Origin of the sequence: Rhizobium sp. AP16 (assembly GCF_000281735.1) — a bacterium.
Taxonomy (GTDB): domain Bacteria; phylum Pseudomonadota; class Alphaproteobacteria; order Rhizobiales; family Rhizobiaceae; genus Rhizobium; species Rhizobium rhizogenes.
In genome coordinates this window covers 1-57671 of sequence record NZ_AJVM01000022.1, presented here as the reverse complement: position 1 = coordinate 57671, position 57671 = coordinate 1, and the positions used below count along the sequence as shown (strand labels likewise).

Genomic DNA, 57671 nt, shown 5'->3' with positions numbered 1-57671 from the left:
CGCGCGCCATCGCTCATGTGGCGCGCGCGCAGCCAGGCATGCAACATTTGCGGCTCCTCGCGGAACCAAACTTCGACACCTGCCTGCGCCAGCTTTGCCGCATAGTTGCGGCCATCGTCGCGCAGCGGGTCGAAATAGGCGACGGTGATGAATGTCGGCGGCAGGCCGGCGAAAGAAGACTGGGCGAGTGCCCCGGCGACAGGGTCGCCAGCCGGAGCCTGCAATACGCTGCGATAATAATTGACATCAGCAGTCGTCAGCCCCGGCGCGTTGGCCATTTCTTCATAGGAACCGGAGACCAGATCGCCGCCAAGCGCCGGATAGATCAGGACTTGCCCAGCAATGCCGGAAAGCCCTTCACCCTTTGCCCGGACAGCCAGCCCCGCCGCCAGATTACCGCCGGCGCTATCGCCGATCAGCACAACAGTCTTCCCCTCGGCGATCAGGTGCTTGAGGACGGCAAAACAATCATCCGTCTGCGCCGGCCAGCGGTGTTCCGGCGCAAGGCGATAGTCCACGGATATCAGTTCAGCTCCCGCATGATCGGCAATCTCGGCGCAGATTGCGTGATGGCTCTCGAGCGAACCGACCACAAAGCCGCCGCCGTGAAGATAGAGCAGGCATGTCGAGGTTCTGACCGTCCTCGGATGATAATGCCGGACCGGGATCCTGCCCATCACCAGCTTGTCTTCGATATGCATGCCATCAGGCAGCGGTCGATCGAACTGGCGGCAAAGAGCATCATACCACGCTCGCTGCTGCTCTATGGAGGCCGTCACCGCATCCGGCGGATAGAAGGAATCGCAAATCTCCATGAATTGCAGAATACCCGCTTCGGTCGGCATCGGGCTGGAACTCATGGAATGTCCTCGACAAAAGGGCTCGCTGTGCAACACACAGTAACGTCAACATAGCAGCGATCACAATCTCGGATCAGGCAGCACGCCGTAGATTTCCAGCATAAACGCGAGTAGCCCCAAGACATTCCCGTGTATCGGTCCAGGTATCACGGGATGGCGCGACGAGCGTGCTCACGATCCGGCACCGCATCTAGCGCTGCTTCGCGTTGCGCATTCTTCTTCGTGGAAGATGCCGACAGCCAGACGCCCACAATAATCAAGGCGGCGCCTGTGAGGGTGACAACCGTCGCGCCGGAAACTGGCCTGTCGAAACTGTCGATGACGATGCTTGCCAGCATCTGCGCGGCCACCACAAGGCTGGTGGTCTTGCTCGCCCCCAACCTCGGAATGACATGGCTGTTCAATGCGACAAAGATGACGCCCAATACACCTCCGAGCCAAGCATTCGCCGGCACACCCGTCCCCACCGCAAAATCGCTCCTGTAGAACAGGCCAATCAGCAGCGAGAGGAAAATGAAGCCGATGGCATGGTTCCAGAGCGATGTCCTGAGCGGCCCAACCTTCTTGCCGAGATGTCCATTGATCGCACGGCTCGTGCCGATCAAAATGCCGTTGAGCAGGGCAAGCGAGACAAACAAAAGCATCGCTCAGCTCCGCGCCAGAATGATGACGATGCTTCCGCACAACACCAGCGCGATAGCGCAGATATCGCGGCGATCCGGCAAGGTACGCCGCAGCCCCAGTATCCCGAAGGCATCCGCCGCGATGCCAAACACCATCTGACCGATCAGCATCAGCGCCAGCGTTCCGGCTAGCCCGAGAGCGCTGTTGACCGTGATGGCGGCCAGCAACACGGTGAAGGCCCCCGGAATGCCTCCGAGATAGGCCCAGAGCGGCCACCTGCCCACCGGCCTCGCCTGTATAGTGGTCGTTCGGGCAGGCACAAGCGTCACCAGAGCAAAGCTTGCCAGCACACCGATACCATGCGCGGTCCACGAGGCGAAAAGCGGCGAGCTATGACGTGCCAGCAAGCTGTTCCAGTCGATCATGACGGCCAGCACGATGCCGGCTATCAGCGCCAACGTAACATTCCATCCGTTCGCCCTACGCATGGCGCAAGTTCCGCCAGCAGGGGAACGGACGCAAACGGCGCGACACCGGTTGATGAGCACTCAAGTAGCTTCGGATAACAATAAACTGAATCATAAGGCAATTATCGCATTTGCGTGCGCTGGTGAAAGGCGCTGACTTTCCGGTCCATGCGGACTATTCTGTCCGCAATGGAGTTTTGACCCATGGAAAATTTCAGCGGACTGAAGGTCTTCGTTCGGGTGGCCGAAACGCGCAGCTTCGTCGATGCCGGCCGGCAGCTTGGCCTTTCTGCCTCGGCTATCGGCAAATCCGTCGCGCGGCTTGAAGAGCGCCTTGGCGTGCGTCTCTTTCACCGAAGCACCCATAGCGTCAACCTGACGCCGGAAGGGGCGATCTTCCTCGAACGATGCCGCCGCATTCTTGCAGAAATGGAGCTTGCCACGCAGGAGATGCAGCAGGCACGGATGGTGGTGCGCGGCACGATACGTGTCAGCCTGCCGACCTGGGCCGTGACATTCATGCCAGTCTTTGCCCGCTTCATGCAGATCTATCCGCAAGCACGGCTGGAACTCGACCTGACCGACCGATTGGTTGATGTCATCGATGAAGGCTACGATCTCGTGATCCGCACTGGGGACATGCGCGACTCCCGGCTGATGAGCCGCACGGTCGGGCACTTCCGGCACACGATCGTGGCGTCCCCCGCCTATCTCGCCGCCCACGGCATTCCGCAGCGCCCCGAGGATCTGCTGCAACATCTCTGCTTGCACCGCCGGCACCCGGAAACCGGCAGGATCGACACATGGCCGCTTGCCGAGGAAGGCGCGGATATCGAACTCGATCTCCCGATCACGGCGGTCGTCAATACGGTCGAGGCCAGAATAGAATTGGCGGAGCAAGGCGTCGGCATTGCCTGCGTTCCTTCGATGTCCGTCTCCACGCAAATCCAGGGCGGCCGGCTCGTGCCATTATTGCAGGACTGCGTGAGGGAAGCGGGCGTTCTCCGCCTTTTATGGCCAGCCAGCAGCAGCCCGTCCCACAACATCAGAACCCTGGTCGATTTCATCGCCCAATCGGCAATCACGCAAAGATCCTGACGACAGAATCGCCCTCCCTAGGAGGACGATCTTAGCCGAATTGGACTGCCCGTATCGACCACGGCAGGCTTTGAGCTGTCGATTGCACCGTCCCATCCGCCGCCGAGAGCCTTGTGGAGGGAAATGTAATCCGTCGCGATCGCGGCCTTGCTCTGGATGAGAGAGCTTTCCGCGCTGTAGAGCGAGCGTTCGGCATCCAGAACATTGAGGAAGTCCGTGGCGCCGGCCTTGTTCAACTGGCGCGAAAGGTCCGCGGCCGTGCGATAGGAGGAAGCCGAGGAAACGAGTTTGGCGTTCTTGATCTTCTCCTGCGTCAGCGAGACGATGGCATTCTCGACATCCTGCATGGCAGTCAGAACAGCCGCCTGGTAGGCGATATAATATTGGTCACGCTCGGCTTTGGCGACATCGACGGCTGCCTTCAACTGGCCGCCCTGGAAGATCGGCACGGTAAGCGTCGGCCCGAAGGCCCAGCCGATGGTCGACTTGCGGCCGAGATCGGTGAGATCGGTTGCCGACGACGTTATGCTGCCGGTGAGAGAGATCGACGGATAACGGTTTGCCTCGGCCACGCCGATCTTTGCGGTGTATTGCGCAAGCTGGCGCTCGGCGAGCCGAACGTCCGGTCGCGATGTCAGTATGTTGGCGGGGATGCCGGTTGAGACCTTGAGCGGAGGCTGCGGGATCGCAGCTGTCGCCTTCAGGCGCTCGTCCAGGGCCGCCGGCGGTTTTCCGAGCAGCACCGCGAGCTTATGCACCGACTGCGCGTAGGATATTTGATAGGTCGGAATATCGGCTTCCGTGCTGCTCGCTTCGCCATTCGCATTGGCCGCGTCCACGCCGGTCACGGTTCCCGCCGCGAATTCCTCCTGAGTGAGAGCGGCCGTCTTGCGTTGCGACACCGCCGTCCTCTTGGCCAGATCCCGCAGCGCCTGATATTCGCGTGCCTGCACGTAATATGTGGTGACGTCGCCCACCAGCGTAACCAGCGTGTCACGCAGATCCTCCTCGGCGGCATCGACGCCATAGCGCGCAGCTTCCGCGGAGCGCTTGTTGCCGCCAAACAAGTCGAGTTCCCAACTCGCATCAAATCCCGGCTGGAACTCATTATAAACGCTGGCGGCTGCACCGTCAGAAGCAGCCACCCGATTACGCGTGGCAGAGGCGGTGCCTTCGACGGTCGGGAGAAGCGTGCCATTCTGTTCCCGATAGGTGGCGCGCGCTTCGCGTATCTTCGCCTTGGCCGTCGCGACATCGAGGTTCGTCTGCACGGCCTCCTCGATCAACGCGTTCAAGGTCGGATCGCGAAACTGCTTCCACCATTCCGTGAGATTGGGCGAGGTCGCAGTCTTCGACGATGCCTGCCCGCTCCAACGGCTTGGCAAGGCTACGTTCGGCTTTTCGTAGTCCGGTCCGACAACGCAGCTCGTGAGGATCGTCGTGCAGCAGAGTACCGCTGCCAGTGGAATAAACTTCGATGTCCGGCGCGCTGGGCGCGCATGCTGCGTCGAATGAAGGACTGACATGAAATCCCTTTTCTATGAAAATGATGACTGAAGGAGACGGAAAGCCGAGATCTCCCTCAGCTTCCCGGATCGAGTTTCGCGTCCACCGTCGCCTGCACCTTGCCCTTGAAGATGCGGCGCACAGAGACGAAGAGCAGCGGGATGAAGAAGACGCCGAGCACGGTCGCCGAGATCATGCCGCCCATGACGCCGATGCCAATCGAGTTCTGGCTGCCCGAGCCCGCACCATTGGCGATCGCCAGCGGCATGACGCCGAGGATGAAGGCAAGCGATGTCATCAGGATCGGCCGCAGACGTTGGCGGGATGCCTCCAGCGTCGCGTCGATCAGGTTCTTGCCGCTGTTCTGCTGCTCGATGGCGAACTCGACGATCAGGATGGCGTTCTTGGCCGCCAATCCTATGGTCGTCAGCAGGCCGACCTTGAAGTAGACGTCGTTCGACTGGCCGAAGATGGTCGCGGCAAGCAGCGCACCGAAGATGCCGATCGGCACCGACAGCATGACGGCAAGCGGGATCGACCAGCTTTCGTAGAGGGCGGCCAGTGCCAGGAAGACGACGAGGATCGAGATGGCATAGAGCTGGCTTGCCTGATTGCCGGAGAGCTTTTCCTGGGCCGACAGGCTGGTCCATTCATGGCTGAAGCCGGGGGGCAGGGTCGCCATGATCTGGTCGATCTCGTTCATGGCATCGCCGGAGGAGACGCCGGGAGCGGCAGCCCCCTGAATTTCGACGGCCGACGAGCCGTTATAGCGTTCCAGACGCGGCGAGCCATAGGTCCATTCGCCGCTGGAGAAGGCCGAGAACGGCACCATGTCGCCACCGGAGTTGCGCACGTACCAGCGATCCAGATCTTCCGGCTGCATCCGGGAGCCCTCATTCCCCTGCACATAGACCTTCTTGACGCGGCCGCGATCGATGAAGTCGTTGACGTAGGTGCCGCCCCAGGCTGTCGACAGCGTCGTATCAATGTCGGAGAGCGTTATGTTGAGCGCACTCGCCTTTTCAGCGTCGATATTGACCGAATATTGCGGCGTATCCTCCTGGCCGTTCGGGCGGGTGCCGCTGAGCTTGGTGCTCTTGGCGGCGGCGCCCAGCAACTGGTTGCGGGCGGCGATCAAGCTGGCATGGCCGGCGCCATTGATATCCTTGATGAAGAAATCGAAACCACTGTTGTTGCCGAAGCCCGGGATCGCGGGCGGCGAAAGCGCGAAGACGCTGCCGTCCTTGATCTTCGAGAAGGCACCCATGGCGCGGCCGGCAATCGCCTGCGCCTTCGATTGCGGCGTGGTGCGCAGCGCGAAATCCTTGAGCTTGATGAAGGCGAGACCGACATTCTGGCCCTGACCGCCAAAGCCGAAGCCCGCAACCCCCATCACGCCGTCGACATAGTCCTTCTCGTTGTTGAGATAGTAGTCGGTAACCTGTCTCAACACCTTCTCGGTGCGATCGTCGGCAGCGCCGGCGGGAAGCTGGACGCTGGTGATCAGGATGCCCTGATCTTCATCCGGCAGGAACGAACTCGGCAGGCGGTTGAACAGATAGCCGACGGCTGCCGTGATCAGCACGAAGATAAGGATGAAGAGCGGCGTCCGCTTGATGATGCCGCCCACGCTGCGCTGATAGCCGCGCGTCCCTCGCTCAAAGTTGTGGTTGAACCAGCCGAAGAGACCACGTTGCTTCGATCCATGCTCGGGTTTCCTAAGGATCGTTGCGCAGAGTGCGGGCGTCAGGATGAGGGCGACAATGACGGAGAGCACCATCGCCGAGACGATCGTCACCGAGAACTGTCGATAGATGACGCCGACGGAGCCGGAGAAAAAGGCCATCGGAATGAACACGGCGGAAAGAACCGTGGCGATGCCGATCAGTGCGCCAGTAATCTCGCTCATGGATTTCAGCGTCGCCTCGCGCGGCGATAGTCCCTCTTCCTCCATCACGCGCTCGACGTTTTCGACGACAACGATGGCGTCATCCACCAACAGGCCGATCGCCAGCACCATGCCGAACATTGTCAATGTGTTGATGGAGTATCCGAAGGCTGAGAGAATGCCGAAGGTTCCAAGCAGGACGACCGGAACCGCAAGCGTCGGGATGAGCGTCGCCCGCAGGCTCTGCAGGAAGACGAACATGACGATGAAGACGAGCACGATGGCCTCGAACAGCGTCTTGACCACGTCCTCGATCGACAGCTTGACGAAGGGCGTCGTGTCGTAGGGATAGACGACCTCGACATTGGGCGGCAGTGTTTCCTTGAGATTGTTGATCGTCGACTGTACGGCCTCGGCCGTGTCGATGGCGTTGGCGCCGGAGGCAAGCATGATCGCGAGACCGGCCGAAGGGTGGCCGTTGTAGATGCTTGAGCTGGTATAGCTCTCCGCACCAAGCTCAACGGTCGCGACATCGTTGAGGCGCACCAGCGAGCCATCGGACAGGCTCTTCAGAATGATATTGTTGAACTGCTCCGGCGTCTGCAGGCGGCTTTTAGCCGTCACCGTCGCATTGAGTTGCTGGCCCTTGCGTTGTGGCAAGGCTCCGAGCTGGCCGGCCGATACCTGCGAGTTCTGCGCCTCGATCGCGGTAGTAACGTCGCCTATCATCAGCTGGTATTTTGCGAGCTTGTCCGGATCGACCCAGATACGCATGGCATAACCCGAGCCGAAGAGCTGCGTATCCCCAACACCGGAAACACGCTTCAGCGTGTCGTTCAACGTGCTGTTGATGTAGTCGGCGATGTCATTGGAACTGAGCTTGCCGTCGGTGGAGACGAAGCCGATGACCATCAGGAAGTTCGATGTCGACTTCGACACCGTGATGCCGGTGGTCTGGACGGTCGTCGGCAATTGCGCGGTGACAAGCTGCAGCTTGTTCTGCACCTGCATCTGCGCGACGTCGGCGTCGGCCTTGTTGGTGAAGGTCAGCGAGATCGAAGCCTGGCCCGTCGAGGTCGACGTCGACGTCATATAGTCGAGATTATCGATGCCGGTCATGCCTTGCTCGATGACCTTGGTCACCGAGTTCTCAACGGTCGCGGCATCGGCGCCGGAATAGGTTGCGGTGATACGGACCGTGGTCGGGGCGATCTGCGGATATTGCGAGATCGACAGCGTCAGGATCGACAGCGCGCCCGCAAGCATGATGACGATGGCAATGACCCAGGCAAAGATCGGCCGGTCGATGAAAAAACGAGACATCAAACCACCTCACTTCACAATTGCAGCGTTGGCGGCTTCTTTGAGCTGGCCGGACGCGCTGGAGGATGCCTGCGAGAGTTCCCCCGTCGCGTCATTGACCGTGACATCGTCGACCTTCACCTCCTGGCCGTCGCGCACCCTTTGCAGCCCCTCGACAACGACCCGGTCGCCGTCCTGAAGGCCCTGGTTGACCAGCCAGCTATTGCCGATGCTGCGCTGGACACTGAGAGTGCGCTGCTGCACCTTTCCATTGGCATCTATGAAGAAGGCGGTGGGCTCACCCTTGGTGTTGCGGGTGACCGCACGCTGCGGCACGAGATAGCTGTTCGGGGCGACACCCTCCGCGATTGTTGCCCGCACATACATGCCGGGCAGTAGCAGGCGGTCCGGATTGGGGAAGACCGCGCGAGCAGTAACGGTCCCCACGGTTTCGGACACGGATGCCTCGAGGAATGCGAAGGTCCCGGGCTCGGAATATTGCGATCCGTCCTCAAGCTTGAGATTGACCGAGACGTTGTCGCCGCTGGTCTTCAACCGGCCTTCGGCGACCGCGCGACGGAATGCCAGGAGGTTCGTGCTCGATTGAGTCACATCGACATTGATCGGATCGAGCTGGTTGATGGTCGCGAGCGCCGTCGTCTGCTCGGCGGTGACGAGGGCGCCGACGGTGACCGAGGAGGCATCGATGCGTCCGGAAATCGGCGCGCGGATCTTGGTGTAGTCGAGGTTGATGCGCGCTGTCTCCAGGGCGGCCTTGGCGGAAGCGACATCGGCCTTTGCCTGCGCCAGGGTGGAAAGCGCGTCATCCAGATCCTGCCTGCTGACTGCGTCCTGCGCCGTCAGGCCCTTGTAGCGATCCACTTTCGACTGGGCGCTCGGCACGGCACCCTCCGCCTTCTGCAAGCTAGCAACGGCGCTGTCGTAGGAGGCCTGGTAGGAACTCGGATCGATTTCATAGAGCACGTCGCCGGCGGCGACTTCGCTGCCTTCCTTGAAATTGCGCGCCCTTATGATCCCGCCGACCTGCGGCCGAACCTCGGCGATCAGGGAGGCCGCCGTGCGACCGGGAACTTCCGCCGTGATAGCCACCGATTGCGGATGCAGCGTCATGGCGCTGACTTCCACCTTGACCGCACCCATTGGATTCTGTGTGCTTGATTGCTCGGAGCACGACTGCAACGCGATGCCCATCGACAACAGCATAGGCAGCATCAGCGCCGACATCGGGATTTTGTTGTGAACGGCTGGAACGCAGGCGGGCCGGAGATGCGGCAAGTGGCTAAAGCGAAATTTGATACTCATAAGAGGTCTGTCCAATCGCGAATTCAACAATACAAAGGGCCGGATGGCGGGTTTGACATGGCCGTCAGCGCGATGTCCGCAGACACAGCTCCAACGCCAGCATCCGGAAAGCCGGATCAAGTTGAGCGGACCATCGCCGAGAGATGTCATCAAAGTTTGCCAACAGCGGGCAATTCGGTAATCAATTCTGTCACGGTCCGGCGACCGTGACATTTGGTTACAATTTTGATGTTGCGGGAAACGTCCCGAAAACTTCAAAGACGCATATCAAGCGTTCCTCGGGCGGAAGCCTTTGGAAACAAAGGAACCAGCAATGCAACGAACACCCCATGTCCTCGTCGTCGACGACCACAAGGAGATCCGCGACCTCCTGGCCAAGTATCTTGCCAAGAACGGACTGCGCGTCAGCACGGCGAACGGCGGGGCGGAGATGCGCCAGCAGTTGCGGACCGCCACGATCGACCTGGTCGTCCTTGATATCATGATGCCGGGGGAGGACGGACTATCCCTATGCAGGTCGCTGCGTCAGACGAGCATGGTGCCGATCGTACTTCTGACTGCAGTATCCGACGAAACGGACAGGATCATCGGCCTGGAGCTCGGCGCGGACGATTACGTCACCAAACCCTTCAACCCGCGCGAACTTCTGGCACGCATCCGCGCGCTGCTTCGCCGGGCCAATGCCACCGCGTCCGTGACATCTGATCCGGACCACAAGCGTTACCGCTTCGCGAATTGGACGCTCGACGTCTCGCAGCGATCACTTGTCGATGCATCCGGTAGCGAAGCGGCGCTGGGAACCGCCGAGTTCCGTCTGCTGCTCGCCCTCGTTTCACGGCCGGGCGTCGTTCTCACCCGTAACCAGTTGCTCGATATTACCGCCGGCCGGTCCGCGCAGGTTTTTGACCGCAGCATCGACAATCTCGTCAGCCGCTTGCGCCGCCGCATCGAAGACGATCCCCAGCAGCCGACGCTCATCAAGACCGTATGGGGAGACGGATACACCTTCGCCGGAACTGTCGAGGATGTGTCGTGAAGCATTTGCGCTGGTGGATATGGCCGCAGAACTTCGCAGCGCGGCTGATCATCTCGCTTGTCGCGGCTCTCGCACTCGCGCAGGTCGCCTTGATCGTCATCCTGAACAGCCAGCAGGACGGCATTGCCGAGCGGGTCGTCCATGGCCAGACCTTGAATGTGACCGCCACCCTGGCAAAGCTCCTTGCCGCATCCCCGGTCAACGAGCAGGATCGCATTATCGAGGCGTTTCGGGCGAGGCAATTGTGCGCCGGGATCGAAACGGCCCCCGCGGTCAGCCGTGAGATGAACGCGACTGAAAAGAACCTTGCCGATCGCCTCCTCCGGCAACTCCAGGGCCTGCATTCCGACGCCCCTCACATTGCCATCGAACAGGACATGGCTCCCTGTCTTGATCTCGCAAAGGGACCGGAGAATGCGGGGCAACCGCCTGATCCGAAGCTGCAAGCGGGTGACGATTTCCCATATCCGTCGCGGATCGTTACTGTCATCACGCAGGTGCCCCTGCCGGACGGGCGCTGGCTTGTCGTATACAATGGCATAGCTCTCCCGACCTTCTGGAGTCCGGTCGCCTTTCTCTCCCTCTTCCTATCGTCGCTGGCGGCAATCGTCGCCGTGGCAATCGCGGTCCGGTCACAGACAAAATCCCTGCGCATGCTGGCAAGCGCATCCGAGCGGTTTGGCCGTGGAGAGACATTCTCGCCCCTGAAAGTCAGTGGCCCGTCTGAAGTCGCCGCAACGATCCAGGCGTTCAACACGATGTATCAGAGATTGAGCCAGTTCATGCGCGACCGGTTGCGCCTCTTTGCCAGCATTAGCCACGACCTGCGAACGCCGTTGACGACGCTGCGGCTGAAGGCCGAGTTCATCGATAATGACGAGGTCCGGGAGGACATCGTCGCCACGATCGACGAGTTGACGACCATCTGCGAGGCCACGCTTGCCTTCACGCGGGCCGAGGTCAGCACGGAAGACACCACCCTGGTCGATCTGGCCGACCTCATCCGACAGGTTGCGGAGGAGTTTCGGCTGACCAAAGGCAATGTCCATCTGGCCGCCTTGCCGTCGCTTCCCTACCCCTGCCGCCCCGTCGCCCTGAAAAGAGCCTTGAGAAACCTGGTGGAGAACGCCATTCGCTACGGTGGCACCGCATCCGTTACCCTTAACGATGCCGACGGCGAAGTGATCATATCGGTCGAAGACGATGGACCCGGCATACCGGATGAAGAGATCGAGGACGCATTTGAGGCCTTCGTTCGCCTCGAACCCTCGCGAAGCACAGAAACGGGCGGCCTGGGGCTCGGGCTGTCGATCGCCCGCAGCATCGTCAAGGCCCACGGCGGCACCCTGTTCCTGCTGAACCGCGAAGACCACGGCCTCAGAGCCGAACTGCGCCTGCCCTCGAAATAAACGAGCCCAGCAAAAAGCCGACCGGAGCTTCCCCCGGTCGGCTATTGGAAACGCTAATATCGCTTCCTCAGTTTAGCTGCGCTTCCTGAGTACGCCGTAGACGATATTGCGGTTCTTGCCGAAGAACACGCTCGCCTCGTAATCCTGCCCATCCGTGGTCGCATGGATGATCTTCCACATGTCGGCTTCCGAACGGAGCAACAGTGCCCAGTTCATGAAGGTCTCGATGTAGCCGTCGACCAGAATGGGATACGAATAGTTGGCGAACAGGAAGACTCCGCCCGGCTTCAGCATTTCCAGGCAGCGCTGTGTCAGCTTGATGGCGACCTTGTCGACCAGATAGTCATAAAGACCCGAGGCATAGACGAGATCGAACTGACCGGGGCTCGACCGCCGTGTCAGCAGGTCGCGAACAGAACCGTTGATGGCTTCGACCGCGGTTCCCTGGAAATCACGGGCAATCGTGCCGATGCTGATCGGATCCTGATCGAGAGCAACCCAGCGCTTGAGCGCCTTTTCACGCAGTGCCACGGAATGGGCCGCTTCGCGCAGATGTCCGGCAGCCACGCTGAGGACTTCCGTTTCCGATCCCCTCGCCGCCGCGACTTCATCCACATGACGCGCCAGGATGTCCCTGCGATCCCAGTTGGCGAGCGAGGACGGAGCGGTGCTGGTGTATTCGAAAAGCGCCCGGCCACGTTCGGTGGCCCTGGCGACGCTGTCCATGATGCTTTCGTGCCGATAGATGAAGTCGAGCAACGCAGCGTCGCCCGAATAGCCTCTCGGTTTATCGACGGACCACTTGGTCAGCGGATCTTCCTGAAAATACGCGGCAACCGGGTGGTTCTGGATGATCGGCACCAATTCCTGCCAAACGCGCGGATGCAACGAATGGCGGGTTTCATGAAGCGAAAGCGTAACCCGATCGATAATCTCGGTCGGGTTATAGTCTTTCTCGAATTGCTGGCGGGCGAGTTCGAGCAACAGGGCGATTTGCCCCTTGCCGACGATCAATTGCTCATCGAAACGGTCGCTCTTGGGTAGCTCCAGCTCGTTCGCGATTGCCGTCGGGGTAATCAGGCTATGGCCATCGAAATCTATCTTCCGTTGGTTCATGCGAGTTATCCTCTGTTAAATATGAGTAAATTATAAGTTACCGTTGATGGAACCCAGAACTTCTTCAACAGGTCGGTGTTCCACTAATTTCTATCATAATGTGAAACTTTTGATTAACCATAGGATTTCTTAAACATGCTTAACGCCGGGCATTTTCGACTTGATTTTAACGGGATATAAAAAGCGACGGCCTAATAGGTGGGAAAATGGCCGGTCTAACGCATCTTCTCAGTCCAGGGATGGATCAGCGACCGCACGATACGTTAATGGAATCCGCAGAGAAGATGCACTGCGAAGCGTAGTAGAGCGAATGGAACAGTGCATGAAGCGCATGTTTGCCAATTCGGCAGAGATCGATCTCGACAAGAGACTGCAGAGGCCGTCTCCGGCTGAGCTTCGCGAACTCTATCGACGAGACGATGAGATGGCCCGCACGGAAGCGGCGCGGCAAGGCCTATGGATTGCGGTCCTGGTCTACATACTGTTCTCGACCACGGACCTGTTGCTGATCCCGGATGTGGCGACCTATACGATCATAGCCCGTTTGACGGTAGGCGTGATTGCGCTTGCCGTCTTCGAAGGCCAGCGACACCTGAAGGTGAGTATCACATATCTCGACCGCACCAGCGCCATGGCGCTGGTCTTGGGATATGCCGTGTGGATATTCCCGGCAATCCGGACCATCCATACCGATAGCCTGTCCTATTACATGATATTCGGCGCCATCTTCATGATGGGTGCCAATCTGTTTTTCAGCTTCCGATTCCTGCTATCCGTGATCGCGTCGAGTGCCGTGCTGGCGACCTTCTTGCTGTCTTTGACGGCGTTCTGGCCGACGAATATCTATGCGCTGGCCTTCAGCACGTTCTATGTCTCCTGTTTCGTCTTCACATCCTACGTGAACTGGAAGCTGAACCACGAGCGATACAACGTCTTCCTGAACGCGCTCGAAGCGCAGCTCCAGCACAGGGAGGCCACCGAACGGGGCGAGGCTCTGCTGCGGATGTCGAATACCGACTATCTGACGGGACTCGAAAATCGCCGGGCTGTCGACCACAGGCTGAGAAACTATTGGAAAGAATGGCAGGCCAATAGCCGTGGCTTCACGGCGATCCTTGTCGATGTCGACTTTTTCAAGAAATACAACGATTTCTACGGCCATCAGGAAGGCGACCGCTGCCTTATCCATATCGCAGCGTCGATCAAGGAGGCCGTGGCGCCCCTTGGTGGCTCGATCGGCCGCTACGGTGGCGAAGAGTTCATCGTGCTCGCCCAGTTTAGCGAGAAAGAGCGGGTAGCCTATCTTGCCGAACGGATCCGCAGCACTGTCGAGCAACTGCGCCTTCTCCATGAAGAACGGCGCGACGGCACTTCGGTCGTGACTGTAAGCGTCGGCGCCGCCTTCACCAGGGAGCAGAGCGGCGCGAAACTCGAAAAGATCATCCATGAGGCCGACCGCGCCTTGTACGGCGCCAAGGCGAGCGGACGCAACTGCACGCGCCTGTTCGACCCGAACGATCCCTACAGCAGCGATGAAAGCGAAAACATCGCGGCGCTATTGAAGATAGCTATCAATCAAAACCTTGTGTCGCTGGTCTATCAGCCGATCGAGGACGTCGCCTCCGGACGGCAGGATGTGGTCGAGGCACTCATGCGCCTCAGGACGCTTGACGGCAGCGTCATCCCTCCAAACCTCTTCATTCCGATCGCCGAGCGCACCGGCATGATCATCGAACTCGGCCGCTGGGTGATACGCACGGCATGCCGCGATCTTTTGGCGGACAATCATGTCCAGATCGCCAGCATTAATGTCTCCCCGATCCAGCTCAAAATGCCGGGTTTCGCGGCAAGCGTGGCGGCGATCCTTTACGAGACGGGCGTTTCCGGCAGCAGGCTGGCTTTCGAGATCACCGAGGGCCTCGAAATGGAGATGCACTCCGACATATTGAGATGCATCAACGATCTGAAAACGCTGGGGATCAGGATCTGGCTCGACGATTTCGGCACTGGCTTCGCCGGGCTGTCATGGCTGCGCCTGATCGACTTCGACACGGTGAAGATCGACCGCTCCTTCCTCCATGGCAGTGCGACCGCGAGGGGTAAGGCCATGCTTCAGGACATTATCGGCCTCATCCGCAACCGTGGGCCTAAGATTTTGGTCGAAGGGGTGGAAACCGAAAAACAACTCGCCTTACTGCGAGAGCTGCGCATCGACTACGCACAAGGCTATCACGTCGGGCGCCCGGCTTTGGCTCAGACCTTCCGCAACGACGCAGGAGAAGAGGTTCGCCCGTCATCGACGGCCGCACCATCATCATCGGCATGAGATTGCTCCCGCCTTCCTCAAGCGGGCGCATTTCCATCATCCATGCCTTCAGCTAACAATCAGAACTTGACGCTTGCGGAGAGAACCGCGCTGAAGGGTTCGCCGATCTGGTTGCCGAGATTGCTCGTTCCGATCGACGAGGTATAATAGGTCTTGTTGAAGATGTTTTTCAGATTGAGCTGCAGCGTCAGCGGCCGTTCCATCTGGAACGTATAGGCGGCGAAGGCATCCGCCACGATATAACCGGGCAGGAAATAGGCATTGGTGTTCATGCCCGCCCGCTTGCCGGCGCCGCGAAGGCCTGCGCCAACCTTCAGCGTGTTGCTGCCGCCGACCTCACCAAAATCATAGGCAAAGAACAGCGAACCGGTGTGACGCGGGACGTTGACCAGCTGTTTGCCGGCATAGGTCGGATCCTCGAGGACCTTGGCGTCCGTAAAGCCATAGCTGGCGATCATGCTGAGCTCGTCGGTAATCTCGCCGGCGACGTCGACCTCGACGCCGCGGGCACGAACCAAACCTGCCGTTTTGACGTAGGTTTCGCCGTCGATCGCTTCCGAATAGGCAACATTCTTCTTGTCGCTGGTATAGAGCGCGACATTGGCGGTCAGCCCCTCGGCAATCTCGAACTTGCTGCCGATCTCATAGGAGATGCCCTCCTCCGGTGGCAGGTTGCCATAATAGCTGGCAATCGAGGACTGCGGACGGAAGGTCTTGGCGACATTGGCGTAAAGCGAGACATCCGGTGTCAGCTTGTAGACGATGCCGCCGCGCGGCACCCACTTACCGCCATGACTGTCCGTATTGGTGATGAAGGGCCGCCCCTTGCCGGCCATCAGATCGTAATACTGATAGCGAAGGCCGCCGACGAGGATCCATTGGTCGTTGAGATGGAGCGAATCCTGGATATAGGCCGAGGCGGTGGAAATTTGCTCTGTCTGGTCGCTGTCGGCCTTCGAGACGGTCGTGCAAGCCGGCATTTTTCCATAGACCGGATTGTAGATGTTGAAGTTCACCGATTGTCCGCAGCGGATGAGATCGGTGCGCAGCGTATCGGCGTAATCATAGGAAGTGCCGAACAGCAATTCGTTGCGCAGACCACCGATCTCGACATCGCCGCTGAGATCGGCGCGGACGGCGTGATTATAGATCGTCGAGCCCTGCGTCGCGTCGGCGCGGCGCGTGACGTTGCCGGTTGCCGCATTGTAGGCCATGACCCGGGCCTGATTGTCGGAATATTCGTTATAGCTGTAGCCGTAATCGAGGCTTAGCTTCCAGTTTTCATTCAACTCGTGCTTGACGTTGATCGTCGCCATATCCGAGCTGCCTTTGGAGATATTGTAGGGCTCGTCGAAACGGATCTTCGGATCGACATTGACGGCGTGACCCGTGTTGAGATCGAAGATCGTGCCGCGATCGAAGGGAACGCTGTAATCCTCATGCGTATAGGAGACAGTGACCTCGGTATCCTCGCCATACCAGGAGAGCGACGGCGAGATGAGCCAGTCCTTCGTCTTGCCGAAATTGCGCCAGTAATCGACATTCTTGTATTCGCCGATCAGGCGGTAGGCGAAATCCGTGCCCACGATCGGCCCGGTGAAATCGAGGCCCGTCGAGCCGCCGCCGAAGCTGGAAGCAGTCCCGTAGATCTCGCCGCTGAAGGTCTGCTGCGGCTTCTTGGTGATGACATTGATCATGCCGCCCGGATCGAGAATACCGTAGAGCATCGAGGACGGGCCTTTCAGCACTTCGACCCGATCGGTGGTGGCGTTAAAGCTTCTCGGCAGCGCCGTCTTCAGGCCATTCGTCAGGATGGAACCGTCACGATTGTCGCCGAAGCCGCGGCGGATAACGGAATCCTGTGTGCCGCCGAGGGTGTTCGACTGGCTGATGCCGCTGATATTGGACAGCGCATCGTCCAGCGACTGCGCCTTCTGGTCTTTCAGCACGTCCTGGCTGACGACATTGACGGCCTGCGGGATATCGATCAGCGGCGTGTCGGCGCGCGTCGCGGTGACAGTCGACACGGGTTGATACCCCTTGGTCGCGCCATCCTGGCCACCGCTCTTGACGGTAATCGGCTTCAGAACCGTGTCACCGTCGACCCTGTCATTCTTCTGGGCTGCCACGGTTTCCGGCTTTTTCGGCTGTACCACGGCATCCTGCGCCATGACCGGATAGGCAGCGCACGCGCTCAATATCAAAAAGGCCGTTCGCACATGATGGATCTTTGCGCCCGCAACCGCCGTCTGCCCCTGCTTCATTCTGCCCCCGTATCCTTGCGGATATCGTCCAATTCCAACGCCTGATGTGAAGACCCGCGTGACCGTGGGTTTGGCGGCTTATTCTTTTCTTGAATGTAGTAGTCAACTTTTAATTCGATGAATTCTTTCCGGCCGGACGCGACACCGTTAGGCACGAGTGAATGAAACACATCCATTTACTCAAGTAGACCATCCGGAAATTCCATACTTTTCAGCAAGGTACGACAGTTCTCTTATCTTCCGGCATCAGCCCGCACTGGCCTCCCAATCCATTCCCCGCCCGCTGCTGCGAAGAATCCACGGAATTTACAACGCTGGAAATTTGACTACTACACTCAGGAATACTTTCCCTTGATACGGAAACAGACGCGAAAGAGTGCATGCGAGAAGGACAGAAAGAGATTTCGGAGCGACCGAACGGAGCAGCCACGCCTCTGCTGACCGTCGAAGGCGTCTCTGCAGGCTATGGCAAGCAGCTGATCCTCGACGGCATTTCGCTGTCCATTCCGGAAGCCACCATGACCATGCTCGTCGGGCCGAACGGCTCCGGCAAGTCGACGCTGCTGTCGGTCATGGCGCGGCTCCTGAAGCCGATGGGCGGGACGATCAATCTCGACGGCAAGGCATTGCACGCCATGCCGACGCGCGAGGTGGCGCGCAGGCTCGGTCTTCTGCCGCAAAGCCCGCTGCTGCCGGAAGGGCTGACGGTCTACGATCTCGTCTCGCGCGGGCGCTATCCGCATCAGGGTTTCCTCAAGCAATGGACGGAAGCTGACGAAGAGGCCGTTCAACATGCGCTGACGGTGACCGATACGCTGGACTTCGCCGGCCGGCCAGTCGACAGCCTTTCCGGCGGCCAGCGCCAGCGCTGCTGGATCGCCATGGCACTGGCGCAAGAGACGCCCGTCATCCTGCTCGACGAACCGACCACGTTCCTCGACCTGCATTACCAGGTGGAAGTCCTCGACCTCTTGCGGCACCTCACCCGCGAACACGGACGTACCATCGTCGCCGTTTTGCACGATCTCAATTTCGCGCTTCAATATGCCGACCGCCTGATCTTCCTGAAGGATGGCGCGATCGCCGGCATCGCCGAACACCCCGGCGAATGCAGTGCCGCGCTCATTCGCGACGTCTTCAACACCGAGGTGGTTCGTCTCGCGCATCCGGAAACCGGCCTGCCCCTTTTCCTTCCCTCGACCAAAGGGGCCAAGAGGGAGCGATGAGTGCGATCCCGGTTTCAGCCAGCTCCACACCACGGCGCGCGCGCCCGATGCGCAGCCTTCTTGCCCTCATGGCGCTGGCGGCGATCATTCTATTGCTGGCCTCGATCCATGCCGGCATCGGCGCGCGGCCGGTAGCACCGGCAACGCTGCTCAATGCCGTCTTCGCCTTCGACAGCCATAATTTCGAACATCAGATCCTGGTGAAGCTGCGGCTCGCCCGGCTTGCCGCCGCTCTTCTCGTCGGCGCCGCCCTCGGTATTGCCGGTCTCCTCTTGCAATCGCTGCTGCGCAATCCGCTGGGAGAGCCGCATGTTCTCGGCCTCAATGCCGGGGCAAGTCTTGCCGTCGTGTTGACAAGCAGCCTGCCGTTTCTGGCCGGTGGACTTGCCCGCCCGCTGGTGGCTGCACTCGGCGCCTGCCTGCTCTTTGCCGCGGTCCTCGCGCTCTCCTCCGCCGGCCGCGCGGGAATGACCATGCTGAAGGTCACCTTCTGCGGCATCGCGCTGTCAGCGCTCGCCTCCTCCCTCACCTCGGCAATCCTCATCCTCGATGAAGAGACATTGCAGGAGATGCGGCTCTGGCTTGCCGGCGATCTCGCCGGGATCGGCTATGAGCTGATCGGAGCGGCGCTTGCTCCCATCCTCATGGGAATGCTGCTTGCCTTCCTGATTGCACCGCGTCTGAATGCATTGGCACTCGGCGATGCCGCGGCGACCGGGCTTGGCGTGCCGGTCAAGAGCACCCGGCTGATCGGGCTTGCCGCCACGGCGCTTCTCTGCGGTGCTTCCGTCTCGGTCGCCGGCCCGATCGGCTTCATAGGCCTTATGGTTCCCAACGCTGCCCGGCAGCTTTCCGGCGGCGATCTCCGGTTCGCTCTGCCGCTTGCGGCGCTCAGTGGAGCGGCCCTGCTGCTGGCCGCCGATATCGCTGCCCGGATGCTGATGAGCCCGCACGAGCTGGCAACCGGTATCATGACCGCCATCATCGGCGCGCCGGTCTTCATATTCGCCGCCTCAAGGTATTTCCGATGAGCGTTGCGCGACAGAACGGCTATCATCTCGTGGTTCTGGGGCCGATGTCGCGCCGTGTCCATATGCGCAGTTGTGTCGTGCTTGTTCTGCTTTGCCTTTTCGTTGTTGCCATGGCCCTGGTCACCGCTCCACTCGGCAGCCATGAGGCAGGCTTCCGCGAACTCCTGACGGTGCTCTTCGACCCGGCTCAGGCGACCGGCGAAAGTCATCAGATCATCCGCGATTTCCGGCTGCCGCGCATCATCATGGCGGTGCTTTGCGGCGCGATGCTCGGGCTTTCGGGAGCCGCCCTGCAAGCGCTGACCCGCAACGGTCTCGCCGATCCCGGTCTGCTCGGCGTCAAGGAAGGCGCTAGCCTCTCGGTGATCACGCTGATCCTGTTCGTGCCGTCGGCGGGCCTCTATCTCAGGCCCCTCGTCGGCATGGCCGGCGGGTTTCTGAGCGCGCTTCTCGTCGCCTCGCTCGCGCGTGACTTGACACGCATGCGCTTCGTGCTGATCGGCATCGGGGTTTCCTGGCTGATGTCGGCAGCCCTTTCGGTGATCCTGACGACCTCGGATATCCGCGACGTGCAGACGGCCATGGTCTGGCTTGCCGGCAGTCTCAATGCCGTTTCCTGGGACGTTGTGCCGATCGCGCTTGTCTGCGCCACTCTTGGCGCCGCAATTCTGTTCCTGACAGCAGCCGCGGCTGACGCCGCCGTGCTCGGCGATCCCATGGCCATCGGGCTCGGCGTATCGCTGCGGCGGCTCTCGATCCTGCGCTTCGTCGCTTCGGTTCTTCTGACCGCCGCCTGCGTGTCCTGTGTCGGCAGCCTCGGCTTTGTCGGCCTCATCGCCCCGCATATGGCGCGGCTGGCGATCTGTGGCAGCGGCCAGTCGATGCTTCTGGCCGGCAGCGCGCTGTTCGGTGCAGCCCTGGTGCTGATCGCCGACAGCATCGGCCGCCTTGCCTTTGCACCGCTCCAGCTTCCCGCCGGTATCGTGCTTGCGATCGTTGGCGTTCCCGTCCTTCTGCTTCTGCTCTGGAAGCGCCGCAACCTTCTTTGAGGATTGTCATGTTTAGACGTTTTACCGCCGCACTTCTCGTGCTTGCCTTCACCGCGGGCCCGCTGCTTGCACAGGATATCGAAAAGCGCGTTTTCACCGATGATTTCGGCCGCAAGGTCGAGGTGCCGGTGCATCCGCTGCGGATCGTCTCCATGCATGATCTCGATATCACCATCCCGTTGCTCGAGCTCGGCGTTCGCCCGGTCGCGAGCCACGGTCGCACGGGCATAGACGGCAAGGCCTATCTGCGCTCCGGCCCGATCCTGACCGGGATCGATTTCGACAATTCCGGGATGCGCTATATCGGCGCTGTCACCGTCGACCTCGAAGCCGTGGTCGCGGCAAAGCCCGACCTCATCATCACCGAACCCGGCCGCACGACGCCGGTCGAACAATTGGAGAAAATCGCGCCGACCGTCGTCATCGACAACACCGTCGGCAGCGCGCCGCATATCTACGAGCGCCTCTCCGATCTCACCGGCACGCAGGACCGACTCGCCATCCTCGACCGGCGCTACCGGGCGCAGATCGAGGAGCTGAAACAAGTGGTGGATCCGTCCAAGATCACCGTCTCGGTACTGCAAGCGCAGAACGGCAAGATCAGCATCTATCATACTTACCGCGCGCTCGGCCGCGTGTTGCGCGATGCCGGTTTCCGCTTTCCCGACATTATCGAAAAGATCCCGGAGGGCAGGCGGATCGAGGTCAGCGCGGAGCGGCTGCAGGAGTTCGACGCCGATTTCATCTTTGATACCTACCGGTCGGATACCGGCGGCACGCCGGCCGAGGAAATCGCTGCGATGAACAAGGTGCTCCCGGACTATTGCCAGTTCCTCGCCGCCTGCCGCGAGGGGCGCTACATCCTGTTGCCGCGCGAGGAGGCGATCTCCAATTCCTATGCGGCGCTCAATCTGATGGTTTCGATGGTGCAGTCACATGTTGCCGGGCGTCCCGGCTTGAAGCAATAGCAACAGTGACGCGCCCAAGACTTTCAAAATCCGTCAGAATAGGACAATGTGCCTTCCTTAACATGACTATGTAATGAAGGTATCACCCGGCCATGGACGCCGCCTCCAGAAATCAGAAGAAGACGCGCCGGATAGACCGCTTCGGCGAACGGCTGAAGAACCGCCGCGCCTCCCTGTCGCCGAGCCTGCTCAGCGTCGCCGATTTTATCGACCAGCATCGCCACGCCATCCTCGGCAAGTCCGCGCTCGAAATTGCCAACGAGACCGGCACCTCCGACGCGACGGTCATCCGCGCGATCCAGGCGTTGGGTTTCGAGGGGCTGATCGACCTCAAGGACACGCTGGAGGCCCATATCGGCGAAACGGATTCGCCCTCCGAGAAGATGGCGACGACAACGCGGGAGCTGAACAGCAACGTCGATTCCGCCATCGATTTCGTCATCAACGATCACCGCAATGCCATGGAAGCCCTCTCCGCGCCATCCAACCGTCAAGGCATGGCGGATGCCATCGCGGTCATTCTAGGCGCAAAACGCATCGGCATTTTCGGCATCGGCGCCTCCGGCGTGCTCGCGACCTATGCCGCCCGTCTCTTTTCCCGCAACGGTTATCCCTCCTATGCACTGAACCTCACCGGGATTGCGCTCGCCGAACAGCTTCTGACCATGGAAGAAGGCGATGCGTTGATCATGATGGCCTATGGCCGGGCGCACCGCGAAGGCATGACGACCATCACCGAGGCCCAGCGCCTCGGCATCCCGATCGTCATGCTGCTCGGACAGGAGGATACGGTGCTGCGCAAGCATGCCGATGCGGCGATCGTCATTCCCCGCGCCAAGGTCGAGCACGTCGCGCTCCACGGCCCGACCCTCGTTTGCCTTGAATCGATGATGCTGGCACTTGCGACCGCAGCCCAGGAAACGACGCTGCAATCCCTCGATCGCCTTATCAATCTGCGTAGTTCCATCCGCCCGAGCAAACGTTGAGAAACCTGATTTATCAATCTGATAATTAACGAAAATATCAGATCAGCCGAGGCTTTTTCACCTAGACGATACTCCTGGCGCTACCCGGCAGCATGACGGGCGTCGAAGGACGAGCCTCTCCCGCGCGGAGCGCCCGGCCGTCGGCATGAAAGCGCCCTCCCAAACAACCGGAATACAAACGCCCCGGCTAAGCCTGCAACGAGTTCCAACGACAAAGCGATTGTATTAAAACCCATATAATATGTGGGTAATTCGTTCTAAGAAGCTCAAAGAAATAGCATGCGATTCCTCGCCCGTTTCCGCCTGCCTCTCTAGTTTCCGCGCCGACAAGGAGTTTTAAACCCATGAACTTTGCCAAGCGAACTTCGGCGACACTTTTTGCTGCCGCTCTTTCTATCGGTGCGCTTTTCAGCACGATCGCTCATGCGGATGCCACACTCGACCGCATCAAGGGACGCGGCTCGCTGACAGTCGGCGTCATCCTGTCCGGCGCGCCATTTGGTTATATCGATCCGGCCGGCCAGGAGCAGAAGGGCTATAATATCGACATCGCCAAGGCTCTCGCCGACAAGCTCGGCGTCAAGCTGGAAACGGTAACGGTGACGCCGCCGAACCGGGTGCAGTTCCTGCAGCAGGGCAAGGTGGATATCCTGATCGCCAACATGCAGTACACCGAAGAGCGTGCCAAGATTCTCGACTATGTCCCGACGGCTTACGACCGCAGCGGCGGCGCAGCCGTCGGCCGCAAGGACAGCGGCCTGAAGGACTGGAGCGATCTGAAGGGCAAGGCCGTCTGCGTATCGCAGGGTTCGAACTACACGCAGCCGCTCATCGAGCAATATGGCGCCGAAGTGAAGGCCCTGCCCAGCCAGCCGGAATCGCTGCTGGCGCTGCAGGGTGGCAATTGCGTCGCCGCCGTCCATGTCGGCGCCACCGTCGGCCTTCTCCTCCAGGACCGCCCGGAAGAATGGAAGGACTACACCATCCTCTTCCCCACCGAACTCATCCCATCCGATTCCGTGATCTGGCTGCGCAAGGGCGAGACCGATACGAGCAATGCGCTCGACAAGATCATCCGCGAGCTGCATGCCAACGGCAAGCTGCTTGAATATGCGAAGGCCAACCGGTTGCTCAATACCTCCTATCTCGAGGAAGAGCACAAGAAGCTCGAGAGCGAAGGCAAGTGACGTTTACCGTCGCTTGAAGCAAGGCTGCTCATGGGGAATACCCTTCTTCAGGCATTCATAGACTGGACGGGCAAGATCGGGCTCCATTACGAGTTCCTCTCCAGCGGTTATGAGGCACAGATCTGGCGTGGTGGTTTTATCACCACGCTTTATCTCATTGTGCTCCTGATTCCGGTCAGCCTTGCTTTCGGCCTCCTCTTTGCGGCCATGCTGACATCCAGCCGCAAGCTGGTATCCACACCCATCCGGGCATTCATCGAAATCACCCGCAACACGCCGACGCTGGTGCAGCTGATGTTCAGCTTCCTGGTGCTGAACACGCTCGTCTCCAACGTCCTCGGCGGCGCGCAGAACAATCCACTCTCGCCCTTCTTCTGGGTCGTGGCCGTCGTCGGCCTGCATGTGGCCGCCCTGCACGCCGACGCCATTCGCGCCGGCATCGAGGCCGTGCCGGAGCAGACGGTGGAGGCAGCCCGCGCCATCGGCTTCAGCCGCCTGCAGATCCTGAGGTTCGTGGAAGCACCCCTGGCGATCCGCGCCTCCCTGCCGGCCCTCGTCAACAATCTGATCAATCTGGTGAAGCTCACGACCGTCGGCAATGCGATCGCGGTGAGCGAGATCACCTATGCCTCGATCATGGTCTGGACGCAGCGCGACAACGTCGTCGAGCTGATGATCGTCATCCTGCTGTTCTTCAGCGCCATCAACCTGGCGGTCGCCCGGATCGGCCATTGGGTCGAGAAGCGCCTGGCCGTGCCGGGATTCGGGGTGGGATCATGACCAACACCAAGATCCTCTCCGCGTCGGCGCACGGCCGGCTGCCATGGCTGTTCGGTGCGCTCATCATCCTTGCCGCCCTCTGGCTGCTTGCCGATCTGTCGCTCCTGTCGACCCTTATCGAGTGGCTGCCCTATCTCGGCACCGGCTTCCTCATGAATATCCTGATCAGCCTACTCGCCATGGCGGGTGGGACGACGCTCGGCGTAATCCTCGGCATTCTCGAACTCGCGCCCTTGAAGATCGTCCGCTATCCGGTCGTCTTCTATGTGCAGGTTTTCCGCAATGCGCCGCATCTGGTCCTGATCTTCGCCACGACCTACATCTTCCCCTTCGAAATCGTGATCGCCGGCCATTACCTGCCCTTCCCCGACTGGCTGAAGGCGGTGATCGGGCTTGCCATCCCGGCCAGCGCCTATGTGGCCGAGATCACGCGCGGGGCCATTCAATCGATCGCGACGACGCAATGGGAAGCGGCCAAGGGGCTTGGTTTTTCCCGGCTGCAAGCGCTGCGCTGGATCATCCTGCCGCAATGCGCCCGCCGCTCGCTGCCGCCCTGGATGAACCTCTTCGCCTCCATCACTATGGGAACGGCGCTTGCCTCGCTCGTCGGCGTGCATGAGCTTCTGCACGCCGCCACGGATGCAAGCACTGCCGTTCGTCGGCTGGATTTCACTGTGCTTGCCTATATCGTGGTGATGACGGCCTTCTTCGTTCTTTGCTATCCTATTTCCAGCCTGACGCGCCGCCTCGAGCGGCGCCTGAAAGTATGAGGAGCTGGGCATGAGCCAAGCCGCGACCAATCCGATCGTCGAACTGGCGGACGTCCACCTGTCCTTCGGGCCTACCGAGGTATTGAAGGGGATCGACCTGCAAGTGGCGCGAGGCGAGACGGTCTCGATCATCGGCCCTTCCGGATCCGGCAAGTCGACAATCCTGCGCTGCATCAACGCGCTGGTGACGCCGCAATCCGGCCGCATTACCGTCAATGGCGCACGCGTCGATCAAATGACCAGCGAAACGGACAGGATCAAGCTGCGCCAGAAGATCGGCATCGTCTTCCAGCAGTATAATCTGTTTCCGCATCTGACGGTCATCGACAACATCACCCTCGCCCCGATCCGTATCCTCGGCGTTGATCGGTCAGAGGCCGAGCGTCACGGGAAGGATCTTCTGGCGCGCGTGCGCCTTTCCGAGAAGGCGCAGATGTATCCGGGCCAGCTTTCCGGGGGCCAGCAGCAGCGCGTCGCGATTGCCCGCGCGCTTGCTATGAGGCCGGACCTCGTCCTATTCGATGAAGTGACCTCCGCCCTCGATCCGGAAACCGTCGGCGAAGTGCTCGCTGTTATACGAGACCTCGTGAAGGAGGGTATGACCAGCATTCTCGTCACGCACGAAATGCGGTTTGCCGAGGAAATCAGCGACGTCGTCGTCTTCACCGAAAACGGCCTCATCGTTGACAAGGGACCGCCCGAGCACATCTTCCAGAAGTCCGCAAATCCGCGCATCCGCCGTTTCGTCAACGGACTGGCTGGCGCGCGCGGTGCTTTGGAAGACGGCGAAGGCATCTGAAGGGATCGATTATGGACAAGGTCTTTCCGCTTACCACGGCCTTTGCCGAGGCCATCGTCTCGTCCGAGCCTCTGAAGGACAAAGCCGCCTTTCAGGCGGCGCGCACCGCGATTATCGACTGGCTGGCCTGCGCTTTTGGTGGCGCGCTCGATCGCACGACGCTGATCCTGCTCGATCAGCTCTCCCCCGGTGCCGGTAATGCAGTGATTGTCGGGCAAGAGTGCCGAACCGATGCCCTGACGGCCGCGCTCATCAATGCCCATGCCGGGCATGTGCTCGACTATGACGATGTGCATTCAAGCGTGCGCGGCCATCCGACGACGGTGATCGTTCCCGCACTTCTGGCGCTTGCCTCGGAAACCCGGCTTTCCGCCGAGCAACTGATTGCGGGCTACATCGTGGGGCTTGAAGCCATGGCTCGCCTCGGGCTTTCGCTCGGCACCAAGCACTACGAGAACGGCTTCCATGCGACCGCGACGCTCGGCACGATCGGTGCCGCGGCGGCCGTCGCCCATGTGCTCGACTACTCCGTCGAAGAGACCGCCGTGGCGCTTGGGCTTGCCGCCACTCATTCAAGCGGATTACGCCTGCAGTTCGGCTATGATGCAAAGCCCTACCACGCCGGCATGGCCGCTCGCTCCGGTCTCTTGTCCGCCAGGCTCGCCAAGGCAGGCTTCGGCGGTGCCAGGGATTTCCTCGATAATCCCATCGGCTTCTTCTCCGCATTCGCCTTTGGCGAAGAGCGTCCACAGGCCACAGTGGAGAGCTGGGGATCGCCCTGGCAGATCGTCTCGCCCGGACTGACGCTGAAGGCCTTTCCGTGCTGCACGGCAAGCCATCCCGTCGGCGTGATCGGCATTCAACTGCATCAGGAAGGTTTGCGTGCGGACGCGATCGAGTCGGTCACCTTCGCCTTCCCACCGGGCGGCGATGCCGCGCTGGTGGTCACGAACCCGACCACCGGAATCGATGCGCGCTTCAGCGCCGAATATGTCTTTGCGACCGCCTTGATCGACGGAGCACTCCGGATCGACCATTTCGGCGAGACGCCGGTGCGCCAAGATCTGATGGCGGTCGCCCGCCGCGTACGACGCCGCCATGACGAGGCAGCCCCTCGCCTGTCCAGTGACCCGAAGACACGCTTCGTGATCGCGGATGTGCTCCTCACCAATGGCGAGCGATTGACCCGCGAGTTCAAGGGGCTGCCCGGCGTCACCGACCCAACCGACAAATTCCGCGGCGCCACCGGCAAGCATCCGGCCGTTTCAGCCGTTCCAGAGCTTGCAAGGACGATGCGGAGCGAGGATGATCTCTATCGCCTCCTCGATTTGCTCGGCCAGCGGCTGACCTGAACCTTTTCCGCAATTCCAAGGCATGAAACCATGAGCAAGACCCGCAAGATCCATCTCGGCCTTTTCCTGCAGGGAGCCGGTCATCACGTCTCCGGCTGGCGCCATCCGGACGCCGAAGCCGGCAGCGAGAACTTCGACCTGCTGCGCCGCGTGGCGCAAATGGCGGAAGCGGCCAAGTTCGACATGCTGTTTCTGGCCGACGGTCTGACAAGCGGCGTCGACGCACACCCGTCGATGATCGCGCGCTTCGAGCCACTGACCCTGCTTGCCTCGCTTGCCATGGTCACCGACAAGATCGGCCTTGCCGCCACGGCATCGACCACCTACGGCGAACCCTATCATCTTGCCCGCGCCTTTGCCTCGATCGATCATCTGAGCCACGGCCGCGCTGCCTGGAACATCGTTACGACCTCCTATGCGCGCACCGCCGCCAACTTTTCCAAGAGCCACCCGGAACACGACGAGCGTTATGCCGTGGCGGAGGAGTTCGTCGATGTGGTGCGCGGGCTCTGGGACAGCTGGGACGACGATGCCTTCCGTAAGGACAAGGAAAACGGTGTCTATGCCGATCCGTCCAAGGTGCATGTGCTCGATCACAAGGGTAAGTACTATACGGTCAAGGGACCGCTCAACATTCCGCGCTCCCCGCAGGGGCAACCGGTCCTGATCCAGGCAGGCTCCTCCGGTCCGGGCCAGGATCTCGCCGCCCGCACCGCCGACATCGTCTTTACCGCACAGCAAAGCCTCGACGAGGCGCAAGCCTTCTACAAGAGCCTCAAGGGCCGGGTTGCCGGCTTCGGACGCGATCCTGATAGCGTGGCGGTCATGCCGGGCTTCCTGCCGGTGATCGGCAGGACGGCGGCGGAAGCGCGCGAGAAACTCGATGTCCTTAATCGCTGGACGGACATCAAGAGCGCCATGCCGCTTCTCGAAGAACGGATCGGCCACAGCCTTGCCGACTATGATCTCGACGGCCCGCTGCCGGATCTGCCGATTTCGGACCAGTTGCGCAGCCGCGCCGAACTGCTGACCGAGCTTGCACGCCGCGAGAAGCTGACGATCCGCGAGCTTGCCCTGCGGGTTGCCGCCGGCCGCGGCCATCACATTGTCCTCGGCACGCCAATCGAGATTGCCGAGCGCATGCAGCAATGGTTCGAAAACCGCGCCGCCGACGGCTTCAACGTCATGCCGCCCTTCTTCCCGGGCGGGCTTGAGGATTTCACCCGCGAAGTGGTGCCGATCCTGCAGGAAAAGGGTCTTTTCCGTACCGAATATGAAGGCACGACCTTGCGCGACCATCTCGGCATTCCCCGACCGTCCCTCGGCTGAGACACTCCGTCGGTTCGAAACCGGTAGGTTTGAGGCTCGCTCTTCAGATTGGAGAGCGGGCCTTTTTGCGACCGATCAGATGCGCGAGGCGCCTGTGCCTTTCAGATCGCGCGATGTTGAGGCGCGAGCCACCACGCGCCCGACAAACAGAACCAGCACGGCGGCTATCGTCAGGCAGCCGGCGAGGAAGAACATCGGTGCGATGGTGCTTCCGGTGGTGTCCTTGATCCACGGCACGACGTTCTGCGCGACGAAACCTCCGAGATTGCCGATGGAGTTGATCGCCGCCAGACCTGCAGCGGCACCAGCCCCTTGCAGGAACCGTGACGGCAGACTCCAGAAAACCGGCTGTCCGGCGAAGATGCCAGCTGCGGCGACGCAGAGGAATGCGAACTGCAGCGTATGATTGGGAATGACCGCCGACAGCACCAGGCACACAGCTCCCGTCAATGCGGAAACGACTATATAGGGCGTCTTGGAGGCGGCCTTGTCCGCCATCGACGGGACAACATAAAGAGCGACCGCGACGAGCAACCAGGGAATGATGTTCAGGAACCCATTGGTGGTGTTGCTGACCCCGAAGCCCTTGACGATGGTCGGCAGCCAATAGCTGAGGCCGTAGGCTGCCAGCGGAAAGCCGACATAGCAAATCGCCATCAACAGAACGCGCGGGTTGATCAGAGCCTTGAAGCCGTCGGATGCATGCTGCTCCATGCCTGCATTTTCAGCGGCAAGCCGATCCTTGAGCCACTTCTTTTCGTCAGTGCTGAGAAAGCCCGCCTTTTCCGGCAGATCGGACAGATAGAAGAAGGTTACGAATCCGGCGATAATGGCTGGAATACCGGTGACGATGAAGACCCATTGCCACCCGGCATGACCATAGAGGCCGTCCATGTCCAGCAGAAGGCCACCGATCGGCGCTCCGATCGCATTGGCCAAGGCGCTGAAGATCATGAACAGCCCGACCATGGTGCCGCGATAGGCCGAGGGATACCAAAGCGTCAGGAGATAGAGGACACCCGGAAAGAAACCCGCTTCGCAAGCGCCGAGCAGGAAGCGCAGAATATAGAACATGGTCGGGTTCTGGGTATAAGCCAATGCGACCGTGACAATGCCCCAGGACACCAGAATGCGCGCAAACCACTTGCTCGCACCGAACCTGTCGAGGAGCAGGTTGCTCGGGACTTCGAACAGGAAATAGCCGATAAAAAACAACGACGCGCCCAGGCCGTAGGCATATTCACTCATGCCCAGAGCGCCAACCATTTCCAGTTTCGCGTAGCTGACATTCTGGCGATCGATATAGGCGATAAGATAGAGAATACCTAGAAAAGGCATAAGTCTCCAAGTGATCTTGGAGATAAGCTGTTTTTCGTCAACCACGTCATTTCCTCCCTGGGGCAAAGCTGGACCATGTAGATAGCGCAGCCCGGTGGTTTTCAATCTAAAAGCGATTGAAAAAACAAGACGGCCCGCGTGCGTTCCGCCTCCCCATCCACTGGCAATAGAGGAAAAGTCGCTACAGGCGGCAAAACGCGCCACCGACGACCACCAGTCGGATGTATTTTCCGACGAAATATCTCTTAGTTTGGAAATTATCGCATTGGATTGACCTAAGAAGATCAAAACTAACATGATGGTTGCGGCATTCCGTTCTGCTGTAGCGCCTGATATGGAAGGCACACGACGGGTATTTGGAGCGCCGCAGGGCAAAAATAACTCCGAATGCCAGCAGGATGCTCGTATGTTTCAAACATGTGATTGCCGTCGGTTAATTTAGTGAAATTTGTCACAGTTTGGCCGGATTCGCTCATGAACGCTCGGGAGGCGCTTGGCGTTTTGCCGGTCCACACGGGGCTTAGGAAGAAGTGTAAAACGCAAACGACAAGAACAATATTGGGGAGTTGGCGCCGTCAAGGAGAGTGTCCGACAAAGGCTGAAAACCGGGGGTGTCTATGTCGAATACGCGCGACCGCCAATTGGACGGGCTGAGAACTCTTGCCGTCACAATGGTGCTATACGCACATTTCGTCGCGGCCGACGGAAATTTTTGGGGGCATCTCGGTGTCCGTCTCTTCTTTGTGATCAGTGGATTCCTGATCACGCGACTGTTGTTGGATGCGCGCTCCGCCGTTCAATATGAGCCGGCCACCGCGCTGAAATCATTCTATATTCGCCGCGCGCTGCGTATATTCCCTCCCTACTTCGCGCTGCTGGGCTTCGTTTGGTTCGTCAACCTCGAGGGCGCCCGCGGCAGCCTGAAATGGCACGCGCTTTATCTGTCAAACTACTGGTATGCCATTCGCGATCAATGGACGCCCTGGTTTCTGTGTCACACCTGGAGCCTCAGCATCGAGGAGCAATTCTATATTGCCTGGCCGCTGGTGATGCTGTTGGCACCACGCCGGATGATCGAACGGATCTGCGTCGCCGTCATTGCATGCTCGATCGCCTACCGCCTCTGTTGGCCCCTGACGGGAACGCCTTCGCTCATGCGCGATCTGCTTCCCTCGGCGTCGATGGACGCCCTGGCGGCAGGCGCGCTGCTCGCGGCTTATCGTGGCAGGACCGATGCCTGGCCGCAATGGATGCGGCTAAGCTGGATGCCGCTTACAGCCGCGGCTGTCATCGCACTGTGGCTGAGATCAGAACCCATGACACCGCTGCTCGACTGGACAGTTTGGATCGGCAGCGAGGTTTTGCCGCTCATGCCGCTAGTCATGCTGGTCGGTTGCTGTTCGTCAGGGCTAACGCCCCCCCTCGGCCGGCTGCTCGAACTCCCGCCTATAATGGCCATTGGGCGCATCAGTTACGGCATTTACCTTTTCCATCCGATCGTCCTGTCCTTGATCGTCAAGGCTCAGCCCTGGATTCCGATGAATGTCTCGGAACAAGGTCTTGCCCGCTTCGCCATCGGCAGTGCGGCCACGTTAATGCTCGCCTCGATCTCCTGGGTGATGTTCGAAAAGCCACTCAACAATCTCAAGCGCTACTTCCCTTACGTGGTCGCGAAAGACCATGCCCTTGCCACGCCAACCGCGATTGCGGGCGGTCCAGACCTCCGATCTCCAATAAGCATGCGAGCTGAATAATGACTGTTCCATTGGTCTCCGTCGTACTGCCCGTCTACAACGGCGAACTTTATCTTGCCGCGGCGATCGAAAGCATCCTGCGCCAGGATCACGAACGCCTCGATGTCATCGCAATCGACGATGGCTCCACCGATCGATCGCTGGATATCCTGCAACGGTACCGAAAGGCGGATGATCGCATCCGTATCGTCTCGCGGGAGAACCGTGGCCTTATCGCAACCTTGAATGAAGGCATGACCCTGGCGAAAGGCGACTTTGTCGCCAGGATGGATGCCGACGACATTTCCTATTCGACACGCCTCTCGCGACAGGTTTCCTTGTTCACGCAGCGGCCCGAGCTGGCGATCAGTGGCACGGGCATCGACCGGCTCATCGGCAATCGTGTCGTGCGCGGCACGCAAAACCCGATCCATCTTTCAGCGGACTGGCATGTACTGTCGATGTTCTACACCGTCTTCATGCACTCGACCGTGATGTACAATCGCAATGTCATCCCCCAAGGCATGCTGATGTATGACGCAAGCTATGTGCATGCGGAAGACTTCGATCTGTTCCGACGGATTACGCGAGAGTTTCCGGTCGCCATGATCGAGGAGAGCCTGGTCGCATACCGCATTCACGACGAGAGCGTCACGAACAAGCATAAACGGCAAATGCGCCGGACCCATCTGAAGATCGCCGCCGAGAATCTTCTGCGGGAATCCTTGATCGACGATCCGGACGCTCTCCACGACATCGGTGCGATGGTAACGCCCGACACGGTTCGCCGCGTCGCCGACTGTCTTGTCTCCATGGAAGAGAAAATCGCGACCCGTACCAAGGCACCGTCGTCAAGCTATGAAGACGGTGCTTTGTGCTTCTTCTACTTCCTCTACCAGCTCATCGCTGACGAGAAGCAACCACAACTGACGCACGCATTCCTGACGCGCACCGGAAAATGGCACCTTATCCGGCGCCGGGAACGGTACGGCCTTCGCGCCGGCGCCTATGCGCCATGGTGCAGCCGCGTCTGGAGCGAGGCAAGCACGCAGCTGGACGCGCTGGCGCGATATAGGCAATCAGTGCCTATCAAAGCGGTGCCACCGCTTCAGGGTCTCGCATAGCATGGCCGGGGGACGCCCCGACATAGTGCGAGAGCACACGCAGAAAGCCGCTAAGGTTCCATCCTCTTCCGGAGGGTACGGTCCCGTGGCAAGCTTTATCGTCTGCACCCGCAACCGCGCCGCAGCGCTCGAAGCATGCATCCGGTCGATCGAGGTCGCCTGTCGCTCACATGCGACGATAGCGAGCGAACTTGTGGTGGTCGACAATGGCTCGACCGACGATACCGCCGAGCGTCTGGCCCATATCGCTGTGACCTCGAGCATGACGATCATACCGGTGATGGAACCGCGCCGTGGTTTAGCGGCCGCCCGCAATACGGGCATGGAGCGGTCGCGCGGCCAGATCTTGATTTTCATCGACGATGACTGCGAGATCGACGATCATTACCTACAAGACCTGGAGCGGCACTATGTGACCGGCGAGCAATATATCGTTCGGGGCGGCCGCGTCGAACTCGGCAGCGCCCATGATCTGCCCTTCACGATCAAGCGATCGCCGGAGCGCGCATTTTTCAGCCCGGACGTCCATCCCGGCGGCTTCATACTGGGTTGCAACATGACCATGCACCGCGAAGTCGCCATGCGCATCGGTCTCTTTGATGAGCGGTTCGGCGCCGGCGCCGCCCTGCAATCCGCCGAGGATACCGATTATCTGGTCCGCGCCTTCCAACTCGGCATCCCGATCGAATATGTGCCCGACATGACTGTTTTCCATTATCATGGGCGGGATACACGCGAAGCGATCGAGCGGCTTCATCGAAGCTACAGCCTTGGAAACGGAGGGCTTTGCCTGAAGCACATGTTCAAGGCACCGTGGTTGTTGCGTCACTTTTGCTGGACCCTTCGGTCGGCCTGGCAAGAGCTGTTGGGTGGATCTCGTTTTGACCCGGAAGTCTCTCTATCGCACTGGCCGATCATATTCATGAATTTGCTGGGCGCCGCCGAATTCGTGCGTCTCACTGTGACCGGCCGGCGGGAGCAGCCGGACGTAAACCAGATCAAACAGGCAGCTCGTTCGCTGAGGTGATATCCGCCATGCTGAAATTCTTCCTGCCAGGCCTGCAGCTATTACGCCACGCATTGGGCCGGCAAACACGCCTGCTTCCGATCGTGGTCGTTTTGGGGCTAAGCAGCGCGGTGCTGGAGGGCGCAGGCATCGGCCTGATTATTCCCATGCTCGGCATCATAGGCGGCCAGAAGGATCCGTCGGGAATGGGCGGCCTCTCCGCCGCATTCCAGCAGGTGGGATCCAGCCTGGATGATCGGCAAAGGTTGCTGGTCATCGCGGCTGCCGTGCTTGCATTGATCACGCTGAAGAATGTCCTGGCCTTCGCCAATACCGTGCTGACCAACTTCATCTACGGCAAAGCCGGCCATGCGATCCGAAGCGCCCTCGCCGACCAGCTCTTGAAGATCGGATACCCGTTCTTCCAGCAGGAAAGTCCGGGGCGGCTGCTGAACATCATTTCCAATGAATCATGGCGGGCGTCGGATGCGATACAGACAGCGCTTGCGGCCATCGTGAACGCATCGGCCGCCATCATTCTTCTGGCCTTCCTGCTGCTTCTGTCATGGCAGATGACGCTCTGCGTCGCCGTTGGCCTCGTCCTTGTCCAGATCGCGCATGCTGTTCTGTCGGCCGGGCTCAAACTGCCCAGCCGCGATGTCACCTCCTTCAACAACGAGCTTGCCACCAGAATGCTTCATCTTGTTCATGCCGGACGACTCATCCGCATATTCGGGCAGGAAGAGCGCGAGAAAGCCATTTTCGACGGGGCGTCGAATGCCGTGCGCAAGGCGGGTTTTGTCCTCCAGACCCGTCAGGGCATCTTACCACCGCTGACCGAAGTGCTGCATTCGGCGCTCTTCCTGGCGGTGGTCGTGAGCGCATGGCTCTGGGGCATAAACTTTCCGATCATCGTTGCTTTCGTGGTCCTGCTCTACAGGCTGCAGCCGCATGTGCGCGCCTTGCAGCAAGGATGGAGCCAGGTGCAGGGCTGGAGCGGCTCTCTGGAGGAGGTCCGATGGCTACTGGATTCCTCCGACAAGCCGAAGCCGCCGACGGGACAGGAACCAGCACATGAACTCCGCCAGCATATCAAATTCGACCGGGTGACCTTCAAATATCCAGGCTCCAGCTCCCGGCCCATGGTGTTGCGCTCCGCCAGCTTCGAGATCCGCCAGGGTTGCTCGACGGCGATCATCGGCCGGTCTGGCGCCGGAAAGACGACGATCGTCAATCTTCTCTGCCGGTTTGTCGAGCCCGACGACGGCGACATTCTTATCGACGGATTGCCATTGAGCCGGATCGACCCGACCCAGTGGCGGGGTAGAATTGCGCTTGCCAGCCAGGATCTGGAGCTTGTGGACGGCACGATCCTGGAAAATATAACCTATGGACAAGATGCTTCGCTCGCCGAGGCGGAGAGCGCAGCCAGGTTTGCCGAGGCGCACGAATTTATCGAGAAGCTGCCCGACGGATATCAAACGGTCGTCGGCTACAGAGGAGCAAGCCTATCGGCGGGCCAACGGCAGCGAATAGCGCTGGCGAGGGCGCTTGTCCGTGATCCCGATATCCTGATCCTTGACGAGGCCACCAACGCCGTGGACGGATTGTCGGAAGCGGCCATCGTCGAGACCTTGAAGTCGAGAGCCGGCCGCCGCACAACCATCGTCATCAGCCATCATCGCAGCACCATTTCATTCTGCGACGAAATCGTCATCCTCGGCGGTGGCCGCGTCCGCAACCAAACCCCGTTTGCCGCCGTCGCCTCCTTGAGCATGGATCAGCTTTACGAGCATGGGATGCTCGAGAAGCATTAGAATTCATGATCCTCAGGGAACCAAGACGATCTTCCCGCTAACGGCACGGCGCTCGATCGCCTCATGCGCGCGCCAAGCCTCGCGCAGCGAAAACTGCCCGCCTTGCAGAACACGGATTCGTTGGTTGGCGGCAAGCTCAAAGAGTTCCGTAAGATCGGACCTGATATTGTCCGGGGAAAGCAGGGGCAGCAGGGCGAAACCTTTCAGAGACTGGTTCTGTGAGAACAACTGATCCATATCGGCCTTGTCGAGATCGAAACGGCCGAGCGCGGCGAAGACCAATTCCCCAGCCGGCGCCAGCGCCGCCAATGCCGCTTTCGTCACGGAGCCGCCGACAGTGTCGTAGAGGATATCCACGCCGACATCGCCGGTCTGCGCTCTGACGACATCAGCCCAATTCGCTTCGCCGTAGTCAATCGCCAGATCGGCGCCGAGCGACAAGGCAATATCTCGTCTTTCCTTCGTACTTGCCGCAGCGATCACCTGCCGCGCGCCTTCCCGCTTGGCCAATTGCACGAGCAACGAACCGACGCCGCCGGCAGCTGCGGTCACGAGAACGCTCTTGCCCGTCGGCGGGTTGCGCCGCGTCATATGCAGTGCCGTCAATCCCTGCACCATCAATGCCACGGCATCGTCAAAGCCGATGTGATCCGGCAGGTGGACCAAAGACGTGGCATCGACGGCAATGAACTCCGCATAGCCGCCGCCGCGCCCCAGCGCGAACAGCGGAACGCCGACGCGAACACCAAGCAAATCCGGATCGGCTCCCTCGCCGACCCGCTCGACGACACCCGCCACTTCAACGCCCGGGATCATCGGCAGCTCGGGCGTGACGGCGTAGCGATCGGCCCGCATCAGCACTTCGAAGTAGTTGACACCAGCGGCATGGACGCGCACCAAAACCTCGCCCGGCGCCAGCTCCGGAACGGGTATTTCGATGACATCAAGGACATCCGGCGGACCGAAGCGACTGAACTGAACGGCTCTCATGGCAGACCTCACGTTGAAATGCTGTGAGGCAGGTTTTACCTATGGACTCCGCGCCAAAATACACACCCTTTCGTTCCCTACCCACCAGGAGGTGACCATGGCGGATCCGATGAAAAGACTGCCGAAACTACCCGTCGAACGCGCGCTGAAAGTCATCGCCGGCCGCTGGAAGCCGGTCATTCTCTATTATGTCTTCGACGGCCCGAAACGCCTGTCCGAGCTGAAGCGAATGATGCCCGACATCACGCAGAAGGTTCTGATCCAGCAACTGCGGGAAATGGAGGAGCATGGGCTCGTCCGGCGGCAAATCTTTGCGGAGGTCCCTGCCCGCGTGGAATATACGGCGACGGATCTCGGGCTGGGTCTGGAACCCGTATTGCTGGCGCTTTGCCGATGGGGCCAGCGCCATGCGGAGGAACAAAACGAAGCGGATGAGCTGGCCGATTGCATCGTCCATCCAAGAGCCGGACGGACTTACGCGAGGACCGCAGCCTGACGGGCAGTCGCGAATGCTGCGGTCGGCATGCCGGTTATATTCGTTCCCCGGGTGCCGAAAGTGAGGGCACTGAGGCAATCAGGTCGCGCGTATAGAGATGTTGCGGCTGATCGAAAATCTGCTCCACCGATCCGGTTTCGACAACCACGCCGTCTTTCATGACGGCGATGCGATGGCTCATATGCTGCACCACGCCGAGATCATGCGAAATGAAGACCATCGACAATCCCAGCCGTCCCTGAAGATCGACCAGCAAGTCCAGCACCTGGGCCTGGGTCGTGACATCCAGCGCGGAAACAGGCTCGTCGCAGATCAGCAGTTTCGGTTCGGCTGCAAGCGCTTGGGCAATAGACACGCGCTGCCGCTGGCCGCCGGACAAGGTGTTCGGCCGGCGCGCTAAAAGCTCCGGCGACAGGCCTACGAGTTCGATCAGTTCCGCTATTCTCCGCCGCCGCGCCACTCGGTCGAGCTTCCCGCGCAGCCGTAATGGCTGGTCGATGATCCGCTCCACAGTGAAGCGCGGATCGAAAGAGCCGAGAGGGTCCTGACTGATAGTCTGGATCAAGCTGCGCAGGGGCCGCCGCTTGGCTTCCGGAAGTGCGCTCCACGGCTTGCCTTCGAAGAGCACATCGCCATTAACCGCGTGTCGTAGCCCCAGCGCCACCTTGCCGATCGTCGTCTTGCCGGAACCGGACTCGCCGACGATGCCGAGCGTTTCACCCCGGCCAACGTCGAGCGAAACCTGCCTGACCGCTTCAAACCGGCTGCCGTCGGGTCGCTTGAAACCCACCGAGACATTGCGGATCTCCAGGAGCGGCGTTTCAGCCTCCGCGACCTCCCGGCGGATAGGCGCGCCTTCGCTTGCGCTGAGCCAGCGGCCACGGGTCGCGGCCGTTGGCACGGCGGCCAGCAGGCGGCGCGTATAATCATGCAGCGGCGCGGACAGCACCTCGCGCGCGGGACCTGCCTCCACCAATTGGCCATTCTGCATCACGACCACGCGGTCGGCGAGCTGGGCTGCAACCGCGAGATCATGCGTGATGATGAGAACGGCATGACCCGCCTGCGCCAGCTCCTTGAAAACCGCGAGGACCTGCCGCTGCACCGTCACATCCAGTGCCGTGGTCGGCTCGTCGGCGATCAGCAGGCGCGGCTGGGCAGCCAGCGCCGAAGCGATCAGCGCTCTTTGCCGCAACCCGCCGGACAGCTCGTGCGGATACTGGGCGGCACGAATTTTCGGATCGGGGATGCCGGCGCGGCCGAGTAGTTCTTCGACACGCTCAGCCACTTGCGATCGAGGCAGCAAACGGTGTGCAAGGATCGGTTCAGCAACCTCGCGGCCGACCGTGCGCAAGGGGTCAAGGGAGACCAAGGCGTCTTGGAGGACGAAGCCAATCTCCCGCCCGCGAATCTGACGCCAGGATCGTTCGGAAAGGCCTAGAAGATCCAGCGCCTGTCCATCATGGCCGACAAGCGTCATCGCTTCCGCCCGGACGTCGGCCCGGGAGCCGGCAAGCCCGACGAGCGCACGCGCCGTCACCGATTTTCCCGACCCGGATTCACCGACAAGCGCGAGGATTTCTCCGGCTGCGATTTGAAAGGAAACGTCCCTCACCGCCTGAACCCGTCCGCGCGGCGTCGGAAAGGTTACGCTCAGCCCCTTTACCTCCAATAGCACGGGGCTTGAAGGAACAGCCGCGAAATGGCTCCGCAGGATGGTGTTATCCAGGTTCAACGGGCTCCCCCCTTGGACAAGAGGTTCTGCAGCCGGCGGCCGAGAAGGGTGATCGAGATCACGGAGATGGCCACTACCGTCGCCGGCAACAGGCTGGTCCAGGGAGCGATGTCGAGGAAATTGCGGCCGTTTGCCAGCAGCGCGCCCCATTCCGGTGCCGGCGGCACGACGCCGAGGCCGAGAAAGCTCAGCGCCGACGCGGATAGGACGGAACTCCCGACCCCGATCGTTGCCAGGATCAGCAGCGGGCGGATGGTGTTTGGTACGATATGCCGGGTGACGATCGTCCAGGGATGTTCACCGAGCGTGACGGCGTGCTCGACATAGCCCGAAAGCTTGACCTGTAGCACCTGCGAGCGGACCAGCCGCGCATAGGACGCGACACTGGAGAGACCGACCGCAAGCAATGTGTTCAAAGGTCCGCGTCCGAGCACTGCGATCACCAGCAGCGCCAGCAGTATTTCGGGAAAGGCAAGCAGAATATCGATCAGGCGCACCAGAATGCGGCTGACCGCCTTCGGCGCAAGTGCTGCTGCCGTGCCGAGCAGTATACCGCCCAGGGTGGCGATCACTGTGGCACCGATACCAATCGTCAGCGACAGCGATGTTCCATGCACGACGCGGGAGAAGAGGTCGCGCCCGAGTTCGTCGGTCCCAAACCAATGCCGCAAATCCGGCGGCATCAATATCGCATCCGTATCCACCGCTTCCGGATCGAAAGCGGTGAACCATTGCGGCTCCCAGATGGCGACCGTGAGAACCACCACAATGGCGAGCGGGATGAGCAGGCCGGGTGCCAGCCAAGGATTAGCGCCGGCGCCGCCATCTTGACGCCGGCGTAGCGCCGCATCGAATAGTTCCGCGCTGCTCATTGTGGCACTCTCCGTAGACGAGGATCGATCAGCAGATAGAGGGCATCGACCAGCAGATTGATAATGACGAAAACGCAGGCCGACAGCATCACCAGGCCGAGCACCAACGGCATGTCGCGGGTCTTGATCGCCTGTAGCGTGATCTGGCCGATACCGGATCGACCGAAGACCGTTTCGGTGAGGATGGAGCCGCCGAGCGTGCTGGCAAACAAAGTGCCGGTCAGGGTGGATGCGGCGAGCGCGGCATGGCGCAGACCGTGGCGAAACCGCAGGAGCGTTTCGCCAACGCCGCGAGCCCGCACCGTCAGCGCGAAGGGTTGCGACAGAGCCTCCTCCAGACCATCGCGCAGAACCTGGCTCAACAGCGCGGTCAAGGGCAGGCTGAGCGCAATCGCCGGCAGCACGAGAGAGGCAAACCCATCATTGCCGGTCACCGGAAACCATTGCAGTTGAAAACTGAACAGCGACAAGAGCACGATGCCAATCCAATAGACCGGTGTGCTCAGCAGGATCAGCTCGAGACCGGAAAGCGTCACCGCCAGCCCTCGCCTGCGGCCTGCCGTCGCCAGGGCAACAGCTACCGCCAGGCTGAGTGCGATGATGACGGCGCTGCCCGCCAGTTGCAGCGTCGGGCCGGCGGCCTCCGCTATGACGTCGATAACGGGCTGCCGATACTGATAGCTCTCACCGAAATTGCCGAGCAGCGCATTGCCGATGTAGCGCGCATATTGCAGCACCAGCGGCTGATCCAGCCCATATTGATGGACCAAAGCTGCCCGCTCGGCCGCATCGACGACATTCTCGCCGCCGGAGAGGATCGAGACCGGGTCGCCAGGAATGAGCTTGACGGCGATGAAGGCGATCGTCGCCGCGCCCCACAACACGGCGACGATCACACCCAGCCGCCTCGCGACGGCATGGATCAGGTTACGGGTTGAGCCAGGCATCATAAAAATTCGGCTTCGCGTTGGTGGCCCAGCTAATGCCGAGAAGCTTCTTGGAGGCGCCAAGCTGGTAGGCCGCGACATAGCGCGGCACCGCATAGGCCTGATCGATAATCTCCGTCTGGATCTCGGCATAGAGCCGCTTGCGCTCCGCATCGCTCGCGCCGATCGCCTTGCTCAGCTTTTCGTCAAGACTGCTGACGCGCGCATAGTTGGCGCCGTTCGGCGGCGCGTAGGCGGAGTGAAACACCGTGCGCAGAATATCCGGCTCGGCACGCACGTAGTTGAGCGAGACGAGGTTATAGTCATTAGCATTGGCGCGGGCAATCAAACCCCCGGCATCGGTAGGATCAAGCTGAAGATCAAAACCGGCCTGGCGCACCTGATATTGAGCCGCCTGCGCCAGCGTAATATCGGAGTCACCCACCTGGGCGGTGTCGTAGACATAGTGAAGCGTCAGGCGCTGTCCGTCCTTTTTACGAATTCCGTCGGTATCCTTTTCCTTCCAGCCGGCTTCATCAAGCAGGCGGTTCGCCTTGGCGAGATCGAAGCCCCATTTGCCGCCAAGGCGGGGTTCGTAATAGAGCGTCGAAGGCCCGAGGATATTGTCGGCCGGCTTCAACGTGCCGAAGTAGGCCGCCTTCACGGCTGCGGCGACATTCACCGCGCTCTGGAACGCCTGGCGAACCTTGACGTCCTGGAAAGGACCCTTCGAAATATTCAGGAGAAAGGCACTGGTAACACCCGGGTTCTCCTTCGTCACGACCTGCAATTTGCCATTGCTCTGCACCGAGCGGAAGTTGGCGGGCGGAACGGCATCGATGGCATCGACCTGCCCACTCGCCAGAGCGCCGAGACGAACAGAGGCTTCCGGCAGGTATTTGAAATCGATCTCATTGAAATGAGCCGGCCCCTTGTGGGTGGCGTAGCCGGGTCCCCAGTTATAATCGGTGCGCCTGGTCAGCTTGCTGCCGCTGCCCTTCACGAAACCATCGAGGACAAAGGCACCGGAGCCGACAACGGTATTGGTCGTGCTGGTCGCCTTCTGCAGATAGATTGGGGACTGGATCCCGAGATAAGGCAGGCTAAGTCCCTGCAGCAGCGGTGCGAAAGACTGGCGATAGCTGATCACGACGGTATTTGCGTTCGGCGCCTCGATCTTGTCGACTGGACCGAGCAACGACTTTGCGTAGCTAGAGGTCGTCTTCGGATCGAGGATGCGATCGAAATTATACTTCACCGCCGCCGCATCGAGCGGCGTGCCATCGCTGAAGGTCACGCCCGGCCGCAGATGAAATGTATAGACCGTGTTGTCGCCGTTGATCTCCCAGCGCTCGGCCAGCCAGGGCGTGAAGCTGTTGTCCTCGGCCTGACCGACCAGCGAGTCGACGATATTGCGGGTGATGACGGCGGTAATCGAACTGCCGGTAATCGACGGATCGATGATGGCTGTATCCGTCCCCAGGCCAACCTTGAGGATGCCGCCATCGATCGGCTTGGCGCCCTCGGACGCCGCCCAGGCATGGGCACCGGCCAGCGAAAGGAAAGAGAAGGCAACGGCCGCGCGGACGCTGCTTCTTAACGAAACTCCAAAGACTGCACGCCCCATATTCTAAGCCCCGATATTGGAAACGATCAAAATTGACCGGCCCTGCCGGCGTGCAAACCTGCAACGCATCGGCAATCCCGTGCTTGGAATATTGTCTATTAAATTAGTGGACTAAAGGTATTCTGGTTCTTTTGACGCGACGTTCGAAAAATACCGTTTCAATCTTACGCGGCTTATCTATCCACGGAAGGTCATCCGGCCTCCGGTCGCAGTGGCTTGACCTGCCAGGATGCAAGGTCCCGCCAATATCAAATACTAGGCGACGCGCTCGAAGCGGGTACGGATATGTTCGATGTAATGCTGGCCGGGCGAAGCCGCCTTGACCATGGCGATAGCGGCCTTTTCCGGAACGCCGGCAAACAGACGCTCCTCGCCGTTTTTGAAGCGAATATAAAGACGTCCGTCCTCGGGATGGAAAGCGACGGATTTAATGATTTTCGATGAAACTGCAAACTCTTTCATAGCGCCCTCTTCTTTGAAACGGTTATGCCATGAAAATCCCAACATCACGTGAAGTGACCTAGTTAAAGAAGAGTAGCCTGCAACCATCAGTTTTTATCGAACGGCGGAAGCGATGGCTTGCCGGGCTAGACCTGACCCTATTTCTGGCCGGTTTTCGGGGCGGAATTTGTCAATCGCCTACATGGGGAGACCGAGCCGCCGCCTGCCCAGCAGGTGCAAGACGGCGGCCGCAATCAGCGCAACCATCGAAATGCCTGCCGACAAGTAGAGCGCACCGGCTTGTCCGAAACCGTCTATGACGAATGCATAGATCACGGGTGCCGTGGCAGAGAGAACGAAGCTCGGGGCGATCAGGCTTCCCACCACCGAGCCGTAGCTGCGGGGATCGAACAGGATGAGCGGAAGCGTGCCACGGGTGATCGTCAGCAGTCCATTGCCGATGCCGTAGAGAGCTGCAAAGACGATGGCCGCGACTATCGATGTGCCGGCAAACAGGCCCGCGGCGAAAGCAATCGGAAGCATCAGGGATGCGAGAAGAGTGAGGAGGAGCGGATCGATCTCGCGGCCGAAAAGCACCTCGCAGAGGCGTGCGAGAGATTGCCCGACGCCGCGCGAAGCGGCGATCCAGACGGCTGCCGACGCAGCCAGACCAAGACCGGTCAGGATACCGACCATATGGGCGGACATGCCGGCGTTCAGGAAATTGGCAAGGCCCGTCAGCAATGCATAGAGTCCGCCGAAGACGATGACGTGCCTAGGCTCGCTTGCGAGCGGCGGAGAATGCGCGGCGGTCTCTGACTGGGCTCCCGCCTGCTCTTCCGGGATCGCCAGATAGAGAGGGATTGTCAAAAGAGCGAGGCCACCATAGACGGCAACCGCGCCGCGCCAGCCGAAAGTGACGGCAAGGAAATGACCGACCGGCCAGAAGGTGGCGGAGGCAAGGCCGCCCAACAGGGTGATCTGGGACATGGGGCGACGGGCCTGGAGACCACCGATCCGTGCGAGCGCCGCGAATGCCGCATCATAAAGGGTGAGCCGCATGGCGATGCCGAGACAGATCCAGGCAGCGTAATACCCTGTCAGCGTCTCGCAGATGGCCAGCGCGAAACATCCGATCGCCGTCAGCACCGCCCCCGCGACCATCACTTTTCGTCCACCCAGACGATCGATCGAGCGCCCGGCAAGCGGCGAGACCACGCCCATCGCCAACAGCCCTATCGCAAATCCGCCATGGATGATCTCGCTTGACCAGCCAAGATCGGCAGCCATCAACTTGTCGAATACGCCGATCAGGTAATAGGTAACACCCCAGGCGACGAGCTGCGATAACGCAAGGCACAGGATCGTCCTGCCGGAAATCACCGATCCGCTTCCGGTTTGTTTTGCGCCGGCGTCGTCTGGTCGCCCTCCCCCAATGCCCGTTGCATCAGCACCGTATCCACCCATCGGCCAAGCTTGAAGCCTGCGGACTTGAACGTCCCGATGGGTTGGAACCCCATCCGGCGATGCAGTGCGAGCGAGCCTGCATTGCCGCTATTGCCGATGACGGCCAGCATCTGTCGCCAAGGCCCCTTCTCGCAGCGGGCGATGAGTTCCTGGAGAAGCGCGCTGCCGACACCCCGGCCGCCGAGACCATCCGCGACGTAGACCGAATCCTCGATCGAGAAACGATAGGCGGGGCGAGGTCGATAGGCGGTCGCATAGCTGTAGCCGACGATCTCGCCATTCAATTCGGCAACGAGATAGGGCAGCCCCACGCCGAGCACGGACGCCCGGCGCGACCGAAGCTCGTCGGCCGATGGCGGCACCTCCTCGAACGTCGCCAGTCCGTGGAGAACATGATGCGTATAGATGTCGCGGATGGCCTCCATATCCCCATCGCTGGCATCGCGAATGGCGGGCCGATCCCGCTCAATGGATATGTCTCGGTCTTCCAAGGTCTGGTCGCTTTTCATTGCTCAATCTCTTCTCAACACGCCGTTATCTTTAACGATGCCGCATCATGGAGAACGGCAGATCATGAATGAAGCTTTTAGAAATTATACGAAGCATAAGGAAAACTTTGCCTATCGACCGACCCGGTACTGCTCCGGCGTCTTGCCGGACAGGCGTTTGAACATGGCGATGAAGGCCGAAGGCGTGCTGTAGCCAAGGTCGAAGGCAATTGCCTGTATGGTGCGACCCTTGTCGAGCCACTCGACGGCGCATAGGAAGCGCATCCGCTGCCGCCATTCCCCGAGCGAAATCCCGAGTTCGCGCTGGCAGCGCCGCTCCAGCGTGCGGACCGTCATATGGAAGCGCTCCGCCCAGGCCGCGAGCGGCAGGTCGCTTGCCGGATCGGCCTGAAGCGCATCCAGGATCGACTGGATTTCAGCCGAAGCGGCATGAGGCAGATAGGCCTCGTGCGGTGGCGCGATCTCGATCTGGTCGAGCAGGACCTCGGCGAGCCGCCGGTCACGATCGGTCTCCGGCACATGAATGTCACGTTCGGCGAAATCGACGAGGATCGCCCGCAAGATCGGGTTTAGTTCCAGCGCACAGGGCCGATCGGAAAACCGCCCCGAGCACTGAGCTGAAATATAGACCGAGCGATAGGCGGTCGCGGTCTCATTATAGGCGCTATGTTTCCAGCGCGGCGGGATCCAGACGGCATAGTGTGGCGGTGACAAAAAGCGCTTGCCCTCCACATCGATGTTCATCGAGCCGTAGGAAACAAAGCTCAACTGACCGAAGACATGTGCGTGCGGCGCCATATAGGTGTCGGGACCGAAATCCTCCGCCCGGAAATAGACGTCCGAAGGCAGATCTTCCAAAGGCGGCGGCACGGCGATGGTGGGCATCTGTCAGTCTCGCATTACGCTTTGTCGCAATCGAAGCATATACCGAGAAGGCGACGCGATCTACGCTGGCCTTGAACCAAATGGACAGGGCGGATGAGCTACATCCTTCTCCTCATCACGGCATTGATCTGGGGTGGCAACGCCATCGTCACCAAGGCATCGGCCGGTGTTATCTCGCCGGCCGAAATCGCCTTCTACCGGTGGGTTCTGGCAATCCTGATCCTGACGCCGTTTGTCGCCCGGCAGGTCTGGACGAACCGTGCGGTGCTCGCCACTCATGGCTGGCGCCTCCTGATCCTGGGCCTTCTCGGCGGCGCGGCGCTCCCCTATCTCTCCTATATTGCCGCCCGATACACCTCGGCCATGCATCTCGGCATTATCCAGTCGCTGATGCCTCTTCTGTCTCTGGTTCTGGCGATCATCCTGCTCGGTCACCGGATGACCTATGGCGCGCTTGCCGGCGGGATCGTCTCGCTCCTGGGCGTTGCTGTCGTCGTCTCGCATGGGCGGCTCGCGACCCTGTTTACGCAAGGCCCCAATATCGGTGACGCGATCATGCTGGCGGCAACCGTCTGCTATGCCCTCTACACTGTTCTTCTCAAGCGCTGGCCGAACGGTCTGCCCCTGCTGCAATCGCTCTACCTTCAGGCATGTGCCGCCGCCGTCTCGCTGCTGCCGATCTATCTCCTATCCCCCAGGCTGGGCATCAGCGCAGCCAGCCTGCCGCTGATCGCCTATGCCGGCGCCGCCGCTTCCGTTGCAGCACCTTTGCTCTGGATGCGCGGGATCGATCATATCGGCCCGGCAAGGGCATCGCTGTTTTTCAACTTCGTGCCCGTCGTCACCGCCATCCTGGCGATCCCGCTGCTGTCCGAGCAACTCACGACCAGTCTTGTCCTGGGCGGAGCCTTGACCATGAGCGGCGTCATTCTCGCGGAACTTTGGCGTCGACCGCTGGCCGGTGAAAACCCGGAAGCCGGCCGGCATCGCCTCCAAGGTTCAACCGAAGGAAATTTGCGCAGCGGCGAGTGAGATTTCCACAAGCGGAATCTTTACAAGCCGCATTGTCACAAAACTGTCGTATATTCTCATTTCTCAGCATAAATAGATGGTTCGGATGATTCAGTCGTCGTTGCCTCTTTCCAAAAAGAGCGAAGAAATGACGAAGGGCAATCGTTCTTGCCGCGAGGAATCCGTTGCAAACAGCGGTTTTCGAATGGAATGTCCGGCGTGAGGATCGAGGAGGATCCTCGCTGGAAATGGGGTTAGGTGCGGTCTGCGCCTGTCGGGACACTTGGGAGGAAACATGTCCATACGTTTTATCTGCGCTTCAGCTGCGGCGATTACCGCCTCGTTTTCCGTTACATCGAACGCATTTGCGCTGACCGAGCTGCAATGGTGGCACGCCATGTCGGGCGCCAATAACGAGGTCGTCGAGCAACTGGCCAAGGAATTCAACGAGAGCCAGAAGGACTACAAGATCGTCCCGGTCTTCAAGGGCACCTATCCGGAAGCGCTGAATGCCGGCATCGCCGCGTTTCGAGCCAAGCAGGCTCCGGCAATCCTGCAGGTCTTCGACGCCGGCAGCGGCGTGATGATGGGGGCCGAAGGCGCAATCATGCCGGCGGCTGACGTACTGAAGAAGGGCGGCTATACCTTCGACAAGTCGCTGTATCTGCCCGGCATCGTCTCCTATTATTCCAGGCCCGACGGGACCATGCTGTCCTTCCCCTACAACTCCTCCTCGCCGATCCTTTATTACAACAAGGACACCTTCAAGAAGGCCGGGCTCGATCCCGAAAGCCCGCCGAAGACCTGGCCGGAAGTGTTCGACGCCGCCAAGAAGATCAAGTCGAGCGGTGCATCGGCCTGCGGCTTCACCTCCACCTGGCTCACCTGGATCCAGACCGAGAACTTTGCCGCCTGGAACAATGTCGCCTATGGCAGCAATGAAAACGGCCTCGGCGGCACCGACGTCAAGCTCGAATTCAACACGCCGCTCTTCGAGAAGCACTTCCAGGCGATCGCCGATCTCGCCAAGGACGGCACCTTCCGCTACGGCGGCCGTACGTCGGAAGCCAAGCAGCTCTTCACCTCCGGAGAATGCGGCATCCTGACGGAATCTTCCGGCGGTCTCGGCGATATCGTCAAGAGCGGCATGAATTACGGCATCGGACAGCTCCCCTATTACGACGGAGATGGCCGGCCGCAAAACACCATCCCCGGCGGCGCCAGCCTTTGGGTTTTCGGGGGCAAGACCGATACCGAATATAAGGGCATAGCCGAATTCTTTCACTTCCTCTCGCAGACCAAGATCCAGTCGCGACTGCATCAGGTCTCCGGCTACCTGCCGGTGACGATGGCGGCCTATGAGGAGACGAAGAAGTCCGGCTTCTACGAGAAGAACCCCGGCCGCGAGACGCCGATCCTGCAGATGCTCGGCAAGGCGCCGACAGCGAACTCCAAGGGCGTGCGCCTGGTCAACCTGCCGCAGGTGCGCGACATCATGAACGAGGAGTTCGAGGCGATGCTGGCCGGCAAGGAAGACGCAAAGACCGCGCTCGACAAGGCCGTTCAGCGCGGCAACGCCGCCATCCAGCAGGCCATCGGCAATTGACGCATTGATGCGGTCCAGCCCGCAGCCGCTGAGGCTGCGGGCAATTTCCCTGTCCTAGGAGATCGCCGTGCAGCGTGTCGTCTTTCCCAACAAGATCCTTCCCTATCTCCTCGTTGCTCCGCAGATCATCCTGACGGTGGTCTTCTTTTTCTGGCCGGCAAGCCAGGCGCTTTATCAGTCGATGCAGCGCGAGGATCCCTTCGGACTGAAGAGCGGCTTCGTGGGGCTCGCCAATTTCCGCGCCGTGCTGTCCGACGAGACCTATCTGCACTCCCTGCAGGTGACGGTGGTCTTCAGTGTCGCGACGGCGCTGCTGTCGATGATGGTCGCGCTGGCGCTTGCGACCGCCGCCGACAAGGTGGTGCGCGGGCAGACCCTCTATCGCACGCTGCTGATCTGGCCCTATGCGGTCGCACCCGCCGTCGCCGGCATGTTGTGGCTCTTTATGTTCAATCCGGCGATGGGCACCCTCGCCTATATTCTGCGCCGCAACGGCTTTGCCTGGGATCCGCTGTTGAACGGCAACCAGGCCATGGTGCTGGTGATCGTTGCCGCCGCCTGGAAGCAGATCAGCTACAATTTCCTGTTCTTCGTTGCCGGCTTGCAAGCAATCCCCAAATCACTGCTGGAAGCCGCCTCCATCGACGGCGCGCGCGGCAACCGGCGCTTCTGGACTATCGTCTTTCCACTGCTCGCGCCGACGACCTTCTTCCTGCTGGTGGTCAACACGGTCTACGCCTTCTTCGACACCTTCGGCATCATCCATGCCGTTACCGGCGGCGGTCCGGCCAAGGCGACGGAGACCCTCGTCTACAAGGTCTACAATGACGGCTTCGTCAATCTCAACCTCGGCTCCTCGGCAGCCCAGTCCGTCATCCTCATGGTGATTGTCATTGCGCTCACGGCCTTCCAATTCCGCTTCGTCGAGAAGCGCGTGCATTATGCGTGAGGCGAGCCGATGATCGAAAAACGTCCCGTCGCCAATCTCATCGGCCATCTGATGCTGATCCTCGGCATCATCATCGTCGCCTTCCCGATCTATTACACCTTCGTCGCCTCGACGATGACTTCAGCTGAAATCCTGCGGCCGCCGATCTCGCTGCTGCCCGGCGGTCATTTTGTCGAGAACTATGGGGAAGCGCTTTCCGGCGGCGTCGAGCGCGTGGTCGGCGTCAGCCTGCCGCGCATGCTCTGGAACACATTCGTCGTGGCGGTCGTCATCGCCGTCGGCAAGATCGCGATTTCCTTCCTGTCGGCCTTCGCGATCGTCTTCTTCCGCTTTCCGCTGCGGATGGTGTTCTTCTGGATGATCTTCGTGACGCTGATGCTGCCGGTGGAAGTCCGCATCCTGCCGACCTACAAGGTCATCGTCGATCTCGGCATGATCGACACCTATGCCGGCCTGACCCTGCCGCTGATGGCGTCAGCCACCGCGACCTTTTTATTCCGGCAATTCTTCCTGACGGTTCCCGGTGAGTTGCTGGAGGCGGCGCGCATCGACAATGCCGGACCCTTCCGCTTCATGCGCGATATCCTGCTGCCACTGTCGAAGACCAATATCGCCGCCCTGTTCGTGATCCTCTTCATCTATGGCTGGACGCAGTATCTGTGGCCGCTGCTCGTCACCAACGACGCCAAGATGTCGACGATCATCATCGGGCTCCGGAAAATGGTGGATTTCGCCGATGCGGCGACGCCGTGGAATTTCGTGATGGTGACGGCGATCCTGGCGATCATTCCGCCCATCGTCGTCGTGGTGCTGATGCAGCGCTGGTTCGTCAAAGGTCTTGTGGAGACGGAGAAATAATGGCTGGGATCACCCTCAAGGATGTCCGCAAAACCTATGGCGGCGGCATCGACGTCATCAAGGGCGTGTCGCTCGATATTGCTGACGGCGAACTCGTCGTGCTGGTCGGGCCTTCCGGCTGCGGCAAGTCTACGCTGCTGCGCATGATTGCCGGCCTGGAAAGCATCACATCGGGCACGGTGTCGATCAATGATCGGGTGGTCAACGAGCTGGAGCCGTCGGACCGTGACATCGCCATGGTCTTCCAGAATTATGCGCTCTATCCGCATATGACGGTGCGCCAGAACCTGGCCTACGGGTTGAAGAACCGCAACATGCCGAAGGACGAGATCGAGCGGCGGATCGCCAAGACGGCTCGCTCGCTCGAGATCGAGCAATTCCTGGAGCGCAAACCGCGCCAATTGTCCGGCGGCCAGCGCCAGCGTGTCGCCATGGGACGCGCCATCGTGCGCGAGCCGGCGGCCTTCCTGTTCGACGAGCCTCTGTCCAATCTCGACGCCAAGCTGCGCGTGCAGATGCGCGTCGAGATCAAGCGGCTGCAACGCTCTCTCGCAACCACCAGCGTCTACGTCACGCACGACCAGATGGAGGCGATGACGCTGGCCGACCGACTTGTCGTGCTGAATGGCGGCCGGATCGAGCAGGTCGGCACGCCCATCGAGCTTTACGAGCGCCCGGCCACGACCTTCGTCGCAACCTTCATCGGCTCGCCGTCGATGAACCTCCTGAAGATCACGGAGAAAAGTGGCCTTGCCCTTTCGGCAGGTGCCGGCTCCGTCAGCAGCGACACGACCATCGGCATCCGGCCCGAAGACCTTCATCTGGCCGAAGGTGGAAAGGCCGCCGCGTTTAGCGCAAGGGTGCGCGTCCAGGCGGTCGAGCTGGTGGGCGCGGAAAGCTATGTCTACGGCATCCTTCCGGATGGTCAGGCCATCGTCTTTCGCGTGTCCGGGCGGTCCCAGATCGCGATCGATACCGAGCTTGTGGTTGCCGCTTCCGCCAATGCCTTGCATTTCTTCGACGGCGAGGGAAACAGAATAGAGCCCGCCTGAACGGTTCAAACCTTGGGACGACGCTGTTGGAGTGTGTCGTTTCCCAGGCGTATCGGCTTTTCATGTCACGCTCCGTCATTTATGACGGATTTATGACAACGCATGTTTGGAGCGCCGACAGTGAACTGGTTTCGTAAATTGATGCCGCGGGAAGATCGCTTTTTTGATCTCTTCGAGCGGCATTCCCGCACCATCGTCGGCGCGGCCGAAGCTTTGAACGAATTACTGGCCGGCAAGGACACGGAGCAGCATTGCCAGCGCATCGTCGCGCTCGAGAACGAGGCCGATGAGATTGCCCGCGAAGTACTGCTCGCCGTGCGGCGCAGCTTCATCACGCCCTTCGATCGGGGTGATATCAAGGACCTCATCATGTCGATGGATGATGCCATCGACATGATGCACAAGGCGGTCAAGACCATCCGGTTGTTCGAACAGACCAGTTTCGATCCCAGAATGCAGGAGATGGGCGCTGCGATCGTCCAGGCCGCCAAGCTGGTCGCCGAGGCAATCCCGCTGCTCGATCGCATGGGTGCCAACTCGGCGCGCCTCAGCGTGCTCACCGAAGAAGTGGTGAAAGTCGAGGGCCGTTCCGACGAACTGCATGAGCAGGGTCTCAAGGATCTCTTCCGCCGTCATGGCGGGTCGAACCCAATGGCCTATATCATCGGCAGCGAGATCTATGGTGAACTGGAGAAGGTGGTCGACCGCTTCGAGGACGTCGCCAATGAGATCAGCGGCATCGTGATCGAGAACGTCTGATGGAGGCCACCCTCGCCCTTCCGCTGCTGGCGGGCCTGATTGCCGTCGCACTGTTCTTCGACTTTCTCAACGGGCTGCACGACGCGGCCAATTCGATTGCTACCATCGTCTCCACCCGTGTCCTGCGGCCGCAATATGCCGTGATGTGGGCCGCCTTCTTCAATTTCATCGCATTCCTGTTCTTCGGGCTGCATGTGGCCGAGACCCTCGGCACCGGCATCATCGATCCGGGCATCGTGACGCCGCAGGTCATCTTCGCCGCGCTGATGGGCGCCATCGTCTGGAATATCGTCACCTGGATATTCGGCATCCCCTCAAGCTCGTCGCACGCGCTGGTCGGCGGACTGGTGGGCGCCGGACTGGCCAAGGTCGGCACAAGCGCGATCGTCTGGTCGGGGCTGCTGAAGACGGCCGGCGCCATTGTTCTGTCGCCGCTCCTGGGCTTCCTGCTCGCGCTTCTCCTCATCTTGTGCGTGACCTGGATCTTCGTCCGGCAGACACCCTTTGCCGTCGACAGCACCTTTCGTGTGTTGCAATTCATCTCCGCCTCGCTCTATTCGCTCGGCCACGGCGGCAACGATGCCCAGAAGACGATGGGGATCATCGCCGTGCTGCTCTATTCCCAAGGCTATGGCGGCGGCGAATTCCATGTGCCTCTCTGGGTGGTGCTGTCCTGCCAGTCCGCCATGGCGCTCGGAACCTTGTTCGGCGGCTGGCGGATCGTGCACACGATGGGTTCCAAGATCACCAAGCTCAATCCGATGCAGGGCTTCTGCGCCGAGACCGGCGGCGCGATCACATTGTTTGCCGCGACATGGCTTGGCATTCCGGTCTCGACGACCCACACGATCACCGGCGCCATTATCGGCGTCGGCGCCTCCCGGCGCCTTTCCGCGGTGCGCTGGGGGCTCGCCGGCAATATCGTCATCGCATGGGTGGTGACGCTGCCTGCCGCTGCTGCGATCTCCGCGCTGGTCTATTGGGTCATGAACTGGGTGGGCTGAGCGCCCACCCAAAGACTCGGTGCCTCTTCTGTAACAGCGGCTCTCTCGGCAGCACCCATCAATCGCAGCCGTAGACCTTTCGTCTACTATCTCTCCCTCGCGCTCCTCTCGAACATTTGCTTCTGCGCCAGCATTTAGACCGGTGCTTTTTTCGGCAATTCAAGCTTCTCCCCGCCCGCCTGCATCCACTATGAGCAATTAATACGCACCTCAAGGGCGCGCTCAAAACTTATGCGAATTTTCCAAGGGAGCCGCTTGACAGGTAGCGCTTGGGAGGCTCTTAATGCGACCACTGATGCAAACATATACCAGTATATCGGTTGACCATCGGAGCGTCGTCCGCCCTGGCTGACACGCAAAAAGCTCCGATCCGTTGAATAAGCACCGCCCCTTCTGACAGCCGTAGCCCGGCTTTCGGAGCGATGCCGCAATGCAAAGTAACGTCCGCAAGCAAACGAAAATCCATAAGGGGAACTTCATGCGACGCCTGCTTTCCATGTCCCTCGCCCTGATCCTTACCGCAAGTGCCGCCCATGCCGCGCCGGTCGAGGGCGGCAAGATCAATCTCATCGTCCAGCCGGAACCGCCGGGGCTGATGATCGGCATCGTCTCGAACGGTCCAAGCGGACTTGTCGGCGGTGAAATCTATGAAAGTCTGCTGCGCTACGACGACAAACTGCGGCCAATGCCTTCATTGGCGAAATCGTGGGAAATCTCATCCGACGGACTGACCTACACCTTTCACCTGCAGGATAATGTGAAATTCCACGATGGGCAGCCGATGACGTCAGCGGACGTCCTGTTTTCTGTGAAAGACTTCCTGCCCAAAACGCTTGCGAAGCATCGAAATACGATGGCACGCGTGGAAAGCGTCACTGCGCCGGATGACAAGACCGTCGTCTTTAAGCTCAAGCAGCCCTTCGAGCCCTTCATCCGCGCCATGGATTACGGCGCAATGCCCATCATCCCGAAACATATCTATGAGGGCACGGACTATATGACCAATCCGGCCAACGAAAAGCCGATCGGGACGGGGCCGTTCAAGTTCGTTGAATGGAAAAAGGGCAGCTACATCAAGCTGGAGAAAAACAAGGACTATTACATCAAGGGCAAGCCCTATCTTGACGAAGTCTACTACCACATCATCCCGGACGCAGCATCCAGATCGGTTGCCTACGAGACGGGAAAGGTCGATGTCCTGCCCGGCGGATCGGTGGAGAATTTTGACGTTCCCAGAGTGTCCGCCCTTCCCAATACCTGCGTGACACAGAAGGGATGGGAGTTTTATTCGCCTCTTTCGTGGTTGTGGCTGAACAACCGCACCGCCCCCATGGACAATCCGAAATTCCGTCAGGCGATCATGTATGCGCTCGACCGGGGGTTCGCGCGCGATGCCCTGTGGAATGGAATGGGCAAGGTTGCGACCGGTCCCTTCTCATCCGGATTGCCCTTCTATGCGCAAGGCGGCCCGGAATACCCCTATGATCCTGACAAGTCCAAGGCCCTGCTGAAAGAGATCGGCTACAACGGCAAACCGCTTCGGCTTCTCCCCTTGCCATATGGCGAGACCTGGCAGCGTTGGGCGGAGGCCGTGAAGCAGAATCTTGCAGATGTCGGCATCCCGGTGGAAATCGAGGCCACGGACGTGGCGGGTTGGAACCAGAAGGTCAGCAACTGGGATTACGACCTGGCATTTACCTACCTGTACCAGAATGGCGACCCGGCGGTTGGCGTAGAGCGCAATTACAAGTCGGCGCAGATTGCCAAGGGTTCCCCCTGGAACAATGTCGAAGGCTATAGCAATGCGGATGTAGACAAGCTTCTCGAGCAAGCGGCCTTTGCGTTTCCGGCGGAGAAGCGAAAGGTCCTCTACGATCAGGTGCAGGTGAAACTGCAGGAAGACGTGCCCGTGGCCTGGCTTCTCGAACTCAGCTTCCCGACGATCTACAACTGCAAATTCAAGGATCTGATCACCACCGGAATGGGTTTGAACGATTCTCTTCGTGACACCTACATCGAGCAGTGAATGCTGCGCGAGACATGTCTCGCGCAGCTCTCCCGCAATGCATGGAAACCCTAACCAGGGGGCTGTTATGGTGCGCTTCGTGGCAGGACGATTGCTAAAGGCTGCTGTCATCCTGATCTGCATAACAATTTTGAACTTCCTCCTCATTCATGCCGCTCCGGGTGACCCCGCGGCGGTCATGGCGGGAGAAGCCGGCGATGCCGACGCCACCTTCTTGCAACAATTGCGGGAGCGCTTTGGACTTGACCAGCCGCTTTATGTACAGCTCTGGATCTATGTCTCATCCGTCATGCGGCTCGATCTCGGCTATTCCTACCGCCAGCAGCTCCCCGTTATCCAGTTGATCGCAGACCGCCTTCCAGCGACGCTTCTTCTCTCCCTCACCGCCTTCGTCATTTCATTGGGGCTCGGCATTCTCGCCGGAGCTGTCGCCTCGGCTCGACAGGGGCGTTGGTCGGATACGATCATCTCGCTGGTAGCACTTATCTTCTATGCGACGCCGCTCTTCTGGCTGGCACTGATGGCGGTACTTTTGTTTTCCGTGCAGCTCGGCTGGCTACCCGGCTTCGGTTACGAGACGGTCGGCGCCGATTACACGGGCTTTACCCGCGCCTTCGATATTCTTTATCACCTCATCTTGCCTGCCCTGACGCTCGGGCTGTTTTTTATGGCCGTCTATGCGCGCATGACGCGTGCCTCGATGCTGGAAGTGAGCCGCATGGATTTCGTCAAGACGGCGAAGGCCAAGGGGCTGCGCCCCGCCGTCATCCAGCGCCGCCATGTCCTGCGCAATGCCATCCTCCCGGTCGTGACCCTTGCCGGCCTTCAGGCCGGGCAACTGGTGGGCGGCGCGGTTTTGATCGAAACGGTCTTCGCCTGGCCTGGCATTGGGCGCCTGATGTTCGATGCACTATCCCAGCGCGACTATAACCTGCTCCTCGGCGTCTTCATCGTCTCCGCCGCCATGGTGCTTCTCTTCAATCTGATCACCGATGTGCTCTATCGCATCGTCGATCCGCGTATCCGGGTGACGTCATGAAGGATTTCTGGAAACGCTTCTCCCGCAACAAAGGCGCCGTCATCGGTCTCCTTATTCTGTTCGCTGTTATCGCCCTTTCGATTGTCGCTCCATTTCTCTACCCGAAATCGCCCTGGGCCATGGTGCAACGGCCGTTCCTGGCGCCTTTCACCATGGATCGGTTTCCGTTGGGAACCGATCCGATGGGCCGCGACCTCGCCTCCGGCCTCGCCCATGGCGCTCAGGTCTCGCTGCTCGTCGGCTTCGTCTCGACGGTCGTGTCGCTGGTAATCGGCATACCGATCGGCGCGATCGCCGGCTATTTCGGCGGTTGGGTGGACGATTGTCTGATGCGCTTTACCGAATTCTTCCAGAGCGTGCCGAGCTTCGCACTTGCCGTGGTACTGGTCGCCATCTTCCAGCCGTCCATCGCATCGATCGTGGTGGCGATTGCCGTGGTGTCGTGGCCGCCGGTCGCCCGGCTGCTGCGCGGAGAGGTGATGTCGCTCAGGTCACGGGAATTCGTCGAGGCGGCGGTACTGTCCGGCCAGACGCACGCAACCATCATCTGGCGGCAGATCCTGCCCAACACGCTGTCTCCGATCATCGTGCTTGCCTCGATGATGGTGGCCGCCGCCATTCTCATCGAAAGCTCGCTGTCCTTCCTTGGGCTTGGCGACCGCAACGTCATGTCCTGGGGCTATATCATCGGCGCGGGTCGCACGGTTATCCGGCAGGCCTGGTGGGTCAGCTTCTTTCCGGGTCTTGCCATCCTGCTCACAGTGCTCGCCCTCAACCTCGTCGGCGAGGGACTGAACGATGCCCTCAATCCGCGCCTCGCGCGCCGTGGAAAGTGAGGGGACATGATGACCGAAGAGATATCTTTCGACATCGACATTCATCCGGACCGCATCGAGCGTGGCGAACCGGTGGTGCATATCGACCGGCTGAGCATCGCCCTGCCGGAAGGTGCTGACCGGCCCTATGCGGTGGATCGCGTCAGCTTCCAGCTGCATCCGGGGGAAATGTTGTGCGTCGTCGGCGAAAGCGGCTCGGGCAAGTCGATGTCGGCCAATGCGCTGATGGGACTCCTGCCCGAAACTGTTCGCGTCGCTCAAGGACGCATCCTGCTTGACGGCGCTGACCTCCTACAACTTCCCCCCGAGCAGCTTTACGGCATCCGTGGCCGCCGCGTGGCAATGATCTTCCAGGAACCGATGTCGGCGCTGAACCCGCTGATGAAGGTGTCGGCGCAAATCGAGGAAGTGTTCGAAGCGCACGGGCTGCTGAGTCCCAAGGAGCGCAAGGCGAAGGCGCTGGATCTGCTCACCGAGGTCGGCCTGCCGGATCCGATACGCGCGGCGGGCTCCTACCCATTTCAGCTTTCCGGCGGCCAGCGGCAACGCGTCATGATCGCCATGGCGCTGGCGCTGGAGCCGCAGGTGCTGATCGCCGACGAGCCGACGACCGCGCTCGACGTCACCACCCAGGCGCAGATACTGCAGCTGATCCGCCGCCTGCAGACCGAGCGCAACATGGCGGTGATGTTCATCACCCATGACTTCGGCGTGGTGGCGGAGATCGCCGACTATGTCACCGTCATGCAACTCGGCCGCATCGTCGAGCAAGGCCCGGCGGAGGATGTGCTCTATTCGCCACGGCATCCCTATACGAGAAAGCTGATCGCCGCGATTCCGAAGCCGAGCGGCGGCAGCGCCTCGCAGCC

At 60.4% G+C, this 57671-nt stretch carries 49 protein-coding genes (1 of these 49 running past the window's edge); 31 read left to right on the top strand and 18 right to left on the bottom strand.

Annotation, left to right across the window (positions count from 1 at the left end):
• The 3 genes from PMI03_RS11055 to PMI03_RS11045 all read right to left on the bottom strand — a co-directional run.
• Positions 1 to 860 carry the 5' portion of an alpha/beta hydrolase gene (locus tag PMI03_RS11055; RefSeq protein ID WP_007692975.1) on the bottom strand. The gene continues 55 nt to the left of window position 1, outside the view, so the window shows 860 of its 915 coding nt (coding positions 1–860); it begins with the start codon at positions 858 to 860; its stop codon lies off the left edge, out of view.
• Positions 861 to 1006: 146 nt separating this feature from the next.
• Entirely contained in the window at positions 1007 to 1504 is a 498-nt protein-coding gene (locus PMI03_RS11050) for a DMT family transporter (RefSeq protein WP_007692973.1), read from the bottom strand.
• A 3-nt stretch (positions 1505 to 1507) separates the two neighbouring features.
• Positions 1508 to 1972: a DMT family transporter gene (locus PMI03_RS11045; RefSeq protein ID WP_007692966.1), complete on the bottom strand. Its 465-nt coding sequence runs from the start codon at positions 1970 to 1972 to the stop codon at positions 1508 to 1510.
• A 183-nt stretch (positions 1973 to 2155) separates the two neighbouring features.
• Between PMI03_RS11045 and PMI03_RS11040 the strand changes: the two genes are divergently transcribed.
• Complete coding sequence (locus PMI03_RS11040; RefSeq protein WP_007692965.1) at positions 2156 to 3049, top strand: LysR family transcriptional regulator; 894 nt, start codon at positions 2156 to 2158, stop codon at positions 3047 to 3049.
• A 17-nt stretch (positions 3050 to 3066) separates the two neighbouring features.
• On the opposite strand, the gene PMI03_RS11035 is transcribed toward PMI03_RS11040, so the two are convergent.
• From PMI03_RS11035 to PMI03_RS11025, 3 genes are read right to left on the bottom strand one after another with little or no spacing between them, the layout of a single operon-like run.
• Entirely contained in the window at positions 3067 to 4575 is a 1509-nt protein-coding gene (locus PMI03_RS11035) for an efflux transporter outer membrane subunit (RefSeq protein WP_007692964.1), read from the bottom strand.
• 56 nt (positions 4576 to 4631) lie between these two features.
• Positions 4632 to 7766, bottom strand: a complete 3135-nt coding sequence (locus PMI03_RS11030; RefSeq protein WP_007692963.1) for an efflux RND transporter permease subunit — start codon at positions 7764 to 7766, stop codon at positions 4632 to 4634.
• Between the two features lie 9 nt (positions 7767 to 7775).
• On the bottom strand, positions 7776 to 9068 hold the full coding sequence (locus PMI03_RS11025; RefSeq protein WP_007692962.1) for an efflux RND transporter periplasmic adaptor subunit: 1293 nt from the start codon (positions 9066 to 9068) through the stop codon (positions 7776 to 7778).
• Between the two features lie 313 nt (positions 9069 to 9381).
• Here PMI03_RS11025 and PMI03_RS11020 point away from each other — a divergent pair, with 313 nt between their 5' ends.
• Positions 9382 to 10104 (top strand): response regulator, encoded by a 723-nt coding sequence (locus PMI03_RS11020; protein WP_007692961.1) that lies wholly within the window; start codon positions 9382 to 9384, stop codon positions 10102 to 10104.
• Positions 10101 to 11513, top strand: a complete 1413-nt coding sequence (locus PMI03_RS11015; RefSeq protein WP_007692960.1) for an ATP-binding protein — start codon at positions 10101 to 10103, stop codon at positions 11511 to 11513. The genes PMI03_RS11020 and PMI03_RS11015 overlap by 4 nt, the downstream gene beginning before the upstream one ends.
• Before the next feature lie 72 nt (positions 11514 to 11585).
• On the opposite strand, the gene PMI03_RS11010 is transcribed toward PMI03_RS11015, so the two are convergent.
• Positions 11586 to 12629 (bottom strand): bifunctional 2-polyprenyl-6-hydroxyphenol methylase/3-demethylubiquinol 3-O-methyltransferase UbiG, encoded by a 1044-nt coding sequence (locus tag PMI03_RS11010; RefSeq protein WP_007692959.1) that lies wholly within the window; start codon positions 12627 to 12629, stop codon positions 11586 to 11588.
• A 322-nt stretch (positions 12630 to 12951) separates the two neighbouring features.
• Between PMI03_RS11010 and PMI03_RS11005 the strand changes: the two genes are divergently transcribed.
• Complete coding sequence (locus PMI03_RS11005; RefSeq protein WP_007692958.1) at positions 12952 to 14955, top strand: bifunctional diguanylate cyclase/phosphodiesterase; 2004 nt, start codon at positions 12952 to 12954, stop codon at positions 14953 to 14955.
• Between the two features lie 59 nt (positions 14956 to 15014).
• Here PMI03_RS11005 and PMI03_RS11000 read toward each other — a convergent pair whose 3' ends face one another.
• The gene (locus tag PMI03_RS11000; RefSeq protein WP_007692957.1) at positions 15015 to 17219 is read right to left on the bottom strand and encodes a TonB-dependent siderophore receptor; all 2205 of its coding nucleotides are present in this window, start codon (positions 17217 to 17219) and stop codon (positions 15015 to 15017) included.
• Positions 17220 to 17599: 380 nt separating this feature from the next.
• Between PMI03_RS11000 and PMI03_RS10995 the strand changes: the two genes are divergently transcribed.
• The 11 genes from PMI03_RS10995 to PMI03_RS10945 all read left to right on the top strand — a co-directional run bounded on the left by PMI03_RS10995 (position 17600) and on the right by PMI03_RS10945 (position 28696).
• Positions 17600 to 18445 (top strand): ABC transporter ATP-binding protein, encoded by an 846-nt coding sequence (locus tag PMI03_RS10995; RefSeq protein ID WP_007692955.1) that lies wholly within the window; start codon positions 17600 to 17602, stop codon positions 18443 to 18445.
• Positions 18442 to 19476 (top strand): iron ABC transporter permease, encoded by a 1035-nt coding sequence (locus PMI03_RS10990; RefSeq protein ID WP_007692953.1) that lies wholly within the window; start codon positions 18442 to 18444, stop codon positions 19474 to 19476. The genes PMI03_RS10995 and PMI03_RS10990 overlap by 4 nt, the downstream gene beginning before the upstream one ends.
• Positions 19473 to 20525: an iron ABC transporter permease gene (locus PMI03_RS10985; protein WP_007692951.1), complete on the top strand. Its 1053-nt coding sequence runs from the start codon at positions 19473 to 19475 to the stop codon at positions 20523 to 20525. Before PMI03_RS10990 ends, PMI03_RS10985 begins: the two co-directional genes overlap by 4 nt.
• An 8-nt stretch (positions 20526 to 20533) precedes the next feature.
• Positions 20534 to 21493 carry an ABC transporter substrate-binding protein gene (locus PMI03_RS10980; RefSeq protein ID WP_007692949.1) on the top strand — a complete coding sequence of 320 codons (960 nt, stop codon included), beginning with the start codon at positions 20534 to 20536 and terminating at the stop codon, positions 21491 to 21493.
• A gap of 92 nt (positions 21494 to 21585) precedes the next feature.
• Positions 21586 to 22479 (top strand): MurR/RpiR family transcriptional regulator, encoded by an 894-nt coding sequence (locus tag PMI03_RS10975; protein WP_007692947.1) that lies wholly within the window; start codon positions 21586 to 21588, stop codon positions 22477 to 22479.
• A 344-nt stretch (positions 22480 to 22823) separates the two neighbouring features.
• A complete protein-coding gene (locus PMI03_RS10970; RefSeq protein ID WP_007692945.1) occupies positions 22824 to 23666 on the top strand; it encodes a transporter substrate-binding domain-containing protein in 843 nt (280 codons plus the stop codon).
• A gap of 30 nt (positions 23667 to 23696) precedes the next feature.
• The gene (locus PMI03_RS10965) at positions 23697 to 24446 is read left to right on the top strand and encodes an amino acid ABC transporter permease (RefSeq protein WP_007692943.1); all 750 of its coding nucleotides are present in this window, start codon (positions 23697 to 23699) and stop codon (positions 24444 to 24446) included.
• Positions 24443 to 25216 (top strand): amino acid ABC transporter permease, encoded by a 774-nt coding sequence (locus tag PMI03_RS10960; RefSeq protein WP_007692935.1) that lies wholly within the window; start codon positions 24443 to 24445, stop codon positions 25214 to 25216. The genes PMI03_RS10965 and PMI03_RS10960 overlap by 4 nt, the downstream gene beginning before the upstream one ends.
• Before the next feature lie 10 nt (positions 25217 to 25226).
• Positions 25227 to 26015: an amino acid ABC transporter ATP-binding protein gene (locus tag PMI03_RS10955; RefSeq protein WP_007692933.1), complete on the top strand. Its 789-nt coding sequence runs from the start codon at positions 25227 to 25229 to the stop codon at positions 26013 to 26015.
• 11 nt (positions 26016 to 26026) lie between these two features.
• Positions 26027 to 27367 carry an MmgE/PrpD family protein gene (locus tag PMI03_RS10950; protein ID WP_007692931.1) on the top strand — a complete coding sequence of 447 codons (1341 nt, stop codon included), beginning with the start codon at positions 26027 to 26029 and terminating at the stop codon, positions 27365 to 27367.
• Positions 27368 to 27397: 30 nt separating this feature from the next.
• Positions 27398 to 28696, top strand: coding sequence for an LLM class flavin-dependent oxidoreductase (locus tag PMI03_RS10945; protein WP_007692929.1), 1299 nt, complete (start codon positions 27398 to 27400; stop codon positions 28694 to 28696).
• A 75-nt stretch (positions 28697 to 28771) separates the two neighbouring features.
• Here PMI03_RS10945 and PMI03_RS10940 read toward each other — a convergent pair whose 3' ends face one another.
• Positions 28772 to 30079, bottom strand: a complete 1308-nt coding sequence (locus tag PMI03_RS10940) for an MFS transporter (protein WP_007692927.1) — start codon at positions 30077 to 30079, stop codon at positions 28772 to 28774.
• A 572-nt stretch (positions 30080 to 30651) separates the two neighbouring features.
• On the opposite strand from PMI03_RS10940, the gene PMI03_RS10935 reads away from it, so the two are divergent.
• From PMI03_RS10935 to PMI03_RS10920, 4 genes are read left to right on the top strand one after another with little or no spacing between them, the layout of a single operon-like run.
• Entirely contained in the window at positions 30652 to 31788 is a 1137-nt protein-coding gene (locus tag PMI03_RS10935) for an acyltransferase (RefSeq protein ID WP_007692924.1), read from the top strand.
• Positions 31788 to 32891 (top strand): glycosyltransferase, encoded by a 1104-nt coding sequence (locus PMI03_RS10930; protein ID WP_007692923.1) that lies wholly within the window; start codon positions 31788 to 31790, stop codon positions 32889 to 32891. Before PMI03_RS10935 ends, PMI03_RS10930 begins: the two co-directional genes overlap by 1 nt.
• A gap of 1 nt (position 32892) precedes the next feature.
• Positions 32893 to 33918, top strand: a complete 1026-nt coding sequence (locus PMI03_RS10925; protein ID WP_052034271.1) for a glycosyltransferase family 2 protein — start codon at positions 32893 to 32895, stop codon at positions 33916 to 33918.
• Between the two features lie 8 nt (positions 33919 to 33926).
• Positions 33927 to 35714, top strand: coding sequence for an ABC transporter ATP-binding protein (locus PMI03_RS10920; protein ID WP_007692921.1), 1788 nt, complete (start codon positions 33927 to 33929; stop codon positions 35712 to 35714).
• Between the two features lie 12 nt (positions 35715 to 35726).
• Here PMI03_RS10920 and PMI03_RS10915 read toward each other — a convergent pair whose 3' ends face one another.
• Complete coding sequence (locus PMI03_RS10915; protein ID WP_007692920.1) at positions 35727 to 36704, bottom strand: zinc-binding alcohol dehydrogenase family protein; 978 nt, start codon at positions 36702 to 36704, stop codon at positions 35727 to 35729.
• A gap of 97 nt (positions 36705 to 36801) precedes the next feature.
• On the opposite strand from PMI03_RS10915, the gene PMI03_RS10910 reads away from it, so the two are divergent.
• Positions 36802 to 37200 carry a helix-turn-helix domain-containing protein gene (locus tag PMI03_RS10910; protein WP_007692918.1) on the top strand — a complete coding sequence of 133 codons (399 nt, stop codon included), beginning with the start codon at positions 36802 to 36804 and terminating at the stop codon, positions 37198 to 37200.
• Between the two features lie 34 nt (positions 37201 to 37234).
• On the opposite strand, the gene PMI03_RS10905 is transcribed toward PMI03_RS10910, so the two are convergent.
• The 8 genes from PMI03_RS10905 to PMI03_RS10870 all read right to left on the bottom strand — a co-directional run bounded on the left by PMI03_RS10905 (position 37235) and on the right by PMI03_RS10870 (position 45662).
• Entirely contained in the window at positions 37235 to 38935 is a 1701-nt protein-coding gene (locus PMI03_RS10905; RefSeq protein WP_007692915.1) for an ABC transporter ATP-binding protein, read from the bottom strand.
• On the bottom strand, positions 38932 to 39807 hold the full coding sequence (locus PMI03_RS10900) for an ABC transporter permease (RefSeq protein ID WP_007692912.1): 876 nt from the start codon (positions 39805 to 39807) through the stop codon (positions 38932 to 38934). Before PMI03_RS10900 ends, PMI03_RS10905 begins: the two co-directional genes overlap by 4 nt.
• A complete protein-coding gene (locus PMI03_RS10895) occupies positions 39804 to 40754 on the bottom strand; it encodes an ABC transporter permease (protein ID WP_309574356.1) in 951 nt (316 codons plus the stop codon). Before PMI03_RS10895 ends, PMI03_RS10900 begins: the two co-directional genes overlap by 4 nt.
• The gene (locus PMI03_RS10890; RefSeq protein ID WP_007692907.1) at positions 40735 to 42360 is read right to left on the bottom strand and encodes an ABC transporter substrate-binding protein; all 1626 of its coding nucleotides are present in this window, start codon (positions 42358 to 42360) and stop codon (positions 40735 to 40737) included. The genes PMI03_RS10895 and PMI03_RS10890 overlap by 20 nt, the downstream gene beginning before the upstream one ends.
• Positions 42361 to 42615: 255 nt before the next feature.
• Entirely contained in the window at positions 42616 to 42822 is a 207-nt protein-coding gene (locus tag PMI03_RS10885) for a KTSC domain-containing protein (protein ID WP_007692904.1), read from the bottom strand.
• A 177-nt stretch (positions 42823 to 42999) separates the two neighbouring features.
• Complete coding sequence (locus PMI03_RS10880) at positions 43000 to 44184, bottom strand: MFS transporter (protein WP_007692902.1); 1185 nt, start codon at positions 44182 to 44184, stop codon at positions 43000 to 43002.
• Positions 44181 to 44777 carry a GNAT family N-acetyltransferase gene (locus tag PMI03_RS10875; protein ID WP_007692900.1) on the bottom strand — a complete coding sequence of 199 codons (597 nt, stop codon included), beginning with the start codon at positions 44775 to 44777 and terminating at the stop codon, positions 44181 to 44183. The genes PMI03_RS10880 and PMI03_RS10875 overlap by 4 nt, the downstream gene beginning before the upstream one ends.
• A 111-nt stretch (positions 44778 to 44888) precedes the next feature.
• Complete coding sequence (locus PMI03_RS10870; RefSeq protein ID WP_007692898.1) at positions 44889 to 45662, bottom strand: helix-turn-helix domain-containing protein; 774 nt, start codon at positions 45660 to 45662, stop codon at positions 44889 to 44891.
• Positions 45663 to 45755: 93 nt separating this feature from the next.
• Here PMI03_RS10870 and PMI03_RS10865 point away from each other — a divergent pair, with 93 nt between their 5' ends.
• The 11 genes from PMI03_RS10865 to PMI03_RS10815 all read left to right on the top strand — a co-directional run.
• Positions 45756 to 46694, top strand: coding sequence for a DMT family transporter (locus PMI03_RS10865; RefSeq protein ID WP_007692895.1), 939 nt, complete (start codon positions 45756 to 45758; stop codon positions 46692 to 46694).
• Positions 46695 to 46968: 274 nt separating this feature from the next.
• Entirely contained in the window at positions 46969 to 48279 is a 1311-nt protein-coding gene (ugpB, locus tag PMI03_RS10860) for a sn-glycerol-3-phosphate ABC transporter substrate-binding protein UgpB (RefSeq protein ID WP_007692893.1), read from the top strand.
• Between the two features lie 67 nt (positions 48280 to 48346).
• Positions 48347 to 49228 carry a sn-glycerol-3-phosphate ABC transporter permease UgpA gene (gene ugpA / locus PMI03_RS10855; protein WP_007692891.1) on the top strand — a complete coding sequence of 294 codons (882 nt, stop codon included), beginning with the start codon at positions 48347 to 48349 and terminating at the stop codon, positions 49226 to 49228.
• 9 nt (positions 49229 to 49237) lie between these two features.
• A complete protein-coding gene (ugpE, locus tag PMI03_RS10850) occupies positions 49238 to 50086 on the top strand; it encodes a sn-glycerol-3-phosphate ABC transporter permease UgpE (protein ID WP_007692888.1) in 849 nt (282 codons plus the stop codon).
• Complete coding sequence (locus PMI03_RS10845) at positions 50086 to 51138, top strand: sn-glycerol-3-phosphate import ATP-binding protein UgpC (RefSeq protein ID WP_007692887.1); 1053 nt, start codon at positions 50086 to 50088, stop codon at positions 51136 to 51138. Before ugpE ends, PMI03_RS10845 begins: the two co-directional genes overlap by 1 nt.
• A 141-nt stretch (positions 51139 to 51279) precedes the next feature.
• The gene (locus tag PMI03_RS10840) at positions 51280 to 51897 is read left to right on the top strand and encodes a DUF47 family protein (protein ID WP_309574359.1); all 618 of its coding nucleotides are present in this window, start codon (positions 51280 to 51282) and stop codon (positions 51895 to 51897) included.
• Positions 51897 to 52901 carry an inorganic phosphate transporter gene (locus tag PMI03_RS10835; protein ID WP_007692883.1) on the top strand — a complete coding sequence of 335 codons (1005 nt, stop codon included), beginning with the start codon at positions 51897 to 51899 and terminating at the stop codon, positions 52899 to 52901. The genes PMI03_RS10840 and PMI03_RS10835 overlap by 1 nt, the downstream gene beginning before the upstream one ends.
• Before the next feature lie 478 nt (positions 52902 to 53379).
• Positions 53380 to 54927 (top strand): ABC transporter substrate-binding protein, encoded by a 1548-nt coding sequence (locus PMI03_RS10830; protein WP_039973799.1) that lies wholly within the window; start codon positions 53380 to 53382, stop codon positions 54925 to 54927.
• A gap of 67 nt (positions 54928 to 54994) precedes the next feature.
• On the top strand, positions 54995 to 55966 hold the full coding sequence (locus tag PMI03_RS10825; protein WP_007692880.1) for an ABC transporter permease: 972 nt from the start codon (positions 54995 to 54997) through the stop codon (positions 55964 to 55966).
• Positions 55963 to 56802: an ABC transporter permease gene (locus tag PMI03_RS10820; protein ID WP_007692878.1), complete on the top strand. Its 840-nt coding sequence runs from the start codon at positions 55963 to 55965 to the stop codon at positions 56800 to 56802. The genes PMI03_RS10825 and PMI03_RS10820 overlap by 4 nt, the downstream gene beginning before the upstream one ends.
• Positions 56803 to 56808: 6 nt before the next feature.
• On the top strand, positions 56809 to 57671 hold an 863-nt coding region (locus tag PMI03_RS10815), incomplete at its 3' end, for an ABC transporter ATP-binding protein (RefSeq protein WP_309574354.1).

What these genes read in the sequence shown, in the direction of transcription:
- PMI03_RS10935 (WP_007692924.1), top strand. Translation starts at nt 30,652, where the DNA reads ATGTCGAATACGCGCGACCGCCAATTGGACGGGCTGAGAACTCTTGCC.
- PMI03_RS10970 (WP_007692945.1), top strand. Translation starts at nt 22,824, where the DNA reads ATGAACTTTGCCAAGCGAACTTCGGCGACACTTTTTGCTGCCGCTCTT.
- PMI03_RS10930 (WP_007692923.1), top strand. Translation starts at nt 31,788, where the DNA reads ATGACTGTTCCATTGGTCTCCGTCGTACTGCCCGTCTACAACGGCGAA.
- PMI03_RS10955 (WP_007692933.1), top strand. Translation starts at nt 25,227, where the DNA reads ATGAGCCAAGCCGCGACCAATCCGATCGTCGAACTGGCGGACGTCCAC.
- PMI03_RS10975 (WP_007692947.1), top strand. Translation starts at nt 21,586, where the DNA reads ATGGACGCCGCCTCCAGAAATCAGAAGAAGACGCGCCGGATAGACCGC.
- PMI03_RS10865 (WP_007692895.1), top strand. Translation starts at nt 45,756, where the DNA reads ATGAGCTACATCCTTCTCCTCATCACGGCATTGATCTGGGGTGGCAAC.
- PMI03_RS10845 (WP_007692887.1), top strand. Translation starts at nt 50,086, where the DNA reads ATGGCTGGGATCACCCTCAAGGATGTCCGCAAAACCTATGGCGGCGGC.
- PMI03_RS11050 (WP_007692973.1), bottom strand. Translation starts at nt 1,504, where the DNA reads ATGCTTTTGTTTGTCTCGCTTGCCCTGCTCAACGGCATTTTGATCGGC.
- PMI03_RS10985 (WP_007692951.1), top strand. Translation starts at nt 19,473, where the DNA reads ATGAGCGTTGCGCGACAGAACGGCTATCATCTCGTGGTTCTGGGGCCG.
- PMI03_RS11045 (WP_007692966.1), bottom strand. Translation starts at nt 1,972, where the DNA reads ATGCGTAGGGCGAACGGATGGAATGTTACGTTGGCGCTGATAGCCGGC.
- PMI03_RS10875 (WP_007692900.1), bottom strand. Translation starts at nt 44,777, where the DNA reads ATGAAAAGCGACCAGACCTTGGAAGACCGAGACATATCCATTGAGCGG.
- PMI03_RS11005 (WP_007692958.1), top strand. Translation starts at nt 12,952, where the DNA reads ATGAAGCGCATGTTTGCCAATTCGGCAGAGATCGATCTCGACAAGAGA.
- PMI03_RS10835 (WP_007692883.1), top strand. Translation starts at nt 51,897, where the DNA reads ATGGAGGCCACCCTCGCCCTTCCGCTGCTGGCGGGCCTGATTGCCGTC.
- PMI03_RS10945 (WP_007692929.1), top strand. Translation starts at nt 27,398, where the DNA reads ATGAGCAAGACCCGCAAGATCCATCTCGGCCTTTTCCTGCAGGGAGCC.
- PMI03_RS10870 (WP_007692898.1), bottom strand. Translation starts at nt 45,662, where the DNA reads ATGCCCACCATCGCCGTGCCGCCGCCTTTGGAAGATCTGCCTTCGGAC.
- PMI03_RS10980 (WP_007692949.1), top strand. Translation starts at nt 20,534, where the DNA reads ATGTTTAGACGTTTTACCGCCGCACTTCTCGTGCTTGCCTTCACCGCG.
- PMI03_RS10820 (WP_007692878.1), top strand. Translation starts at nt 55,963, where the DNA reads ATGAAGGATTTCTGGAAACGCTTCTCCCGCAACAAAGGCGCCGTCATC.
- PMI03_RS11000 (WP_007692957.1), bottom strand. Translation starts at nt 17,219, where the DNA reads ATGAAGCAGGGGCAGACGGCGGTTGCGGGCGCAAAGATCCATCATGTG.
- PMI03_RS10990 (WP_007692953.1), top strand. Translation starts at nt 18,442, where the DNA reads ATGAGTGCGATCCCGGTTTCAGCCAGCTCCACACCACGGCGCGCGCGC.
- PMI03_RS11035 (WP_007692964.1), bottom strand. Translation starts at nt 4,575, where the DNA reads ATGTCAGTCCTTCATTCGACGCAGCATGCGCGCCCAGCGCGCCGGACA.
- PMI03_RS10900 (WP_007692912.1), bottom strand. Translation starts at nt 39,807, where the DNA reads ATGAGCAGCGCGGAACTATTCGATGCGGCGCTACGCCGGCGTCAAGAT.
- PMI03_RS11040 (WP_007692965.1), top strand. Translation starts at nt 2,156, where the DNA reads ATGGAAAATTTCAGCGGACTGAAGGTCTTCGTTCGGGTGGCCGAAACG.
- PMI03_RS10885 (WP_007692904.1), bottom strand. Translation starts at nt 42,822, where the DNA reads ATGAAAGAGTTTGCAGTTTCATCGAAAATCATTAAATCCGTCGCTTTC.
- ugpB (WP_007692893.1), top strand. Translation starts at nt 46,969, where the DNA reads ATGTCCATACGTTTTATCTGCGCTTCAGCTGCGGCGATTACCGCCTCG.
- PMI03_RS10965 (WP_007692943.1), top strand. Translation starts at nt 23,697, where the DNA reads ATGGGGAATACCCTTCTTCAGGCATTCATAGACTGGACGGGCAAGATC.
- PMI03_RS10825 (WP_007692880.1), top strand. Translation starts at nt 54,995, where the DNA reads ATGGTGCGCTTCGTGGCAGGACGATTGCTAAAGGCTGCTGTCATCCTG.
- PMI03_RS10950 (WP_007692931.1), top strand. Translation starts at nt 26,027, where the DNA reads ATGGACAAGGTCTTTCCGCTTACCACGGCCTTTGCCGAGGCCATCGTC.
- PMI03_RS10960 (WP_007692935.1), top strand. Translation starts at nt 24,443, where the DNA reads ATGACCAACACCAAGATCCTCTCCGCGTCGGCGCACGGCCGGCTGCCA.
- PMI03_RS10915 (WP_007692920.1), bottom strand. Translation starts at nt 36,704, where the DNA reads ATGAGAGCCGTTCAGTTCAGTCGCTTCGGTCCGCCGGATGTCCTTGAT.
- PMI03_RS11010 (WP_007692959.1), bottom strand. Translation starts at nt 12,629, where the DNA reads ATGAACCAACGGAAGATAGATTTCGATGGCCATAGCCTGATTACCCCG.
- PMI03_RS10895 (WP_309574356.1), bottom strand. Translation starts at nt 40,754, where the DNA reads ATGCCTGGCTCAACCCGTAACCTGATCCATGCCGTCGCGAGGCGGCTG.
- PMI03_RS10910 (WP_007692918.1), top strand. Translation starts at nt 36,802, where the DNA reads ATGGCGGATCCGATGAAAAGACTGCCGAAACTACCCGTCGAACGCGCG.
- PMI03_RS10830 (WP_039973799.1), top strand. Translation starts at nt 53,380, where the DNA reads ATGCGACGCCTGCTTTCCATGTCCCTCGCCCTGATCCTTACCGCAAGT.
- PMI03_RS11030 (WP_007692963.1), bottom strand. Translation starts at nt 7,766, where the DNA reads ATGTCTCGTTTTTTCATCGACCGGCCGATCTTTGCCTGGGTCATTGCC.
- PMI03_RS10840 (WP_309574359.1), top strand. Translation starts at nt 51,280, where the DNA reads ATGCCGCGGGAAGATCGCTTTTTTGATCTCTTCGAGCGGCATTCCCGC.
- PMI03_RS10925 (WP_052034271.1), top strand. Translation starts at nt 32,893, where the DNA reads ATGGCCGGGGGACGCCCCGACATAGTGCGAGAGCACACGCAGAAAGCC.
- PMI03_RS10920 (WP_007692921.1), top strand. Translation starts at nt 33,927, where the DNA reads ATGCTGAAATTCTTCCTGCCAGGCCTGCAGCTATTACGCCACGCATTG.
- PMI03_RS11020 (WP_007692961.1), top strand. Translation starts at nt 9,382, where the DNA reads ATGCAACGAACACCCCATGTCCTCGTCGTCGACGACCACAAGGAGATC.
- PMI03_RS11025 (WP_007692962.1), bottom strand. Translation starts at nt 9,068, where the DNA reads ATGAGTATCAAATTTCGCTTTAGCCACTTGCCGCATCTCCGGCCCGCC.
- ugpE (WP_007692888.1), top strand. Translation starts at nt 49,238, where the DNA reads ATGATCGAAAAACGTCCCGTCGCCAATCTCATCGGCCATCTGATGCTG.
- PMI03_RS10890 (WP_007692907.1), bottom strand. Translation starts at nt 42,360, where the DNA reads ATGGGGCGTGCAGTCTTTGGAGTTTCGTTAAGAAGCAGCGTCCGCGCG.
- PMI03_RS10995 (WP_007692955.1), top strand. Translation starts at nt 17,600, where the DNA reads ATGCGAGAAGGACAGAAAGAGATTTCGGAGCGACCGAACGGAGCAGCC.